General features: G+C 40.3%; 54 protein-coding genes and 1 pseudogene. 21 read left to right on the top strand and 34 right to left on the bottom strand.

Annotated features, from left to right (window positions below; translation table 11 throughout):
* Positions 1-199 precede the first annotated feature (199 nt).
* Positions 200-427, top strand: coding sequence for a hypothetical protein (locus tag V7K60_RS22055; protein ID WP_334928349.1), 228 nt, complete (start codon positions 200-202; stop codon positions 425-427).
* A 101-nt stretch (positions 428-528) separates the two neighbouring features.
* Positions 529-837, top strand: coding sequence for a putative toxin-antitoxin system toxin component, PIN family (locus V7K60_RS22050; protein WP_334928354.1), 309 nt, complete (start codon positions 529-531; stop codon positions 835-837).
* A 46-nt stretch (positions 838-883) separates the two neighbouring features.
* On the opposite strand, the gene trxB is transcribed toward V7K60_RS22050, so the two are convergent.
* Entirely contained in the window at positions 884-2,254 is a 1,371-nt protein-coding gene (trxB, locus tag V7K60_RS22045; protein ID WP_334928347.1) for a thioredoxin-disulfide reductase, read from the bottom strand.
* 285 nt (positions 2,255-2,539) lie between these two features.
* Between trxB and V7K60_RS22040 the strand changes: the two genes are divergently transcribed.
* From V7K60_RS22040 to V7K60_RS22030, 3 genes are all read left to right on the top strand, one after another.
* Positions 2,540-3,106: a Uma2 family endonuclease gene (locus V7K60_RS22040; protein WP_334928345.1), complete on the top strand. Its 567-nt coding sequence runs from the start codon at positions 2,540-2,542 to the stop codon at positions 3,104-3,106.
* A gap of 204 nt (positions 3,107-3,310) precedes the next feature.
* Entirely contained in the window at positions 3,311-3,871 is a 561-nt protein-coding gene (locus V7K60_RS22035; RefSeq protein WP_334928343.1) for a type IV pilin-like G/H family protein, read from the top strand.
* Positions 3,872-4,058: 187 nt separating this feature from the next.
* Positions 4,059-6,284, top strand: a complete 2,226-nt coding sequence (locus tag V7K60_RS22030) for an O-linked N-acetylglucosamine transferase, SPINDLY family protein (RefSeq protein WP_334928352.1) — start codon at positions 4,059-4,061, stop codon at positions 6,282-6,284.
* A 92-nt stretch (positions 6,285-6,376) separates the two neighbouring features.
* On the opposite strand, the gene V7K60_RS22025 is transcribed toward V7K60_RS22030, so the two are convergent.
* The 10 genes from V7K60_RS22025 to V7K60_RS21980 form a co-directional block, all read right to left on the bottom strand.
* Entirely contained in the window at positions 6,377-12,925 is a 6,549-nt protein-coding gene (locus V7K60_RS22025) for a glycosyltransferase (RefSeq protein ID WP_334928341.1), read from the bottom strand.
* Between the two features lie 151 nt (positions 12,926-13,076).
* On the bottom strand, positions 13,077-14,132 hold the full coding sequence (gene pseI / locus V7K60_RS22020) for a pseudaminic acid synthase (protein WP_334928339.1): 1,056 nt from the start codon (positions 14,130-14,132) through the stop codon (positions 13,077-13,079).
* 20 nt (positions 14,133-14,152) lie between these two features.
* Complete coding sequence (gene pseG / locus V7K60_RS22015) at positions 14,153-15,643, bottom strand: UDP-2,4-diacetamido-2,4,6-trideoxy-beta-L-altropyranose hydrolase (RefSeq protein WP_334928337.1); 1,491 nt, start codon at positions 15,641-15,643, stop codon at positions 14,153-14,155.
* Positions 15,640-16,929, bottom strand: coding sequence for an aminotransferase class III-fold pyridoxal phosphate-dependent enzyme (locus V7K60_RS22010; protein WP_334928335.1), 1,290 nt, complete (start codon positions 16,927-16,929; stop codon positions 15,640-15,642). The genes pseG and V7K60_RS22010 overlap by 4 nt, the downstream gene beginning before the upstream one ends.
* A gap of 2 nt (positions 16,930-16,931) precedes the next feature.
* A complete protein-coding gene (locus V7K60_RS22005) occupies positions 16,932-17,708 on the bottom strand; it encodes a glycosyltransferase family protein (RefSeq protein WP_334928333.1) in 777 nt (258 codons plus the stop codon).
* Positions 17,705-18,379: a class I SAM-dependent methyltransferase gene (locus V7K60_RS22000; RefSeq protein WP_334928331.1), complete on the bottom strand. Its 675-nt coding sequence runs from the start codon at positions 18,377-18,379 to the stop codon at positions 17,705-17,707. The genes V7K60_RS22005 and V7K60_RS22000 overlap by 4 nt, the downstream gene beginning before the upstream one ends.
* Position 18,380: 1 nt before the next feature.
* A complete protein-coding gene (locus tag V7K60_RS21995; RefSeq protein ID WP_334928329.1) occupies positions 18,381-19,265 on the bottom strand; it encodes an aldo/keto reductase in 885 nt (294 codons plus the stop codon).
* The gene (gene pseC, locus V7K60_RS21990) at positions 19,262-20,485 is read right to left on the bottom strand and encodes a UDP-4-amino-4,6-dideoxy-N-acetyl-beta-L-altrosamine transaminase (RefSeq protein WP_334928327.1); all 1,224 of its coding nucleotides are present in this window, start codon (positions 20,483-20,485) and stop codon (positions 19,262-19,264) included. Before pseC ends, V7K60_RS21995 begins: the two co-directional genes overlap by 4 nt.
* On the bottom strand, positions 20,443-21,432 hold the full coding sequence (gene pseB, locus V7K60_RS21985; protein ID WP_334928326.1) for a UDP-N-acetylglucosamine 4,6-dehydratase (inverting): 990 nt from the start codon (positions 21,430-21,432) through the stop codon (positions 20,443-20,445). Before pseB ends, pseC begins: the two co-directional genes overlap by 43 nt.
* Positions 21,433-21,489: 57 nt before the next feature.
* A complete protein-coding gene (locus V7K60_RS21980) occupies positions 21,490-21,915 on the bottom strand; it encodes a tetratricopeptide repeat protein (protein ID WP_334928325.1) in 426 nt (141 codons plus the stop codon).
* Between the two features lie 890 nt (positions 21,916-22,805).
* On the opposite strand from V7K60_RS21980, the gene V7K60_RS21975 reads away from it, so the two are divergent.
* A complete protein-coding gene (locus tag V7K60_RS21975) occupies positions 22,806-23,024 on the top strand; it encodes a DUF4327 family protein (RefSeq protein ID WP_012407469.1) in 219 nt (72 codons plus the stop codon).
* A gap of 87 nt (positions 23,025-23,111) precedes the next feature.
* On the opposite strand, the gene V7K60_RS21970 is transcribed toward V7K60_RS21975, so the two are convergent.
* The 3 genes from V7K60_RS21970 to V7K60_RS21960 form a co-directional block, all read right to left on the bottom strand.
* Entirely contained in the window at positions 23,112-24,395 is a 1,284-nt protein-coding gene (locus V7K60_RS21970; RefSeq protein WP_334928324.1) for a protein kinase domain-containing protein, read from the bottom strand.
* 63 nt (positions 24,396-24,458) lie between these two features.
* Complete coding sequence (locus V7K60_RS21965; protein ID WP_334928322.1) at positions 24,459-26,453, bottom strand: serine/threonine phosphatase; 1,995 nt, start codon at positions 26,451-26,453, stop codon at positions 24,459-24,461.
* A 335-nt stretch (positions 26,454-26,788) separates the two neighbouring features.
* Positions 26,789-26,995: a transporter substrate-binding domain-containing protein gene (locus V7K60_RS21960; RefSeq protein ID WP_334928320.1), complete on the bottom strand. Its 207-nt coding sequence runs from the start codon at positions 26,993-26,995 to the stop codon at positions 26,789-26,791.
* Positions 26,996-27,149: 154 nt separating this feature from the next.
* Between V7K60_RS21960 and V7K60_RS21955 the strand changes: the two genes are divergently transcribed.
* Complete coding sequence (locus tag V7K60_RS21955) at positions 27,150-28,352, top strand: aminotransferase-like domain-containing protein (RefSeq protein WP_334928318.1); 1,203 nt, start codon at positions 27,150-27,152, stop codon at positions 28,350-28,352.
* Between the two features lie 1,509 nt (positions 28,353-29,861).
* Here the strand turns inward: V7K60_RS21955 and V7K60_RS21950 are convergent.
* From V7K60_RS21950 to V7K60_RS21940, 3 genes are all read right to left on the bottom strand, one after another.
* Positions 29,862-30,485 carry a J domain-containing protein gene (locus V7K60_RS21950; protein ID WP_334928317.1) on the bottom strand — a complete coding sequence of 208 codons (624 nt, stop codon included), beginning with the start codon at positions 30,483-30,485 and terminating at the stop codon, positions 29,862-29,864.
* Between the two features lie 282 nt (positions 30,486-30,767).
* The gene (locus V7K60_RS21945; RefSeq protein WP_104905353.1) at positions 30,768-31,379 is read right to left on the bottom strand and encodes an ATP-dependent Clp protease proteolytic subunit; all 612 of its coding nucleotides are present in this window, start codon (positions 31,377-31,379) and stop codon (positions 30,768-30,770) included.
* A gap of 215 nt (positions 31,380-31,594) precedes the next feature.
* Positions 31,595-32,257 carry an ATP-dependent Clp protease proteolytic subunit gene (locus V7K60_RS21940; RefSeq protein ID WP_334928315.1) on the bottom strand — a complete coding sequence of 221 codons (663 nt, stop codon included), beginning with the start codon at positions 32,255-32,257 and terminating at the stop codon, positions 31,595-31,597.
* Between the two features lie 238 nt (positions 32,258-32,495).
* Between V7K60_RS21940 and V7K60_RS21935 the strand changes: the two genes are divergently transcribed.
* The 4 genes from V7K60_RS21935 to V7K60_RS21920 all read left to right on the top strand — a co-directional run bounded on the left by V7K60_RS21935 (position 32,496) and on the right by V7K60_RS21920 (position 35,766).
* Entirely contained in the window at positions 32,496-33,752 is a 1,257-nt protein-coding gene (locus V7K60_RS21935; RefSeq protein WP_334928313.1) for a vWA domain-containing protein, read from the top strand.
* Complete coding sequence (locus V7K60_RS21930; RefSeq protein WP_334928312.1) at positions 33,749-35,029, top strand: vWA domain-containing protein; 1,281 nt, start codon at positions 33,749-33,751, stop codon at positions 35,027-35,029. Before V7K60_RS21935 ends, V7K60_RS21930 begins: the two co-directional genes overlap by 4 nt.
* Positions 35,030-35,173: 144 nt before the next feature.
* Positions 35,174-35,374, top strand: coding sequence for a hypothetical protein (locus V7K60_RS21925; RefSeq protein ID WP_334928311.1), 201 nt, complete (start codon positions 35,174-35,176; stop codon positions 35,372-35,374).
* The gene (locus V7K60_RS21920; protein WP_334928309.1) at positions 35,371-35,766 is read left to right on the top strand and encodes a type II toxin-antitoxin system VapC family toxin; all 396 of its coding nucleotides are present in this window, start codon (positions 35,371-35,373) and stop codon (positions 35,764-35,766) included. Before V7K60_RS21925 ends, V7K60_RS21920 begins: the two co-directional genes overlap by 4 nt.
* 198 nt (positions 35,767-35,964) lie before the next feature.
* Here V7K60_RS21920 and V7K60_RS21915 read toward each other — a convergent pair whose 3' ends face one another.
* The 5 genes from V7K60_RS21915 to V7K60_RS21895 form a co-directional block, all read right to left on the bottom strand.
* On the bottom strand, positions 35,965-36,255 hold the full coding sequence (locus V7K60_RS21915) for a hypothetical protein (protein WP_334928308.1): 291 nt from the start codon (positions 36,253-36,255) through the stop codon (positions 35,965-35,967).
* Positions 36,256-36,778: 523 nt separating this feature from the next.
* A complete protein-coding gene (locus V7K60_RS21910; protein WP_334928306.1) occupies positions 36,779-36,961 on the bottom strand; it encodes a hypothetical protein in 183 nt (60 codons plus the stop codon).
* Entirely contained in the window at positions 36,921-37,154 is a 234-nt protein-coding gene (locus tag V7K60_RS21905; protein WP_334928304.1) for a DUF5615 family PIN-like protein, read from the bottom strand. The genes V7K60_RS21910 and V7K60_RS21905 overlap by 41 nt, the downstream gene beginning before the upstream one ends.
* Positions 37,099-37,380: a DUF433 domain-containing protein gene (locus V7K60_RS21900; protein ID WP_334928302.1), complete on the bottom strand. Its 282-nt coding sequence runs from the start codon at positions 37,378-37,380 to the stop codon at positions 37,099-37,101. Before V7K60_RS21900 ends, V7K60_RS21905 begins: the two co-directional genes overlap by 56 nt.
* Before the next feature lie 10 nt (positions 37,381-37,390).
* On the bottom strand, positions 37,391-37,639 hold the full coding sequence (locus V7K60_RS21895; protein WP_334928300.1) for a hypothetical protein: 249 nt from the start codon (positions 37,637-37,639) through the stop codon (positions 37,391-37,393).
* Between the two features lie 486 nt (positions 37,640-38,125).
* On the opposite strand from V7K60_RS21895, the gene V7K60_RS21890 reads away from it, so the two are divergent.
* Complete coding sequence (locus tag V7K60_RS21890; RefSeq protein ID WP_334928298.1) at positions 38,126-38,266, top strand: hypothetical protein; 141 nt, start codon at positions 38,126-38,128, stop codon at positions 38,264-38,266.
* A gap of 8 nt (positions 38,267-38,274) precedes the next feature.
* Here the strand turns inward: V7K60_RS21890 and V7K60_RS21885 are convergent, their stop codons facing one another.
* Positions 38,275-38,898, bottom strand: coding sequence for a chemotaxis protein CheB (locus V7K60_RS21885; RefSeq protein ID WP_334928296.1), 624 nt, complete (start codon positions 38,896-38,898; stop codon positions 38,275-38,277).
* A gap of 249 nt (positions 38,899-39,147) precedes the next feature.
* Here V7K60_RS21885 and V7K60_RS21880 point away from each other — a divergent pair, with 249 nt between their 5' ends.
* Both V7K60_RS21880 and gloA2 read left to right on the top strand, forming a co-directional pair.
* Positions 39,148-39,837, top strand: a complete 690-nt coding sequence (locus V7K60_RS21880) for a Crp/Fnr family transcriptional regulator (protein WP_334928294.1) — start codon at positions 39,148-39,150, stop codon at positions 39,835-39,837.
* Positions 39,838-40,954: 1,117 nt separating this feature from the next.
* On the top strand, positions 40,955-41,341 hold the full coding sequence (gene gloA2, locus V7K60_RS21875) for an SMU1112c/YaeR family gloxylase I-like metalloprotein (RefSeq protein WP_334928292.1): 387 nt from the start codon (positions 40,955-40,957) through the stop codon (positions 41,339-41,341).
* Between the two features lie 341 nt (positions 41,342-41,682).
* Here gloA2 and V7K60_RS21870 read toward each other — a convergent pair whose 3' ends face one another.
* A complete protein-coding gene (locus V7K60_RS21870) occupies positions 41,683-42,288 on the bottom strand; it encodes a Uma2 family endonuclease (protein WP_334928290.1) in 606 nt (201 codons plus the stop codon).
* A gap of 106 nt (positions 42,289-42,394) precedes the next feature.
* Positions 42,395-42,889, bottom strand: coding sequence for a hypothetical protein (locus tag V7K60_RS21865; protein ID WP_334928288.1), 495 nt, complete (start codon positions 42,887-42,889; stop codon positions 42,395-42,397).
* Between the two features lie 354 nt (positions 42,890-43,243).
* Here V7K60_RS21865 and bioU point away from each other — a divergent pair, with 354 nt between their 5' ends.
* Positions 43,244-44,263, top strand: a complete 1,020-nt coding sequence (gene bioU / locus V7K60_RS21860; protein ID WP_334928286.1) for a (S)-8-amino-7-oxononanoate synthase BioU — start codon at positions 43,244-43,246, stop codon at positions 44,261-44,263.
* Between the two features lie 128 nt (positions 44,264-44,391).
* Complete coding sequence (locus V7K60_RS21855) at positions 44,392-45,327, top strand: alpha/beta fold hydrolase (protein ID WP_334928284.1); 936 nt, start codon at positions 44,392-44,394, stop codon at positions 45,325-45,327.
* A gap of 53 nt (positions 45,328-45,380) precedes the next feature.
* Here the strand turns inward: V7K60_RS21855 and V7K60_RS21850 are convergent, their stop codons facing one another.
* Positions 45,381-45,746: a BON domain-containing protein gene (locus tag V7K60_RS21850; RefSeq protein WP_334928282.1), complete on the bottom strand. Its 366-nt coding sequence runs from the start codon at positions 45,744-45,746 to the stop codon at positions 45,381-45,383.
* Positions 45,747-46,014: 268 nt separating this feature from the next.
* On the opposite strand from V7K60_RS21850, the gene ilvN reads away from it, so the two are divergent.
* The 4 genes and pseudogenes from ilvN (at position 46,015) to V7K60_RS21830 (ending at position 49,902) form a co-directional block, all read left to right on the top strand.
* Positions 46,015-46,533, top strand: a complete 519-nt coding sequence (gene ilvN, locus V7K60_RS21845) for an acetolactate synthase small subunit (RefSeq protein WP_104905365.1) — start codon at positions 46,015-46,017, stop codon at positions 46,531-46,533.
* A gap of 428 nt (positions 46,534-46,961) precedes the next feature.
* On the top strand, positions 46,962-48,479 hold the full coding sequence (locus V7K60_RS21840; protein WP_334928279.1) for a protein kinase domain-containing protein: 1,518 nt from the start codon (positions 46,962-46,964) through the stop codon (positions 48,477-48,479).
* A gap of 242 nt (positions 48,480-48,721) precedes the next feature.
* Positions 48,722-48,889, top strand: a pseudogene (locus tag V7K60_RS21835) (transposase); the annotation flags it as partial.
* A 314-nt stretch (positions 48,890-49,203) separates the two neighbouring features.
* Positions 49,204-49,902, top strand: a complete 699-nt coding sequence (locus tag V7K60_RS21830; protein ID WP_334928277.1) for a hypothetical protein — start codon at positions 49,204-49,206, stop codon at positions 49,900-49,902.
* 13 nt (positions 49,903-49,915) lie between these two features.
* Here the strand turns inward: V7K60_RS21830 and V7K60_RS21825 are convergent, their stop codons facing one another.
* Positions 49,916-50,422 (bottom strand): hypothetical protein, encoded by a 507-nt coding sequence (locus V7K60_RS21825; protein ID WP_334928275.1) that lies wholly within the window; start codon positions 50,420-50,422, stop codon positions 49,916-49,918.
* Positions 50,423-50,981: 559 nt separating this feature from the next.
* On the opposite strand from V7K60_RS21825, the gene V7K60_RS21820 reads away from it, so the two are divergent.
* A complete protein-coding gene (locus tag V7K60_RS21820; RefSeq protein ID WP_334928273.1) occupies positions 50,982-51,569 on the top strand; it encodes a L,D-transpeptidase in 588 nt (195 codons plus the stop codon).
* 280 nt (positions 51,570-51,849) lie between these two features.
* On the opposite strand, the gene V7K60_RS35370 is transcribed toward V7K60_RS21820, so the two are convergent.
* From V7K60_RS35370 to V7K60_RS21790, 7 genes are all read right to left on the bottom strand, one after another.
* The gene (locus tag V7K60_RS35370) at positions 51,850-51,927 is read right to left on the bottom strand and encodes a DUF6939 family protein (RefSeq protein ID WP_442944444.1); all 78 of its coding nucleotides are present in this window, start codon (positions 51,925-51,927) and stop codon (positions 51,850-51,852) included.
* Positions 51,928-52,070: 143 nt separating this feature from the next.
* Positions 52,071-52,460, bottom strand: a complete 390-nt coding sequence (locus V7K60_RS21815; RefSeq protein WP_334928271.1) for a hypothetical protein — start codon at positions 52,458-52,460, stop codon at positions 52,071-52,073.
* 47 nt (positions 52,461-52,507) lie between these two features.
* Entirely contained in the window at positions 52,508-53,200 is a 693-nt protein-coding gene (locus V7K60_RS21810) for a hypothetical protein (protein ID WP_334928269.1), read from the bottom strand.
* Between the two features lie 294 nt (positions 53,201-53,494).
* On the bottom strand, positions 53,495-54,778 hold the full coding sequence (locus V7K60_RS21805) for an eCIS core domain-containing protein (RefSeq protein WP_334928267.1): 1,284 nt from the start codon (positions 54,776-54,778) through the stop codon (positions 53,495-53,497).
* Positions 54,779-54,796: 18 nt separating this feature from the next.
* Positions 54,797-54,919 (bottom strand): hypothetical protein, encoded by a 123-nt coding sequence (locus V7K60_RS21800; protein ID WP_334928265.1) that lies wholly within the window; start codon positions 54,917-54,919, stop codon positions 54,797-54,799.
* Between the two features lie 334 nt (positions 54,920-55,253).
* Entirely contained in the window at positions 55,254-55,577 is a 324-nt protein-coding gene (locus V7K60_RS21795; RefSeq protein WP_334928350.1) for a DVUA0089 family protein, read from the bottom strand.
* A gap of 97 nt (positions 55,578-55,674) precedes the next feature.
* The gene (locus tag V7K60_RS21790; RefSeq protein ID WP_334928263.1) at positions 55,675-57,045 is read right to left on the bottom strand and encodes a calcium-binding protein; all 1,371 of its coding nucleotides are present in this window, start codon (positions 57,043-57,045) and stop codon (positions 55,675-55,677) included.
* Positions 57,046-57,140: the final 95 nt, after the last annotated feature.

Here is a 57,140-nt window from a genome sequence, read left to right as displayed (position 1 = left end):
CTTCAACAGCAAGATTTGATTCAAGGCTTAACTGGTTTTCATTGGTGGATTCAAATCGAGGCTTAATCATAAGTAATTTACCGAACATGATATAAGAGGTGAGATTATGCTTTATTTTTGCTAGAGATAAATTATCAGCCAGCGTCACCGCAGAGGTTAATCATTTCCAGTAGAGAAAGACCAAGTTAATGGAGGAATTATGAACGCTTATAAAAAATACATCACCATTACAGATACAAGTCAATTAATATTATCTGATTTACCTTTTCAGGTCGGACAGAGAGTAGAAATAATTATATTAGCTGAGGATAACCCAAGAGCGGAAATCAGTAAAAAGCTGAAAGATTTATTTGACAAAACACAGTCTTTACCAGGAGTGCAAGATATTACAGAAGCAGAAATTGAAGCTTATCAACGCGGAGAATGAAAGTTGTTATTGATACTAATATTTTAGTTTCTGCTGTCCTTAAGGGTAGAGTACCAAGAGATGTTCTTCAGTTTATTTTTGATAATCCTAATTGGTAATGGATAGCTTCTGAAGAAATTGTTGTGGAATATAAAGAGGTATTAAGTCGCAGAAAGTTTAAGTTGACGGATGAAGTGATATGTGAATGGATTGAAATTATCGATACATTTCTAACAATAATTGATGTCAATTTGGAAGTTGATTTTCCCACAGATAGAAAAGATGAAAAGTTTCTAGCTTGTGCTATTGCAGCAGAAGTAGATTTTTTGATTACGAGTGATTCTGATTTTAATCAGGCGCAAACCTTGGTAAATACAACGATTATTTCTGTCTCTTTATTTAACAGGTTAGTTTGCGATGTAGGGGGGTGAGTATTGGACATTAGTAACTGTCCCCCATTCCCCACTCCCCATTCTCTTACAGATTGCTCTCAATCAACTGGCGGTATTCACTCTTTTGCTTCACGCCTTTGACTTCCTTTACTAGTTCCTTATTTTTGAACAGTTGAACCGTTGGTGTTCCTGTCACACCAGCATTTTCAGCAATATCTCGGTCTTTGTCGATGTCAATTTCCACAAAGTGAATTTTGCTGTCAAATTCATCTACCACTTTATTTAAAATTGGCTTCAGGGTATGACAAGGGCCGCAACCAGGAGAGACGTATTTAACAAGGAGTAAGCGATCGCTTTCATGGAACAATTTCCGTAAAGCATAACCTCCCTCATGGCGCGTCCCATCCAAATTAAATCCAGCTTCTTCCTCAGCTTCAGTCTTTTTGGCTGGCTGATGTTCTAATTCATTATCTGCTGTTTCTTGCTGTTGATGGAATTCTTGAATCAAGCCAGTGAATGACAACCAACGTTCTGCCAACATCGCCGCCATACACCCAGTACCCGCAGCCGTAATTGCTTGCCGAAACTCATGATCTTGTACGTCGCCAGCAGCAAAAACGCCTTCTACACTGGTTTCCACTGTACCGTGCTTGGTGACAACGTAACCTATCTCATCCAGTTCTAATTGTCCTTTAAATAAAGAGGTATTGGGACTGTGACCAACTGCGTAGAATAAACCTTTAGCGTGCAGTTGGCTCTCTTCACCAGTTTTAGTATTGCGGACTTTCACCCCTTCCATGTGACCATTACCGAAGATATCCACGGCTTCCGTGTTCCAATGCACTTGGATTTTTGGGTTGCTTAAAACCCTGTCTTGCATAGCTTTAGAAGCCCGCATCTTATCGGTGCGTACCAGCATATTCACCTTAGAGCCGTATTTAGTAAGGTAAATTGACTCTTCCGCCGCCGAGTCGCCAGCACCAATCACAGCCAATTCTGCACCGTGAAAAATCGGTGTCGCACCATCGCAAATCGCACAAGCGGAGATACCTCGACTCCAAAATTCGTGTTCGTTGGGTAAACCCAAACGCTTTGCAGTTGCACCAGTAGCAATAACGATGCTGTTGGTTTTTATTTCCCTTTCTTGCGATCGCACTGTAAATGGACGCTGACTCAAGTCAACTGAGATAACATCTTCAGTATATAGTTCAGCCCCCCAGCGCTCCGCCTGTGCCTTCATCTGATCCATCAGTTCCGGCCCGGTAATTCCTTTAGGAAATCCTGGAAAGTTCTCAACTTCCGTCGTTGTCATTAATTGCCCACCAGGTAATCCCCCAGCTTGGAAACCTTCAAAGACAACGGGTTTCAGGTTAGCGCGTCCAGCATAGATAGCGGCTGTGTAGCCTGCTGGCCCAGAACCGATAATTACCAAGTTTTCTACAGTTGGGTTAGTCATGCAAATATACGAACTCATAACGACTACGCTTAATATAGCATAACAAACTGTGATTGGCTATGCCAGGTGGTAAGCGATGTCTGCGACGGGCTACGCCTACGCAAAATGCCTACGGTACTACGGGTTCAATACTTGCCAAAGATGCTCTCAACCGCTAAAAGTTTTCTCACAGATATTTCCTGATAACTTCAACATCTATTTCTAGCAATTCTGCGATTTCTTGAATACTCATACCTTTCTCACTAAGTTTTGGGGCTAATATATAAAAGCGTTATTTAGTGTATTATGTCCTTTGCGATTACAGACTTAGAGCAGCTACAAACCGAGCATCCAGAATGGCAGATGGAGCTGGTAGACGGAAAAATCATAGTTATGGGCCCATCAGATTACGAGTCAGAGGAAATTGGCGCTCGTCTCATTACCTTCTTGAATAACTGGGTAATGTCGCGCAAACTAGGACGTATAACTGGTTCTAGCGCAGGATTTATCCTACCGAATATAGAAGAGGACGACTCGGAAAAAAGAAACTTGCGTGCCCCTGATGTGTCGTTTGTTCGTGCTGACCGATTGAAGAAGACCAAGCGCGACTTTGTAGAGTTAGTTCCAGACTTGATGGTTGAGATTAAATATAAGAGTGACAGAATCAAACCGCTTGAAGAGAAGATTCAGCTATTCTTGCAACTTGGGTCTGTAGTCGGCATACTGATTGACCCTGACAAATTGACAGTAACGGTTTATCGAATAAATCAAACTCCAGTGGTATTGGAGAATGGCAACACGCTCATATTGCCAGACTTACTACCAGGTTGGGAATTGGCGGTATTAGAGCTGTGGCCACCTGAGTTTGAATAAGGCACTTCCACAACGAAGTTAAGAATCTCGCCCTTGGTCAACACCATTGGCTCAGTGATGTTTGTGCCATTTGGGATACAAGGATTTTGGATTGTGTAACCGCATTTCACCAAACTTTTTTTCTCAAGGTGATAGGAAAGCGATCGCAGTTGGGTAAGTTACATCTAGAACACCCAAACACTTCCTACCTCAGGGTAAACACTTATGAAAACCGAATTAAAAGCCAAGTTTCTCCAACACATCCTCGACAAAAAGAAAGGAGATGAGGGTTTTACACTTATTGAATTACTAGTAGTAATTATCATCATCGGTATTTTGTCTGCGATCGCTCTACCTTCTTTCTTGAACCAAGCTAACAAAGCCAAGCAGTCAGAAGCTAAAACTTATACAGGTTCGATGAACCGCGCGCAGCAAGCTTTTTACTTAGAAAATACTTCATTTTCAAATGAAATTGGTACTTTAGGCCTTGGTATTGCAACACAAACCGTAAATTACAAATACCAAATTAACGGTGGTGGTACTGGTTCTAGTCAAGTAACCAACCAAGCAGCAACAGTACTTTCAAATGCACCTCTCAAAAGTTATTTAGGTAATGTGGGTGTAACAACGCAAGCTGCTACCAGTGAAGCTACCACCATAGCTGTTTTATGTGAAGCTTCACAAGCTAGAGTTAACGGTGGTTCAGATGTAGTTAACACGGGCAATTTCAACTCCACTACTAATTCACCTACTTGCCCCGCCAACTTTGTAAGTTTAGCTAAGTAGACACGTGAGTTATAGGAGAAATATTACTCATCTACACCACTTGAGATAAAAGTTAACTTGTCACAACAGCTTTTATTAAGCTAAATTACGTATTTTCCCAAGTGGGTAGATTTTTCTATCCACTTTATTTCAATTTTGTAATTTATTTACAATCATATTGCCCATACCTCTTTCTATGAAAATTAAAATGATTACTGATATATATAATTGGCAAAATCAGGCGGAAGAATACTTAATTAAAGAAAACTATGTGCAAGCAGCAACGTTATATGAGCAAGCAATAGCGATAGAACCAAATACTATCCCCTATTATTGGCATTTAGGATTACTGTTGCTACTACAAAACCAAGAAGCAGAAGCTCAAATGACTTGGATGCTGCCAATGACAGAGGCAGATGAAGAACAGTTACCAATTTGGACAAATGAATTATTTCAATTTTTACAAAGAGAAGCAGAAAGGCGCGAAACCCTGGCAGAATATTCTTTAGCTTGGTTAATTCGCCAGCACATGCGGGAAATTCATCCTAGTTATATAAATAATTTGCTTCAAATCCTTATACTTTCTTTTAGGTTAGAAAGATTTGAAGAAGTTGATGATTTGAATCAGTGGGGATTAATTGAATGCTTAAAAGCACAAGAAGATATAGAAATCGATATTCAATTATTGATACAAGTTTTAAAAGAGTTTTTAAATACTATACCTTTACATCCAGTCAATCTGAATTTAATAGAAGCTAGTCTTCCTTATTTTTCTGATACTCATCAATGCTTCTCTATACTGCTTCCTGCTGCTATGCAAATTGGTCATACTTTGCGGCAGCCTATGCTAGCAGCATCTATTCTTAGCTTGCATTTACGATTGGAACCAGATAATGTAGAAGTTTTGCGGCATTTAGCGACTTTTCATCAAGATGCTCGTAATTATTCTCAAGGGATAGAGACAGCTAGGTTATGTTATTCCCTATCAGAAGGTTTGGCTGATAAAATTTTTGCGCTCCATCTGCTGTTAAGGGGTCTAATGTCAGCAGGGGGATATTGGCAAGAAATATCTAAAACTTGCCAAGAATTGAAAACTGTATATAAAGACTTTATTGAAGCCCAACCAATTCTTTTAGAAGAAGGAAGAATATTAAGGTTACTTACGCCATCATTTGCAATACCTCACGTTAAAGATGTTCCTGCTGAATTTCGAGCTATTCATAATCAGGTAGCTGAAGTTTTTAACTTTTATATTAAAGCTTTTGGCCAATCAGAAGGAAAAAATTATTGTCACAAAAATAGCAATAATCGAAATTTATCTTCTCCTACTAAAAAATTAAAAATTGGTTATGTCTCTTACGCTTTAAGAAATCATTCTGTTGGTTGGTTAGCTCGTTGGCTATTTCAGCATCATGACCGAGATAAATTTGATATTCATACTTATTTTGTTAACTATCAATTAGTCAATGACTATCTCCAAGAGTGGTATCTAGGTCAGGCAGGAAAACCTCGTCAATTAGGTATGAATGGTTTAGAGATTGCTGACCAAATATATCAAGATGAAATTGATATTTTAATTGACCTTGATAGCATCACTCTAGATATTACTTGTGAAGTGATGGCACTTAAGCCAGCCCCAATTCAAGTTACTTGGCTAGGATGGGATGCATCAGGCATACCTGCAATTGATTACTTTATCGCAGATCCTTATGTATTGCCAAATGATGCACAAGATTACTATACAGAAAAAATCTGGCGATTACCCCAAACTTACATAGCAGTAGATGGTTTTGAAGTTGGTGTCCCAACTCTCCGCCGCGATGACCTGGATATTCCTCTGAATGCCGTTGTATATCTCAGTGCCCAAAGAGGATATAAACGCCATCCAGAAACGACAAAGTGGCAAATGCAAATTATCAAACAAGTACCTAACAGCTACTTTTTGATTAAGGGGCCTGCTGAGGAGGAAACAATTAAACGCTTCTTTTACCAAATTGCCGAACAAGAAGGTGTAGATTGTTCTCGGTTACGATTTTTACCACAAGTTTATTTAGAGTCAGTTCATCGCGCTAATTTAGGCATTGCTGATATTGTATTAGATACATTTCCCTACAACGGAGCGACAACAACCTTAGAAACATTATGGATGGGTATCCCGTTGGTGACGCGAGTCGGCGAACAATTTGCAGCGCGTAATAGCTACACCATGATGATGAATGCGGGTATCACAGAAGGTATTGCCTGGACAGATGAAGAGTATATAGAATGGGGTGTGCGCTTGGGGAAAGATGAGGCCTTACGTCAGCAGGTGGCTTTGAAACTGAAAGCATCTCGACAAACAGCACCCTTGTGGAATGGCAAACAGTTTACCCGTGAGATGGAAAAGGCTTACGAGCAGATGTGGCAAAGGTATTTGCAAGAACAATCAGGTTAGAAAATCTCTTATAAACGATAAAAAGCCTGGAAAACCAGGCTTTTTATGTGAAATGCTAAGGTATTATTCAGTATGACGATGTTTGCCTACAGCTAGACAGTTGTCATCTTTAATTTGGATATAATTAAGCTATCCAACTCGCACGATGGGAGATTTTCTGCTTTGGCTTGTGCGATCGCAGATTGATTATCTGTTGCTAAAGTAATTCGAGTATTAATTCTAAGCAAAAGAGTTTTCCATTGTGCATCACTTATCTTACCTAGCAAAGAAATTTCTGGTCCCTCCGTTATATCCACATCATCTTCCATGAGCAAATTCATGGTCAAAGACGATAAAAGCATATCGGCTTCCTCATCAGAAATATTTTGAGTATCTACCAGAAGAGTTATGTTACTTTTATCTGGGTGAGTAGTGAGGGTAGAAATTACACTTGCTAAATCTTGATAGAGTAGGTCTTCTGACTGTAACCAGTCTGGGAAAATAATTAGGTTGATATCTCCTAAGCGGAAATTTTGACTTAGGGTATCTGCAAGATATTTACTAAATAGTTCTTGGAAGAGGCTGCCTATTTTAGCTGAGTAAGAGCGGCTATCTAGAAAACTAGGATTATCTTGCATTCTTTCCTTGATTTGGGCGCTCTTTTGTTGGCGTAATTCAGGGTTAGTGCCAAGTGCGATCGCTAACTTAATATAATCCATCTCGTTGTTTGTTATTAAGTCAGGTATTTGGATTTCTCGTAAGTAGGCAGCTGCATGTCTCGACCTGAGAGCATCACCTTCCAAAACTACAGTTGTTAATCCTACCTCTAAAGCATCTACAAGGGAATGACCGCCTGAATGTCGGTAGGAATCTAAATATATATCAGCTAGCTTTAAAACTTCTCTAACATCGGCACGACTAGGTAGCGCATCAAGAACAATGAGACGGCTTTTCTCAACATTGTACCTAGCTAAAACTGCATACATTTGGTTAAGGAAAGAATTAGCCGGATAAGAATCGCTCCAGCTAGGAGCAAATGGATACAAAACGAGAATTGAATCAGGTACAGCAGCAAGAATTTTTGCCCAAGTTTCTCTCAGTTCTGGAATGATCTTGTAGCAATTAGCACCTGAAATAAATACAACAGTTTTTTCAGTCGCACCCCAGTTTTCTCGATTTGGTTTAATTTTAAGGATCTCTAGTTCACAAGGGTAATCAAAACAGTAACCTACTCCATCAAGAGTTACTAACTTTTCCCTATAATGCTCTTGTCCGCCCGATACAGGTTCTGATAAACTGCCAGAAATAAAATAGTCAATGTTCCGTATGCCTGTTGTGGCAGGGCAAGAGCCAAAGGTCAACTGTACCCTTGCCAGTCGATGCAAGGCAAGTAATGTAATCTGATTTGTGACTGCTGTAACGTTCGTCGCAATTAAGAGAAGATCAATATCTCCATCACGAATCGTTTGTACCTGACCTTGTAGGTCTGGAGGTAGAGTAACTAAAGCATCTACATGACCTGTACAATAACGCTCTAAACGACTATTATTTGCAGTTAGGGTATAGAGAATAATTTCAAAATTATTCCAATCTAAATGTTTGTATGCTGGCAGTGTATGGAAGGTTTCTGTACTTGCTTGAAAATGACCAGCAAGAACTCCTAGACGAATTTTTTTGCGTTCTGGCGAGCGCTCTGAAAAGTCGTAGTCGATTTCGTAGCCTTGAGTTTTCAAGGTATATTCCATGATATCAGCGCGTTTGCTATAAATCTCTTTTAAGTTTTCTGTAGTGAAATATAGAGGGATGAAATTGGCAGTTTGAAGGAAAAATTTGGCTATATACTGCCATAGTGCCGATTCTTGATTACTAGATAGATTTTCTATTAAATAATCTAGCCATTGTTCTAAATAATAATAGTAATTATTTGCCTCTCCCTTTTCTTGAAATAGGCGCGGAAATTCAAATATAAATTTCAGATAATCAGCTAGCAACCATTGGGGAATATGAGTTAGATCATGTTGCAGGGGTAGCTGGTCAGCACGGCGGTACAACATTCCTGCTAACAGGTATTGGATAGCTTGTGGTTCGCCAAAACCTTTAGCAATATGATCTGATAGAGTATTAACAAAATTCTGCTCATCATCTGTCAGAGGCTCATGTTTAATACCGCTATTTAGCAAATTTTGATGTGCATTACCTAGATATGCAGAGTAATCAACAATCAATTGTTCTGCTGAGATAGTGAGTAATTTTTCTGTCAATCTCTGGCGAACTTGGCAGAGGTTCCCTATTGCTGAGTTACTGCTTGGTTGTTGCTGATACTGATTAACGCAGCTATTTATTTGAAATAAAAGCCCTTCTAACTCATTGCTAAGTTCATTTGACTTTTTAATCAACCCAAATGAAAGCAACAGATTTTCTGATTCTTTAATTATTGTTGGGTTAAAAATCTCAGAGTTGTAAGCAACGATTAAGGCAAACTTATTATGATGTTGGGTAAAAGCTCGATTTCCAGTCGAATCAATACTTCTGCGGTAATATATTACTATTTCTCTTAAACCATAGAAGTTGATTTTATGTTTTAAGCAATTAAGCCAAAATTCCCAATCCTCATAACCAATTAAAGCAACATCCTCTTTGTAACCGTTAACTAAATCCCACGCTTTCCTTGAATAAAGTGAAGAGTTATGAAGCATATTAAATCGCTTCATATTTTCTTTAGAGAACAAGTCAGCGCTGATAATAAGTTTATTTTCTACTCCAAACATTTGGTAAGAACCAAATGTCACACAAGGAGAATCTTGATTTAATACCACACTTAGCAGACTCTCAATTCCTGTTGAGCTTAACTTGTCATCAGCATCCAATGAAAGTATATATTTACCCTTGGATACTCTGATACCAGCATTTCTAGCACTAGCAGGCCCACCGTTTGATTTCTCAACAAGTCGTATCTTTTTATTAAAATACGTTGATATCAACTGTTGCGCGACTTTACTGGTATTATCTTTACTCCCATCATTGACAATAATGATTTCCCAGTTCTCGTATGTCTGAGCAATGACACTGGCCACTGTTTCTGGTAAAAACTGAGCTAGGTTGTAACAGGCAATAATCACAGATACAAGTGGCATATTTGACAAAGCAGGTAAAACTTGATTTCTTAGTGGCAAGAGTGCGCGTTCTACTACTGCTACTGTGTTTGTCAGCATCAGTTCTTGCCTAAACATTGCTTCTGCACGTTGCTTGCCAGATTGACCTTGTTTGTAGCGATATTCTGATTTGATAGCCCAAGCATGAATTGTATTCACTAATTCTCGTACAGTGGCTTGCGGATCAATTTTAGGGTCGGGTAACAATTTACCCGTATCACCCAACTCTTCGGGAATACCACTGACTGCCGCCGCAATGATCGGTAATCCTTTTGCCATTGCTTCCATTATGGATAATGGCATTCCCTCTAATTCTGAAGGCAAAACAAAAATATCAGCAGCATCAAGCCAATCTGTAATATCAGAACGTTCTCCAATTAACTTGACTTGTTTAGTGGCTCCAAGTTGCTCTAGTTCAGCTTTTAATTGGGTTTCTAAAGTTCCAGTACCAGCCCAAATAAAGTAAAGTTGAGACCAAATTCCACTTTGCTTGAGTTGTTGAATTGCTTCTAGTTGATACTGAAAACCTTTGACAGGCTCCAAACGACCAGCTGTAAAGCAAACTACAGCATCGGCGGGTATTTCTAAATCTTGACGCAGGCGATCGCGAACAGATGGTGTAGGAGGAGCAAAGTAATGTTCTGGTCGCCCGTAATAAATCACCTGTCCTTTGTTTTTTGGAAGTCTGAAGAGCTGGTGTAATAAATTCAAATTCTCGGTTGACACAGCAATAACTGCTCTTGCTTGAGCATAAATTTGCTCTAATTCTTCCAAGTATGAGACAAATCGATCTGCCAAATAGGGAGCGACAAATCCCTCGACGATAATATATGGTATCCCCCTCTGATTAGCAACTTTTTTAGCAGCTAGATTGGATAGGGGACAGCAATCACTAAAAATCACAAGGTCAGGCTTAACACTAGCTAAAATCTTTTGAGCATCAGATATACTCGTTAAGGTACGTGAAAATTCTTGAAGAGTATTGTAGTCAAGCCATAAATGTTGAATGCCCAACTGCTGGCGCTGTTTAATAAACTGATTAGATACTTGGCTCTGTACACAAGTTACCTGATAGCCTAATTTCGCTAATTCACAAAGAACTGTGTGGTTGTATTGCCCAACCCCATAAATGCTTGGATCGTCTGTATATAGTAAGATATGTTGATTTTGATTCATTGAACCATCAGTATCTAATTGTTCTGATGGTAAATAATTGGATTTAGGAGATTTATTTTCTGGTTGAATATCTTGATTTAACTCAGTATCTAACTGGTGAATAATTAACATTGGTAGTTCTACCCTGTGGATAGCTGGCTGCTTGAGAAGACTAAACATACTTGCAGCAGATTCACTCAAAGTAGATACAGAATTAACATCCGTTAAAAACTGTAACAAGAAATCCTTGCGAATTAGCCCAAAAGAAAGCAGGTTTTGAGGTAATGTTAGTACTGGTAAAATCTGAACAGCTTCTAAATAAGTTTTTGCAGGTACACGTTCAGTAAAAATTTGTTGATTGATTCTATTAGAAGATGCAATCCAAGCTCCAAATATAACTCCAGCAGTTTGTTTGTGTTCTGCTGCAAAAAGTATATCTAAAGCCGATGAAAGGAAAGACTCGTCATACTGAATATAATCATTCGTAATCAGAACATATTCTTCTTCAACAATGGAAATAACATTAATAATTGAGTCTATGATGCTTTGGTAGTCATACAAATCTAAATTATTACAATCATAAACAATCAGATTTTGATGCCGAGATTGATTTTTCCATGCTTGTAAAAGCTGGTTGTCAGTCTTTTTAATGTTTGTATAATTCATCTGAATTATAGCTACTGAGGGTTGGGCAGAGAAATTTTCACTTTCTAAAGTTTGAAACTTAACTTTTTGCCGATATTCTTCTATCTCTTGCAACTCGCTGTTAAAGAAATCCAACTCCTCAAAATTTGAGTTGTTTTTACGCTCATCTGTTGGTAAATCGTAGATAGAACTGTTATGTATGATTCTATTGCAAATTCTATCTAAAGCTGGATCAATACCAGGCTTCAAATCATCTAAAGTTTTAATCCTTATATCGGGGTAATGATAGTCTTTTATGCCAATTGAGCGAAACTTAGTAGAAAACTTAAAGAAATAAGCATCAGTGAAGCGATACAACCTGAGCAAGTCCTTGACAGTTGGCTGAGAGGATACAGAAAGTAGCCTATCGACTAATTCTCCTAAAGATTTTTTACTGGTGTCTTGAAAAGCATGTCGTACTGCTCCCCGATATGGAGATAGTTCAAATGTTGCTGTTGGTACACCTCTAGCCAATGCCTCAAGTGCTACAGTGCTAAAGAAAGCGATCGCTGCATCAGAATGCCATAAAATTGCATATGAAGTTAACTGTTCACAGGGCATGACAATCCGCACATTTTTAGGAGCAGAAAGTACTTGCTGATAAGCTCTTGACAAAAAGTCATATGCTACAGCATGTGGGAATGTCTTACTTCCTATACCTGCGATAAAGGGATGATGGCGAATTACCAAATATTCATCTCTATCTCTGAATATTTCCATCAAGCTTTCAATCATATCTAGTTGGCTTGTAATGCACTTATAATCATCAGACATTGCAAGTTCATCGTCGCTTGAGGTGAAAACAGTGATTATTTTTGCGTCTAATGGGATTCTTAATTGTTGACGAATATTCATATGATTTGAATGGAAATCATAAAAAGATGGCCAACTAAGATTATGACCATTTTCCCGCTCAATGAAATAATTTTTTACTTGTAAAATTTCTTGTTTATTTAGGGTAATATCTTCCCACCTTCCCACACAATCAAGTGGAGTTTTAGGACTTAAACAATTGGAATTATCAAAAAAACAAAAACTATCAGCAATAAATCCCCTTTCATGAGTGACAACATCAATTTGTCGCTGCCTTGCTACCTCAAATGCTACGCTGTAAGGTGCAAAGCGAGCATTAAATAAAAATAAGTTTGTTGGATTATAAGTATCTAGTAATCTAGAAATAGCCTTATAAGTTATCAATCCATCAATTAAATATTGTTTGTGAACTTTTCTCACATCTGGTCTGGACAGTTCTTTATCAGAAGATATTCTAAAATAAGTATAAATAGATGAAGTGACCCATTTACCAATTGGTAAGTCAAAATAGACAGCATTTTTATAATCTTGTTGTCCAAGATTTTGTACCCATTGATTAGCAATCTTGTAGTCATTCTCAGTGATAGAATCACGCAATTGTAGATAAGGTAAATTAAAAGATGAGCCCAAAAACTGTTTACTAGTTTGTGAACAAGCTTGACAAGCATCAGTATATTGATAACCAACCTGAGTTGCGAGATGTGCAAGATTGCAATTTTTATACACTCCATCACAACCAACTACAAAAATCTCACAATTCCGCAATCTCAATGCTGAAGCAACCACTGCATCTACTTGACTATGAACTGACCACCATGCGTAGGGCACAAAAAACATAATTTTTTTGATTCCAGTCATTGCTCTAATCCTTTATTTGTAATTTTCAATAACGTACACTAAATATTGGCTCTGTTGATAGTATAAGTAAAGTAATTATGCTTAATAAATAGTTTATTTATTGTGTTAATTTATGGGTCTGATAGTAAAAACAAAAGCAATTTTTACTCAATTACTCTAGTATAATTTCCCATTTTAAAGGAGTCCCTCTTTTCAAGTTTTGGGTAACTTTTTTGCCTAATAAAACTTGATAATATTTCGGTGGTAATCCAAATCCTGGACGTATTGCTCTCAAATTTTCCGGTGTAAAAACATCCCCTGCTTTCATATCTTGAGTAACGTAGAGCGATCGCCTAAAGTTTAATGATGCATTCTCCGCTTCTGTCGTACCGTAATTTATATTACCCAGTGCTTGCCAAGCTTTTTCAGTTTCCACAACCAGTTGCTGCATTTCTTCTGGTTCTATTGAAAAAGCGGAATCAACGCCACCATCAGCCCGACGTAGGGTAAAGTGTTTCTCAATAAATGTCGCCCCTAAAGCAACACTCGCAACAGCAACACCAATTCCCATAGTGTGATCTGATAACCCCACCTGTATGTTGAACAAATCGCGCAGATGAGGGATAGTCAACAAGTTGCTATCCTTTGGTGTCGCCGGATAAGTACTTGTGCATTTGAGTAGTATTACATCTTGACAACCAGCTTCCCGCGCTGTCCGCACTGTTTCATCTAACTCCGAAATTGTCGCCATACCAGTAGAGATAATCATCGGTTTACCAGTGCTAGCAACTTTACGGATTAGAGGTAAATCAGTATTTTCAAAAGAGGCAATTTTGTAGCAAGGTATCTCTAAGGATTCGAGAAAATCTACAGCGCTGGCATCAAAAGGTGTACTAAAGCAGATAATTCGTCGTTCCTTGCAACGGTCAAAAATCTGTTTATGCCATTCCCAAGGAGTGTAAGCCTTTAGGTAAAGCTGATACAGCGATTGACCATGCCAAAGACTATTGGGAGCATCAATATAAAAATCACCCTCATTGATATCCAAGGTCATAGTATCTGCTGTATAAGTCTGAAGTTTAAGGGCGTGTGCCCCACTCTTGGCAACTGCGTCAACTATTTCTAGAGCTACTTCTAATGATTGGTTATGATTGCCAGACATTTCAGCAACCACAAACGGTAGATGGTCAGCACCTATTTTTTTACCTGCAATATTAATTTCTCTCATTTGATTTTGTCATAGTGATTTTATTTATTTCTGATTAAATGAATGGCTTCATGTTTTCCTAATTTAGTTTTCCCTATCTTTTGAAAACCAGCTTTATCGAAAGCTTTGATTGATACTTTATTGTCAGGTTTTATATAGGCATAAATTCTCTTAATTTTGTAATCAAAAAATATTTGTTTGCATCCTAAATTAATCAGGTTCTGGCTATAACCCTGATAACGAAACTTTTTATCAATACTGATGGAAATAATGGCTTTATCGCCTTCTATGTCATAGCGAATTTGACCGATAGGCACATCATTTATATCAACACCAATGTAAAAAATAGAATTTTGAGAGTACAGTCGTGATTGGAACCATTGAATATGATCTTTCCAAGGTATAGATTTTGTGCAAAAGGAAACAGCCCTTACCTCTGGATCATTTGACCATTCCCATAACAATCGACAATCTTCTCGGCAAGCACAGCGTAATTTCAACAACTTGGTTTCTAAATTTCTCAATACGCGCTTACTTCCTTCACCATCTACTAACTTTTGACCGCGTCTAGTAATTTCTACTCGTGTATGTGCAACTATTAGTAAATCAGTAACCGCCGACCCTATTTCAGCAACAGAAACATCCTCATGCCAACCAAGATAGATAGATACCCCCATCTCATCTAATTTTTGTGCGATCGCTCGTTGATTGTCAGCTAAAACTAACACAATACTTGGTAAACCCATAAAAGCCAATTCCCAGCTAGTAGAGCCACCAGATGCGATCGCCACATCAGCCCAAGCCATTAGTTCGGGCATATTAGTTACATTCCTCTTCAAGTGGATGGGAAACCTTGAATCTAAGGAAGCTGATTGCAATTGTTCATAATGAGGATTACTTCCACCCACTACCACAACAGTTTCCAAGACATCCAATTCCACTAATTGCAGGGCTTTTATAACTTTAAGAGTTACATTATCTGGATCGCTACCGCCCAATGTTACCAAAACCTTACGAGCAATCGTCGGGGTCTCTCTCTCCCACCCACGCCACTGCCAAAACTCCCGGCGTAATAGAGCGTATTTCAGACCTAGCAGAAGCTGAGTATAGGGTTCTCTGTTCGCGTATAGCCCCTCATGGGCATAAATATTCTGATTTAAGACCATATCTGCATAGTAGTGGTCTGCATGTGCATAATCATCAATAAATAGCAGACTTAGGCCAGCATCTTTGATTACTCGTTGATACTCAGCACCAAAGTGGTATCCATCCGCTACTAACCAATTTGCATCTAGCTGGCGTGCAAAACTAGTAGTTTCCCTTGCATCCTCAATACTTCCCCAAGGAACTGACAGGTGAACTACTTTTATTCCCTCTGATAACAGCCTCTGTTCTAACGTAGGAACTGAGTTAGACATTAAAAAAATTGCCTGTTTTTCAGTGTTCTGCCAAGCTTGAGCTAATGCCAAACAACGCATTAAGTGACCAGTACCAATTTGGGTAGATGCATCAACACGAAAAACTAAATTCATCTGATTTTAAATAACGGTTCTAAGGGTTGGCACTTGAGATATTTCTCTAAGGATTGATTGTCAACTATCTCTTTTAAAATTTGAAAAACTTGAGTGTAAGCTGTTAGTAGGGTTTCTACATCAGAATCACTATGGGTATAACTCATATTATGAGTTCCAAGGGTCAGAATTCCTCTAGCAAACATTTCTTGGAGAAAAAGGGTTTTAATCTGCAATTGGCTATATGGGTTTACTTCTTTAAAAAGTAAGAACGACCAACAAGAGTGGCCAGATATAGATAAGATATAAGAGATTTTATAATGCTCAATAAGTTGCTGGACACCTGATATGATTTTTTGTCCCTGCTTTTTCAGGGTTTCAATAACTGGTAGCTGCTGCAACTTAGTCATTGTTGCTTTAGCTGCTGCTAAAGAAAGTGTTTCACCTCCAAATGTAAAAGAGAAAAAGACTTCCTCCATTAACTGCATAATCTCCGCTTTACCTGTTACAGCAGATACAGGATAACCATTGGCTAATCCTTTTCCAAAAGTTGCTAGGTCTGGTATTACACCGAAATATTCTTGTGCCCCCCCATTTGCAAAACGAAATCCTGTAATATTTTCATCAAAAATTAGAAGTGCGCCATTTTGATGAGCTAACTGTTTGACATCTTCTAAAAAGCCTTCTTTGGGTTCAACTACATTCATCGGTTCCATTATTACCGCAGCAACTTCATTGGGGTACTGCGTAAATATCTGATGCAATGAATCTAAGTCATTGTAATTAAAAGAGTGAGTCAAAGCTCGAACTGGCTTTGGTATTCCTCGATTGCGAGTAGTAGAGGAAATATACCAATCGTGCCAACCATGATAGCCGCATACAGCAACATGATCTCGTCCTGTATAAGCCCTAGCTAAGCGAATTGCTCCTGATGTTGCATCTGAACCATTCTTGCCAAAGCGTACCATTTCGGCACAAGGTACTATCTCAACCAGTTTTTCAGCCACCTGCATCTCAATAGGGTGAGGTAAGGAAAAAAGCACTCCTTGTTCTATTTGTTGAAGCACCGCCGTATTTACATCTGGGTCACTGTACCCAAGTGTTATGGCTGCCAAACCATTGATGAAGTCAATATACTCATTCCCATCAACATCCCAAACATGGCTACCAAACCCTTTATGTATGAAATAAGGAGAAACACCAAAGGGATATTGAGTTTTACTCTTACTAAAGGTTTGCGTTCCCAATGGTATAGCTTGAAGTGCCCTTGCCAAAAATATTTCTGAATTATAATAACGTTCTGACACAGTTAATCTTCTCCAATGTTTTTTAGAAACAATTCATCAACCAGTAATGATTTTTGTAAACCTTCGTTACGCTGATAGCAAGTATTGAAATTTTTCAAATAGGAATTTACTTCTAAAAAATCTAAAATATCTTGAGTCGTAAACTTAGAGTTATTTGGATATAAAGCTTCGTAGATATTTGCAATTAATGAAAAGTCTAATTGTTCATCAACAGTCCAACGTAAATGGGACAAGTTAGTATTATTCTTATAACCTCCTATATAAAAAAGGTGCGGCTGTTGATTCATAAAAGGAGTTACATGCTCCCTTTGTGAAGGAAGCTTTGCCTCTTTCCAAGCTTGTTCTAAGCATTTGAAACAGAATATTTCTATATCCAAGCCATCAGGATAGGTGGGTTCAAGAGCATTACTAACATAATCAAAATATCCAGTTAAATAAAATTTAATAACGTTATCAATTAAATCTGGATCGGCTAGTGGGCAATCACCTGTTAACCTAACTATATGCTCTGGAGAATGCAATTTAGCCGCTTGGTAAAAGCGATCTAGGACATCATATAAATTTCCACGGTAACATTCTACATTGATATTTATACACAAATTTTCAATAGCATCGTCTGTAACATCTTTGCTTGTGGCAACCAGAATATTATCAATCAGCTTTGCACGCTTTATTCGTTCAATTTGTAGTGCTAACATCGGTACACCAAGAATTGGCTTGAGCACCTTTCCCCTAAAACGGGATGAAGAAAACCGTGCTTGAAGAATTGCCAAAATCATGTGGCCTCCTGATAAAAACCTTGTAAAGACTTTTGCAGAAGAGTACAAACCCACCTAGAGGAGGAATCACAAACTTGTATAGCTAACTCTCGCTGATCGTGATTGGATGTAATTTTAGCAATTTCTTGATAAGTGACTAATGCCTCAAATATTTTGGCGTAGTCTTGTTTATAGGTATAAATTTTTTCGTTTGGCAAGTGGTGATAGTGGCGACGTTGAGGATAATCTGGTAAAAAATCACCTAAAAGTAAAATACCACCATCGGCGGTTAATCTATCTATTTCAGCTATAGTTTTCACTAGATTTTCACGGTCTATCCAGTGCATTACAGCACCAATTATCACTAAATCAAACTGATACTTAATAGGGATATTTGTTAGTAAACCTTGATACAACTTTAAATTTGGATAACGCTGCTTACCATCTTGAATTGCTTCTAAACTTGCATCAATACCAACTAAATTTATATCTCCAAATTTTTCACTTAGCTTATTAAGCCGCCAACCATTAGCACAACCCAAATCAACAATGTTTTTAATTTCTCTTTTTGGCTTTAATAAATCGATAAGATACAAAGCCCAATCAATCTCAGTAGGACCAACTAATACTGCCTTATTTCGTTTAAACCACTGATTACCTTCACATTCTAGAAAAATCTGATCTTGGTTCATATTAAAATTTCCAATTTGTAGGATTTAATATAAAGTTATCTGTTAAAGCAAATTGTAAAAATGCATTTGCCTCTAACAAAAAGTTGGCTTTAAACGCTAATAAAATTTCTGATAAATGTTGAAAATTATTAATACCAATAACTATAGAGTCAATTTCTTGGATGTTTTTAATGAAACTTATAGATGCTTGCAATGGTGAGATATTATACTGCGATACCATTTCATGATATTTTTTTAAATGATTTTTAATAGAATCAAAATAAGATGGCAGAGATTCTGGCTCCATTAATAATAAACCTTGAAAAAATATGGAACGCGCATGAATTTCTATACCATTTTTTTTCAGATAACTTAAATTTCCACTGAGTAATAGCCTTTGATCCAAGACGTTAATAGGTAACTGAATTAAATCTATTGGATACTTTTCTAAAACACTTTCAATTTCTTCTTGAGAATAAACAGATACTCCTATTTTTTTGATCATTTTTTTTTCTTTAAAATGGAGCATTTTCTCCATCAGAGATTGTCCATTATTTGCTAGTAAATCTTTAGCTTGATGTATCAATAAACTATAAATAGAGGATTGATTTAATGTAGATAAAGATTGATAGAAAGTATTCTCTAAAAGTTTAACATCATCAGATGTAATACAATTTGGAGAAAATTTAGGAGTTTTTGTTACAATTTCAAAGTTATGATTATCAGGAATTAACTTTCCCAATATTTCTTCACTAGTTCCATAAACAGGGGCTGTATCTAAAACATGTATTTCATTTTGACCTGCTAGAGCTAATATTTTTACTACTTCCTCTGTTGGTGTTTTTCCTTCTTTATTAGATATTCCATAATCTAAACCAAATTGTGCAGTACCAATACCTAATTTCATGACATAATCTTCTCTAATAGTAAAGTTTGTTTTATAGCCATTACTACTTGATCTTGCTCATTCTGAGTTAATGCGTAATAAATAGGAATACTAATAGCTTCCTGGTAATATGTCTCAGTGTTTGGAAAATCTCCTAACTTAAAACCAAGTTTTTGATAATATGGCTGAGTGTGAATTGGAATATAGTGCAAACTAACACCAATTCCATCTCGACGCATTTCTTCAAATACCTGTTGGTGAGTTTTATTAATCTTGTCTAATTTCAAACGCATCACATACAAATGCCAGCTAGACATTGTATCTGGATGTTGCCAAGGTAAGACTAGTGGTAAATCTTGCAGCATCTGATTGTAGCGTTCAGCTAAAAAGCGACGGCGTTCTACAAACTCATCTATCCTTTGCATTTGGCTACTACCCAAGCTTGCTTGGATATCTGTCATCCGATAGTTAAAGCCTAAATCTAACTGCTGATAATACCAAGAACCATGAGGTTCACCTTCCATTAACTCTGGATTGCGAGTGATACCATGACTTCGCAATCTAATCAATCTCTGATATAACTCCTCCTGATTTGTTAAGACCATACCGCCTTCACCAGTTGTAATAATTTTTACCGGATGAAAGCTAAAAATCGCTATATCGGAAAATTTGCAGGAACCAATAGGTTGTGCCTGATAGCTTCCACCAATCGCATGAGAAGCATCTTCGATAATTTTGAAACCATAACGCTGTGATAAAGCAGCAATTTGTTCCATCTCACAAGATTGTCCTGCAAAATGTACGGGTATTAATACTTTAGGCAAACAACCTTGCTTTTCTGCCCCAGCCAACTTACGTTTTAATTCATCGATGCTCAAATTGTAGGTATTCGGGTCAATATCAACAAAGTCAACCTTTGCACCACAGTAAAGTCCACAATTAGCTGAAGCAACAAAGGTGTTTGGTGATGTCCAGAGAATATCTCCTTGTCCCAAACCAGCAGCAAGACAAGCAATATGTAATGCAGCTGTCGCGCTAGAAACCGCTACAGCATATTTCGCTCCACAATAGTTGGCAACAGCTTGCTCAAATCTTTCTATAGTTGGGCCTTGAGTAATCCAGTCTGAGCGCAAAATTTCAATTACAGCATCAATATCTTGTTGATTTATATCTTGTTTCCCATAAGGAATGTAGTCACTCATTGCTTCAGCATATCCAGTAGTTGAAAACCTTTTAGCCATTCTGTATTTATCTCAGAGCTATACTCAAACCCTTCAGAAACGGAGACTCCTTTTTCACTTAAAGCGTTGCAAGCGTAATCCACAGAATGAGCATATTCAATAGTTGGTCTAATTACATAATGATCGGTAAACTCAAAGACTAAATGTGAAACTTCAGAAGAAAACATTGCTTCATGTAATTTTTCCCCTGGTCTAATACCAACAATTTTAATTGGAACTCCCGGTGCAAGCGTTTCAGCTAAATCGGTAATTTTCATTGAAGGGATTTTTGGAACAAATATTTCTCCGCCATGCATTCTTTCAAAACTGTTAATGACTAAATCTACACACTGTTGGAGGGTAATCCAAAAGCGGGTCATACGTGGATCTGTAATAGGAATTTCTGTGGCTTTTTCTTGAATCAGTTTTTGAAAAAAAGGCACTACTGAGCCTCTTGACCCGACAACATTACCGTAGCGAACTACAGCAAACCTGGTTTTCATTGTTCCAACAATATTATTTGCTGCAACAAAGAGTTTATCAGCAGCTAGCTTGGTTGCACCATAGAGATTAATTGGATTAACTGCCTTATCTGTTGAAAGGGCAATCACTTTTTCTACTTCCCGATCAAGGGCAATATCAATAACATTATTTGCTCCATGAATATTAGTTTTTATACATTCCATTGGGTTGTATTCAGCAGCAGGAATATGCTTGAGTGCCGCAGCATGAATAACATAATCAACACCCCGCATTGCCAGACGCAGCCGATCGCGATCGCGCACATCTCCAATGAAATAGCGCATCGCAGGTGCATTAAACTCTTGCGCCATCTCATACTGCTTCAATTCATCCCGTGAATAAACTATGATTTTCTGAGGCTGATATCGGCTGAGAATCGTTTTCACAAATTGCTTGCCAAAGGAGCCTGTACCACCAGTGATTAAAATCGATTTGCCATTAAACATCTTGTATTTATTTGTAATCTCAAAATTATTTTTTCCAAAAATATTTAAGTGAAATTGTTACTTAGATTTTGGCGGCTTGTTTGTGCTGCGATCGCTATTTTCCTCTTGCTTTTTAATCTTCTCTAATACAACTTTGTAATCTTGCCGCTCAGGATGTAACTTCACCAGCTTCTCCAAAAGTTTCATCGCACCTTTAGCATCCTTCAATTGCAACCGCAGCACAGACAGTTTCTCTAAAGCAAGTTGGTTTTCTGGTTCCCGTTGTAAAACCAACTCGTAGCCCTGCGCCTGTTGCTGTAATCCTGATTCAGGAGAAGCAGACGCAGTTGCTGGCTTAGGTTGGGTAGCCTGTTGAATTGCTGGAATAACCGCAAATGCCGTAGAACCAAAAAACGAGAACATCGACACTATCGTGACAATTTTTTGTCGCCGCTGAATCTTCTTTTTGCGGGTAATTAGGTATTCTTCGTCTGAACCAGCCATGCCTCACATACTTGCTGCGGTAAATACTTAGGTATCAGCAAGCCTCCCGTTTTGAGGATACCCATCTGCTCAACAGAAACTAACATCTTCGCTAAAAATTTTTTACACAAACTTCAAATGCTGACTCTGAAGACGGGGGAACTTTATGTTAAACCCATACTGCACCGAGATTTTGCCATGCGATCGCTCCTATACCTCAAAGCAAAACCCTACCCTGTGCCCTAACAGTCCTTATTCTCTGAGCAAAACATTAAAATTATATAAAGATTTGCAATTATTTTGCCTAAGGCCAGATGTTTGCGATATTCTAAATAACATTTAAATCAACAGAAATGAGTAGACATTTCTACTCAATTGCAAATTCCCTGTCAGTCATAAACTTTCAAACTAGCCCGTATCCTATAGCTTCTTCAACAAGCAAGCATATTTTTCCTAATTTAAACAAACAGAATTTTCCCAGTAGTCCTCAGTCACACTACTTAGTGGAACTTCCCTGAGGACTATTTATTCTGCTCGGCGTCCACAATAGATATCTTACGAAAGGTAGTGTTGCACTGTTGCAGAAAAAAGATAGAGGTAAAGAGGAAAACAAAAGGGGCAAAGGTTAAAGGAAAAAGGGGAAACATGAACATCCCTTACTCCTTCTCCCAAAACTTTTGTCTGGCTTCTGCAAAAAGTTTAAGGACTGCTTGGTAAAATTGGGATTTTCTGGTGGTAATTACCGTACAAAACCGAATTTACCAGTAACTTAGTAGAGTTTGTTATGGTATAGTTAAAAAGTTAAGACTAGCTTTACCAAATTACACCACTCTACGGGCCGGCAACAATTGCAGAATGGGAAGCAGTTTTAATTAAGCATTTACCCACAAAATCAGAATTCAATCGAGGTTATGACTCAGCAAGTGATTCACCCAATGGTGAAATTGCAGCGCAACGTGCAATCACTCATAGAATCTAATATTATCAAGCCAAGCGATAGCATCTGGAAAATCGCTCTGCTCTATGGTAATGAATGGCAGCACTGGAAACAAGAACTGCTTGACTTTGGCTTTAGTATGCAAGACCCAGTTAGTGAATTGCTAGCTGTAGAAACTTGGGATGAGGAATAGGGAATAAGGAATAAGGGATAGGGGATAGGAATTTTTAATATTCACCACTCCCTAGACGCGATTAATCGCTTCTCTACTCCCCACTCTCTAAACTTTGCAAGCAGCTAAAGCCGCAGCCAATTCCTTTGCATTTTGGTAGCGATCGCGTGGCAATGGTTCTGTAACGCGATCAATCACATCTCTTAATTGGGAACTAATGGTGGGAACTTTTGCCACATCAAACCTGAAGTTTCGCCCTCGTTGGCGGTAATACTTGAAAGGGTTTTCGCCTGTGAGCAAAAAAATCAGCGTTGGGCCAATTGCATACAAATCAGATTGAGTCAAAGGTTGTCCTCGTTCTTGTTCAGGAGCGCAGTAACCTTCTGCACCAATTCGAGTACCGGGCGCTGTGCCAATTTCCTTAACTGCGCCAAAATCTAGCACTACGATGCGATTTCCTGAACTTCGCACCATTAAATTGGCGGGTTTAATATCGCGGTGAATCAGTGGAGGCTCTTGGCTATGAAGATAGTCTAAAATATCGCAGGTTTGGATCATCCAAGCGATCGCTTGGTTTGGTGTCACTGGGCCAGTGGTATAGACGCGTTTCTCCAAATCTTGTCCGTGGATTAGTTCCATTGCCAAGTATTTTTTTCCGCCTTCTACAAAGAAGTCATAATACTTGGGAATTCCAGGATGGTTAAGGGATTTGAGAGTGTGCGCCTCTCGCTCAAATAGCTCTTGAGCTTTGACAATTTTCAGCATATCAGCATTCATTTGCTTCAACACCAGCAGTTGTGGCATACCCGCAATCAGACCAGCCTCATCCCAAGCGAGATAGGTAGTACCCATACCTCCTTGTCCGAGAGTTTGCAACACCTGATAATGGCGAATTCTCTGTTGGACTGTAAGAGGTTGACCGCAGTGGATGCAAAATAGATTTTTTGGGGAGTTGCCTTCGTGTATGCAAGTGGAAGATGAATTTGCCAGATTTTTGGCTGAGTAAAGTGTCTCGGCAGCCTTTTCTTCTGTCCCTTGTATTTGTTGCGATCGCAAACCAGTTTCCAGTACTTTTACCTCCTGAATTTGGAATTGCAGTATTGGGCCTCCCTGTGCCAATTGCAAAAGGGAATTATTTGGTAACGGACTCTGAAGTACAAGGATACCGTTGAGAAAAGTCCCATTTGTACCCTGACTAATCAGCTGCCAAGCATCACCATTGCTAGCGTCACTGACTTTTCTCAGTTCTAGATGATGCCGCGAAACTAAACTATCAGTTAAAACAACGTGATTATCTGCCGCTCGACCAATCCGAATTATGGAGGAATCCTCAAAGCACCACTGCTGGAGGGGCGTTTTCTGTTGCGGTTCTAACAGGGTCAGACTAACCACAATACAACCTACAAGGTAAATGGATTAGGGAATGGGGAAGGGATGCCCTATGCCCATGTATGATTAACTTTCCAGATTTGGGCGTACTTTTGCCCGAATAAGTATACCAGTAATATTGTCGTGACCGTTGTATTGATTTGCCAAATCAATTAAATCTGTAACACCGCGTTCTAAGTTAGCACCAGAACTAAGTAAGGGTTCTAAGTGAGTCTGCCAATGGGTTTCTAGTAAATCATTATCTGATAGACCGTCCGATGCCAACAGCAGAAGAATATCTTCATTGATGTCGAAAAAGCCTACGTCGGGATTAATCGAGTTTTCATCACGAGGCCCCAAGGCTTGGGTAAGTTGATAGGCATCTGGACGGGCGTAAGCTATGCTTGCTTCCACTCCTCGATTAATCTCCCGTTGCCCAACTTCGTGATCTACTGTGACTTGTTCTAGTCCCTGCTTACGCGTCAGGCGATAGAGACGGCTATCTCCCACATGAGCAACTGCTGCTTGAGTATCTTGAATTAAAAGCATTACTAAAGTTGTACCCATACGCCCAACTCCAGAACGGGCATCTTGTTGATTGAGCTTGTAAATCGCCTCATTAGCTAAATACACTGCCTCACGAATGCTATCTTCTGTTGGCAGCTGGTTGGCAGTCCAGTGCTCTTGAAAGTATTGCCGTAGGGTGTTGACTGCTAACTCGCTGGCTATTTCGCCGCCAGCGTGTCCACCCATACCATCACAAAGAATATACAAACCATGCCCTTCTAAGACTCGACTTTTGGGTAACTCCAGTTTCTGAATTTTAGTTTCAATGCCAAAGTAGTCTTCGTTATGATGACGTTGACGCCCCACATCTGTGCGTCCTGCATCTTCTAAGCTACTTAACTGCATCGCCAGCACAACAGTTGGCATATCATCAGTTTTGCTAATGATATCTTCTAACTCATCTGATTGCGGGATAGTGGACACAGCAGTATTTTTCTCCTTTATTAGGGGCAAAGTTGCGGTTCCTAGTGCTTCCAGTTCAACAGAAATTTCCTCCAAACGCGATCGCAATTGGGCGATCGTCTGAATCTTACCTACCTCTAAATCCCCCAACATCTGGACTACAGAGCCAAATTGAGTCCGTTGCGACTGTCTAAATAGTGCTTGCCAAACCCTTCCCAAAGCTTGGATAGTTAACGGCTCCTCTGGAATGGTAGATGTTTGGGTTTGGGCATCTTCTAGCGACTCCGTGGCAGGCTGAGAGTTTGATGATTCCACATACAACCTTTGTAGCGCCAACGTTTGGTCTTCATCCAATCGCAAATTCGACAAATCTAAAAGGCTTTGACGACAATTTACTGGTTCCAATACTGCCCAAAGTTGGGTCATTTCATAACACCAGTGTAAAATTTTTAACGAACTGGTTGTTTCTTCTTGCCACAGGTCGAGTAAATGCTGCCAATCTGAGCGGTTTTCGATTATTAATACCTGTATATCACCTTGCTGCCATGCATCGTGAATCGGCGGTATCCCCCGCTCACCTTGGGATTGTAAAGCAATATAAAGTTTAGCAAGGCGAGGAATCTCACTCGCTTCAACTGATGGCGTTAGCAAATCTGATTCCTGACTTTCTAGGATTGCCTCAATGGGTGATATTTGATAAGGCTGGCAGTCTAGAACTCTCACACCTACATCAGTAATAATGGCAGTTTCTGTCTGCGTAAGTGGCGTATCTATCAATTGATAGCGCTCTTGGGAGTCTAAATAGCAGCCTAATGCCATTTGAGAACTAGGCGATGGAGGAGATGAAGAGGGTATTGCTTGCTCATCTCCCTCACCTCCTACATCTCCTACATCGCCTTCTACTCTCAAAGCTTCCCCAGTCGTTTCTTTAGCAATAATTGCCCAAAACACTGTTCCACATTCTGTGTCACAGTTATGACATCGTAGTGCATTCACAGGTACATCATCGGTACTGCATTCAGGACAGACCTTGTGAGTCAGGGACGTGCCACAGTTTTGACAGAATTTATTGCTATTGGGGTTTTCAAATTTACACTGAGGGCAAATCAGCATAGTGGAAGTTCCTTTATTCCCGTTCGTTCCAAGGTGCTTCTAGCCACTAAGATCCAAGGTGCCACAATTGGCTGTCCCTGACTACAGTAGATTGTAGTTTATCAATGAATTTTGGTGGCAGTATTAATTGTGACGCATATTAGATAAATATTTCATATATTGGCAGGTAATTCCTTAATAAATGGGGAATGGGGAAGAAGCAGGGGAGCAGGGGAGCATACAACTCTTGGAGAGGCTACGCCAACGACTGCGCTCAGTAACCGGGGGAGCAGAGGAGAAGTTGCAGTAAATTTTTCCCCTCTGCCCCTTTGCCTTTTGTGCCCAATGCCTAATTGTCAAGAGTCTGGCAATTGTGAAGGTTCAGCGTCAAACCATTTTTGATAAATTTGCTTGTAACTGCCATTGGATAACAAAGTCGCTATACCTTTGTTAATTGCATCCAAATCGGGGGAATTCTTGGGCATAGCAATCCCGCAGTATTCTTCGGTGAGCAAATCCGCAACAACAGTAGGCAGCTTAAGCTTAGAATTAGCTGCCGCCACTTAAAGTTAATTAATTTCACCATAGTAATTTTGTTCTAGTAATCAATATTTACGATACTTGTCATGATGTTATAAGGAAGAATACATACGTATGACTTTTCGCTAATTGCCTTTGTGTGTGTTCTATATTCTGACTCCCAATTTTGAATTGCTTATGGCTTCTACCACTTCTGCTTACCAAATTGCTGATTTGTTCGCCGAACGAGCTAGAAAGCTAGCACCACCAACTTACGGCACTGAGTTAACCAAAATCATCACCGTCAGCTTTGCCTATGGTCTTGCTGACCCAATTCTCTTTCCCCATGCTGACTTGTCTGCTGCAAGTGCTGCTGTACTGGCAGAAGAAGCTCCGATCGCTCTCAATTACGGGCCACCCTCAGCCCAACTTTATGAACAAATTATCCTCCGCTTGCAAGCTCAAGGAATCCTTGCCGATCGCGATCGCGTGATTATTGGCTATGGTTCCGGTCAGATTTTGGGCTTGCTACCAGATGTGTTTCTCGAACCTGGTGATGTAGTAATTGTGGAAGGGCCAACCTTCTTGGGAGTAGTTAGTAGATTTGTCCAGGCTGGCGCACGCCTGATTACCATTCCTGTAGATGAGATGGGAATGGATGTAGATGCGTTAGAAGAAACTTTAAGCGACTTGAAAAAACAGGGTATTCGACCCAGGTTTATTTACACTATCCCTACTTTTCATAATCCCACAGGTACTACTATGCCGTTATTTCGCCGCCAAAAACTGGTAGCGTTAGCGGCTGAGTATGGCGTGTTGGTAGTAGAAGACGATGCCTATAGCGATTTGCGCTTCCAAGGCGAAGCTGTGCCATCCTTGGCAAGCCTTGATAAGGAGGGGTGGGTGTTATACGTAAATACCTTCTCGAAAATCATTGCGCCTGGTATCCGGCTAGGCTGGGCTTGTGGCAATCCAGCAATTATTGAGCGGTTGGCAATGTTCAAAAGTGAAGGGCCTGTGGGGCCATTTGTCAGCCATGTGGTTGGTCGCTACTGTGCTACAGGCAAACTAGATTATCACATTCAGGAGCTAATCGCTTGCTATAAGCATAAGTGTAATTTGTTGTTAGAAGCGATCGCTCAAGAGTTTCCCAGTGATATAGTTGCTTTGCGACCAGGTGGTGGCTTTTTCGTTTGGTGTAAATTGCCGCCAGATATCAGCGCCAAAGCACTCCTAACTGCTGCCAATGAACAGGGCATCAGCTTTCTGCCAGGAACTCGCTGCTACGCCAATGGACAGGGAGATGATGCCATTAGGTTAGCTTTTAGCTTTCAAACAACCGAGAAGATTGTCGAGGGAATCGCTACCTTGGGAGCAGTGCTACGTGGATGGCAGCGATAATCGTACCAATTTTAGATTTTGTGGAAAGTCCGATCTCAGGAAACCTCCGGTCAGACTTTCCAACTTACGAGCCGTAGTAATTAGCGAACCGCTCTCCCTTTTCCACATCCGGGGAAAAGTCACGCTTAGTACCAGTTAGTGCGGGTCACGACGGTTCCGGTGCCGCAGACTAGGGCAGCGCGGGAGAGGCGACCACTGAGGTTATTGCCAACCTTTGTGTAGGCAAAGTTAATGCCCGGATCAACGGTCTCACCAACATAGTCCCAGCTGCTGGGGTTGCAGTTACTGCTCCGGGTGCGATCGAGGTAGACCTTGCAGTAAGGGCGTGCGTTGTCGATTCGCACGAATGAACCGTATTGGCCGCTATAGAAGTACTTCAGCGTTATGTTGCTTCCAGCCCAGGTTGCCTTTTTAAGTCTGCTGGAGGTTGTAACGGCAGGGCGTGGACTCCGGGTAGCGACCTTCATAAGGGTAGTTTGGATAGCCCGGACTGTTGAATGGCGCAGCTTGGGCGGCGGTCGCAAATGCTAGGACGTGGAGACAAGCAGGCTAGCAATGCTGGCGATTGTCCTGATTTGCATAAATGGTTTCTAAATTAGATTTTATATTTATTAGACATCTCCATAAATTAGGTTTTCACCTAGACAGGATAAGAGTTTGAAATTATTTTTTGGGGATGTTTATTCACTAGATTATTTATTTATAGTAAGTTAAAAAAATTTTCAAGTATGTAATAAAAATTTAACTAAAGTAATTAACCTCTTAATTTACTCTGAAAAAATAAAAATAATCGCCTATTTTTCTATTGTAAATAAAGTGGGAACTGGAGCATTGATTTTGTAAAAAAATACTCAAATAAACCTGAGTTAGAAGTAATAAAATGCCCCAAAATATTAAGTATAAAGCTTTTCGCTGAAAACGCACTCGCGCGTTGTTATCAACAAGTATCCCATAATGATAAGAAATTCTGCCTTCTCAATAAACAGCTTTTATTCTCAATAATTGCTGTAAAATAAGTGCCTAGCTTATTTGGACTGAAAGCTTATCATACAGGCTTTTCAAACTAATTTTTTATATTGAACTCAGTTTGAAATAAAGGTTTTTGGTAAAAGTTTTATACTCATAACCAGCCCTTTCAAGGCAACTCATAAAAATTTAGTTCTGGAAATAAAATCTCTACTTTTGTCTCTGCGCTACGAACACTTTGACACGAGTGGCTTCTCGCTTTAGCAGAAGGGAAGAGGCTGCCAGCAGCTTGCTTCTTTGTAGGATACAAGTCAGGAAACCCGCCCAAATGTTCTCCTCTATGCCTCCGTGGTTAAAAAGTATTTTTTAGTGCATTATGCACAAATAATACATAGACAAGAATAATTATTGTCCAAAAATTTTACTAACCTTGAAAGGGCTAGTATAGATAAACCTACTATTCAAAACAGCCATAAAGCTCAAAATTAAAGCCTTTTGACTTTTGATTTTTGACTTCCGCCTTGCGGTACTAGTCCTAAATTCTTAAAAAATTTGCTCCAAGCGCTGGAAATCGCGCTGGACTTGATACCAGAGACTTTTATTATGAGGATCTGTTTTCAAAGCTTTTTTGAGATAAATTCTGGCTTTGAGTAGTTGTTTTTCAGAAATTAGCGCCTGTCCCCAAATTTGATAGGCGATCGCTAGCCATTGACGGACTTCTGCATCTGTTGACAAACGTTCTGCTAAAGCTTCCGCCAGGGCGATCGCTTGCGGAAATCGTCTTTCTTGCAAAAATCGCTGCAATTGCTCATAAGTCTTCCACTTCAGCCGTTCTTCTATTTCCAACAGATTCGGCGGCTTTGGTTTCCCTGATTCTTGGCTTGTCACCGTTGTTACTGGTGTTTTTTGCCGTTGCGTTGCCTTGGCGTCGTCACGTCCAGACGTTGACACCTGACTTGAATGTGCGCCAATTTCCTCTGGTAGTACTACCGTCAGCAGGAGTTTGTAAGCCTCTGTCAAGGCAATAAACTTATCTTTGGCTTTGTTGTCATCTGGGTTGATATCAGGATGATATTGCTGCGCCAGTCGTCGGTAAGACGCTTTGATGTCAGCAAAAGAAGCTCCCGATCTTAAACCTAGTAAACGGTAGCAATCTCCAAGATCCATCTTGAGCTATCAGCTATCGAATATTTAGCTATTGGCTATTATCTGTCAATATCAGCTTCAAGCCCGGACTATTAATGATAAAGGCTAATTTTCTATTTTAAAGTTCAATCTTGACAGTTTGTTCAGGGAAGGGCATTGGGCATTGAGTACAAGAGGCAGGGGGGCAGAGGGGAAAAACTTACTGCAACTTACTTCTTTTCTGCTCCCCCGGTTACTGAGCGCAGTCGTTGGCGCAGCCTCTCCAAGAGTTGTATGCTTCCCTGCTCCCTGCCCCCTGCCTTCCTACTCCCCAGTTACTACGGAAGTTCGGTCTTCAATCACACGGTCAATTAAACCGTATTGTTTTGCCTCTTCAGCAGACATGAAAAAGTCACGATCCATATCTTTTTCAATTTTTTCTATGGTCTGACCTGTTTTATCAGCATAAATCCCATTGAGCTGGTGACGAATCCGCAGAATCTCTCTAGCTTCAATTTCGATATCGGTTGCTTGTCCACGGGTACCACCTGAAGGCTGGTGAATCATAATCCGTGAGTGAGGCAATGCTATGCGTTTGCCTTTGGTGCCAGCTGCCAGCAGAAAAGACCCCATTGAAGCAGCTAAACCCACGCAAATAGTCACTACATCTGATTTGATATGTTGCATGGTATCAAAAATAGCCATGCCAGATGTAACCATCCCACCGGGGGAATTTATGTATAAATAGATATCTTTACCTGGATCATCTGAGTCCAGATACAGCATTACAGCGATAATTTGATTGGCAATTTCATCATCAATATCTCGCCCCAAGAATATAATCCGTTCCCGGTAAAGGCGATCGTAGATGCTAATCCAATCTGTATATTGTCCACCGGGCATCCGGTAAGGAACTTTAGGAACGCCTATAGGCATAATTTACTCCGTTTTTAATTAGTCATTAGTCATTAGTCATTGGTGAGCCAGTGCGGTCTTGGAGGTATCCCCCATGAACAACTGGCGTTAGCGCAGCCAGCGTTAGCGAGGCACGAGCGTCACCCGAAGGGTCATTGGTCATTGGTCATTGGTCATTGGTCATTAATAATTTTTGGTTATTAACTAAAGATAAAAGACGAATGACAAAAGACAAATTAAAGGACACTGGCAGGGAGTGGGGGATTTGCGAGTTCTTCTTTCTCAAAAACTCGGTCAATCAGTCCGTATTCCTTCGCTTCGTAGGGTGTTAGATATAACAGCCGATCCATATCTTTAATAATTTTTTCTGGGGGCTGTCCAGTGGTGTTATGTAAGATATCAACTAATGCCCCTTTATTTACCAAAACTTCCCTAGCGCGAATTTGAATATCCGTTGCTTGACCTTGGGCGTAGCTCTTAGGCTGATGCAGGATAATCGAGGAGTGAGGTAAACTAGCGCGGCAACCTTTTGTACCAGCACTGAGGAGCATCGCTGACATACCCATCGCAGAACCGACGCAGATGGTGTGGATCGGAGGCTTGATATATTTCATGGTGTCATAGATGGCGAAGGCTTCGGTTTCAAAGCCAATGGGTTCACCACTGTAACCGGAAGTGCCGGTGGAGTTGATATAGATTTTTATCGGTTTTTCGGGGTCGTCGGATTGCAAAAACAGCAATTCGGCTACGATTAATTCCGTGACAGCAGGTACCAGTGGCATCCCAATGTAGACAATCCGCTCCTTCAATAAGAGGGAAGGTAAATCTGGCGGTGGTGTCCGGTAAAAGTTATCGCCGTAATATGGGGCTTGAACAGCCTTAATTGGGGAAATGTCCATAGCAACTGATCGCCTGAAACTATGCCGTTAACTGTAATACATCCTAGCGCGATGCACGCTTCCTTCAAGGTGCGGATTTCTCCCTAATGCTGAAGGTGGCTTTGCATCTGCCAATGCTTGGCTTCTAAGATATTCTGATTATATTAGTGTATTTATATTGGATAGGTTTTCCGTAGAGCTAAAGTAGTGCTTTGAAGTTATTTATTAATATGTATATCCTGAATAGGGACTTGAAGTTATGAAGGTTAGTTTGCAGCCTGCCTTGAATGATGGTAATTTGGACGCAAATCAACTGAACAGTCAACGTCAGTTGGGAATTTCGATTTCGGCGATCGCTCAGACTCAAGACCGCCATGTACCCCTGAATTTATGCTTAATTCTCGATCATAGTGGTTCGATGAACGGGCGATCGCTAGAAACGGTGAAAAAAGCAGCAAATCGTTTGGTAGATAGACTCAATCCTGGCGATCGCCTCAGCGTTGTAGTTTTCGATCATCGTGCCAAAGTCTTAGTACCGAGCCAAAGTATCGAATATCCAGAGAAAATCAAACAGCAAATCAATCGCCTAAGTGCTGATGGTGGAACTGCGATTGATGAAGGACTGCGTTTGGGGATTGAGGAGTTGGCGAAGGGGAAAAAAGATACTGTTTCCCAAGCTTTTTTGTTAACTGATGGGGAAAATGAACACGGTGATAACAACCGCTGTTTGAAATTCGCCCAATTGGCTGCTAGCTATAATTTGACTTTAAATACTTTGGGATTTGGTGACAACTGGAACCAAGATGTTTTAGAAAAGATTGCCGATGCTGGCTTAGGTACTTTATCTTATATTCAAAAACCCGAACAGGCAGCCGAAGAGTTTAATCGTCTGTTCAGCCGCGTTCAAACTGTGGGATTGACTAATGCTTATCTATTATTTTCCCTGATGCCCAATGTTCGGCTAGCGGAACTCAAACCTATCGCCCAAGTTTCCCCAGACACAATTGAGTTACCACTGCAACAAGAAGCTGATGGACGTTTCGCTGTGCGGTTGGGAGATTTAATGAAAGATGCAGAACGGGTAATCTTAGCTAATATTTATTTGGGACAATTGCCAACAGGTGAACAAGCGATCGCTAATGTGCAAGTCCGCTACGATGACCCAGCCGCCAACAAAGTAGGTTTAGTTACACCAAATATCTCAGTTTATGCCCATGTAGTCAAAAATTACCAAGCAGACCCGAATCCCCAGGTGCAGCATTCTATTTTAGCATTAGCTAAGTATCGCCAAACCCAGCTAGCGGAAACGAAATTGCAACAGGGCGATCGCTCTGGTGCGGCGACGATGTTACAAACGGCTGCGAAAACTGCCTTGCAAATGGGAGATACTGGGGCGGCGACGGTGTTGCAAACTTCTGCCACCCAGCTACAATCTGGTGGAGATTTATCTGAAAGTGATCGCAAGAAAACCAGAATTGTCTCTAAAACAGTTTTGCAAGATACCCCTCCGCAATGAAAGTTAAATTGCTCTCGGCGTTAAATGACAATAATGTTGATGTGGCTCAAACAAGTAGCCAACGTCAACTAGCAATGACGATTTTTGCGATTGCTGGTGAGCTTGACCAAAATCTCCCCCTTAATCTCTGCTTGATTTTGGATAGAAGTGGTTCCATGCATGGACAACCAATTAAAACGGTGATCCAGGCGGTGGAAGGATTAATAGACAGGTTGAAAGTAGGCGATCGGATCTCAGTTGTGGCTTTTTCCGGTACTGCAGAAGTCATTATCCCCAACCAAGCGATTGAAGACCCCGAAAGCATCAAATCTCAAATAAAAAGCAAACTGACTGCTAGCGGCGGTACTGCGATCGCTGATGGTTTGGAATTGGGAATTACAGAACTGATGAAGGGCACAAGAGGCGCTGTTTCCCAGGCGTTTCTGCTGACGGATGGACATGGTGAAAGCGGTTTGCGAATTTGGAAGTGGGATATTGGGCGAGATGACAATAAGCGTTGTCTTAAACTGGCGCAAAAGGCTGCCAAGCTGAACCTAACTATCAACACTTTCGGATTTGGTAATAGTTGGAATCAGGATTTGCTAGAAAACATTGCCGATGTCGGTGGTGGGACTCTAGCTCATATTGAACGCCCTGAACAAGCTGTGGATCAGTTTAGCCGACTGTTTGGACGGATTAAATCGATTGGGCTAACTAATGCCTACTTACTGTTATCTCTAGTGCCCAATGTCCGATTAGCAGAATTAAAACCCATTGCCCAAGTTGCCCCAGACACAATCGAGTTACCAGTGGAACCCGAAACTGATGGTAGCTTTGCTGTACGTTTGGGAGATTTGATGCAGGATGTAGAACGGGTAGTTTTGGCGAACATTTATTTGGGACAATTGCCAGAAGGGAAGCAAGCGATCGCTCATCTACAAATCCGTTATGATGACCCGTTAGTTAATGAACAAGGTTTACTTTCGCCTCTGGTGCCAGTGTATGCAGATGTAGTTCGGGCGTATCAACCGACATCTAATCCCCAGGTGCAACAGTCAATTTTAGCATTAGCAAAGTATCGCCAAACCCAGTTAGCCGAGGCGAAATTGCAACAAGGCGATCGCACTGGTGCAGCCACGATGCTGCAAACAGCCGCCAAAACTGCTTTACAAATTGGAGATAAAGGGGCGGCGACAGTATTGCAAACTTCTGCCACCCGCTTGCAAGCTGGAGAAGAACTTTCAGAAGCAGACCTGAAAAAAACTAGGATTGTATCAAAAACCGTTTTACAGGAATAGTAAAAATTCAGCCTTGCTGATTAACAAGATGAAAGTTTCTCGCTTTGGTGCAAAGCGAGAAAAAATATTTTATTCCTCAATTGAGCAACAAAGTAGTTGCATATTCCTAACTTATTGATTAACAACTACCGAAGAGTTTGACTTATGCTGATCGAGAAGATTGTCCAAGAATTGCAAGACATCCCTGAAGACAAACTAGCAGAACTTTATGATCTAATTCACTATTTTCGGCTAGGTTTAAGTCAAGAACGTACACAACCCCGCACTCCTGGTTTATTAAAAGGACAACTCAGCGATGCTTTCTTTGAACCACTGCCAGAAGATGAACTCCAGCAATGGGAATGAGCTACCTCATCGACACCCATATCTTGCTGTGGTGGCTCTTTGACGACCCAAAACTCTACACTGACTGCCGAGACATCATTCGCAACCCAGATCATCGGATTATTGTCAGCAGTGCTTCTGCTTGGGAAATTGCCACCAAATATCGGATGGGTAAACTACCCGAAGCCAAACAACTCGTTGAGCAATATTTACAGATATTGCATCAGGCTAAATTTATCGAACTTGCCATCACCACATCCCATGCGCTTAGAGCAGGAAGCTTACCGATTGCCCACCGAGATCCCTTTGATCGCATGATCATGGCTCAGGCTGAACTCGAAAGTTTAGCTGTAATCACCTATGACAAAGCCTTCCAGACTGGACTGATTCAGGTAATTCCCGACCTCAAGTAAAGCAAAGTATTGCCAAACTCAGTTAGCGGGGGCGAAATTGCAACGTTTAACGCAATTTTGACCTCTCCCCAAAGGTTTCTCCTGCTAAAAGACTGGTGACGAATTAATACGAGGTTATATCCATAGTTTTAATTACAACTGACCGTTACCAATTCGCATTCGATTAATTTTAGTCATAATCCTAATTATTTAGATTAATTAAAGATTTGCTATCGGCAAATAATTTAGAGCTTCTGGTGTAATATATCGTCCTTTCCCTTGTTTCAGCAAAGCTTGAATTTTAAGTAGTTGATTTATTATGACTTCAATTACAATTATATATTCATTTTCATAAATATCAAATCCAAGCATTTTGTTTTTTAATGCCAATAATAAATCTTGATTTACTATGAATATATCAGCAGCATAAAATTCACTGGATAAGCTTTGTAAGAAATTGTTATATTGTTCTCTTGTTTGAAAAATTCCAGCAATTTTTATGAAAGTCATATTTACCTTTACTTGAGACAATATTTTTATAATTATTACATTTTAAAATTTAGATAGTTGCTTGGCTAGCAAGTATTATTTACATTTCTTAATTCCACCTGAGTTCAACTGGTGGAGAAAGGTACAAAAAATGCTGAGACTAAAATAAGAATATAAAAAAGTTTGAATTCTACGTAAATGATTTAACCAACGAGCCAGCAGAGTTACCAGTCAGCCATTGAAAGATTCTTGTTGAATGAAGCGATCGCTACGCCCACCGCAGGCATCGCAAGCTAACGGCTTAACGATATACCAAAATGAATGCGGAAATTGCTTAAATAAACAAGCAAACTGGGGTTTGAGAAAGTAAGAGCTGATTTTACTTGCGGAAAACACCAAAATGAGAAAGCAAACTGGGGTTTGAGAAAGTAAAATGTCATTTTGAGTAAGCAATATGCCTTTTTGCTTATTGAATATGAAGTTTTGAGAAAGCAATAAGCCTTTTTGTTGATTTAATATAAATTTCAGTTAAATATGCGAAAGGTTAGACATCAAGTAACAACGGTAAACGACGGATACGAATACGGCTTGGCTCAACCGTAACGGCTGCTCCTTGTTCCAAATCCTCTTCACACTCAGCGATTACCGTCAGCAACAGATTCGCTAATGCTTGAGCACGTAACCTTTCAATCTGAATGCGAATGACTGAAGGAGTAGCTAGCTTCATCAAGTGCCAACAATGTATGGAAATCTGCATCAAGTGTAGCAACAACACGTCTCTCTTCTCTAGCTCTCTGGATGATTTCTGCATCTTCAGCTTCAGACATCCCAATTTCACCCACATGGATGGTGTCGATACCTGAATCACGGAGCAATGCTGCCGCAGAGAATGGTAGTCCCTGAGCAAGCAACAGTTTCATAGCGGTTAGGTAGTTCAATGATGCGATCGCTCAAGTAGGACGATGCAAAAATTAAGGCTTGTTGAATATCTTCATCTTCTAATTCGGGAAACTCCTGACGCAGTTCTTCACGATTAGGGTAGGTAGCTAATAACTCAATCACCCGACGAACGGTAAGGCGAAGATTACGAATAGAAGGCTGTCCATTCATACGATTGGGATTGCTGGTGATGCGATCTAATTTCATAGCAGTAACCCTAGCTCCTTACAAAAATTATCGTCCTTCTCACACCCCAAAAGCAACAAAAAGTTTTGCAGTTTGTTGAACTACTTAAATCTGAGCCAGAAACAACACCCCCCGAATCTGATTTTGTGCCACAAACACCCTTAGCCAAAAAATTATAGTCAATCCGACAACGAGCGATCGCTGCTGGATTGCAACTTCGTAAACGTTGACGAAATTGAACTTGAACTTGCTGCACGTCGCGGTGGATTCCGTGAGTCATAAAAAGACGTACATAGACTCTGGTGTACTGATCAGCGCTTTCTGTGGTATTAAATCAGTCAGTATCAGAGCGAATCAAATTCTTAACGATGAAAATCTGGAGTTTGCTTCAAGTCGCTTCGTTCAATTAGAAGTCTTGCCTAAAGCAACTTTTAACAAGCAACAAGGGCGTTGCAGAATTTTACGAAACATTTTTTAGTGCTGTCATCCACTGGGCAACTGACTTAGAGCAAATTTTACAGGATGCTTCTCAAATTGCCTGTACTTACGGTTTAGCTGCGATGGATGCACTTCATCTGGCGGCTGCTCTGCAAATTAAAGCTGATCAACTGATCACTACTGAAAAGCCAACCAAACCAATGCACCGAGTAAAAGAAATCCAGATTATTTCAATATAAAGCGATCGCTCACAACCAAAAGCTCCGCAGCAAACAAGCCAATTTAGTAAGTCGAATGCCATTTTGCTTGCGGAAAACACTAAAACTTGATGAACTCAGCGAAGTATCGTCAAACCCAGTTAGCCGAGGCGAAATTGCAACAAGGTGATGTCTACGACGGGCTTACGCCTACGCACTGGTGCAGCCACAATGCTGCAAACAGCAGCCAAAACTGCCTATTTAATTCATAAATTATCCCTTATGCTGCTAATTCCTTCATTACCAGGTTGCTCAAGCTCTTGGCAATCGTCTCTGGAGTCAGAACAAAATCTACTTTCCCGGTGTCAATAGCTGCTGAAGGCATATCGAAGTACTCTGAAGTAGTTTCATCTTGAGCAATCGTCGTGCCGCCATACTTTTTGATTGCCATCATTCCTAAAGCACCATCTGTGCCACACCCACTTAGGACAACAGCAATCGCCCGCATTCCGTAATTAAGTCCTACCGACATAAATAGTTTATCCACTGAGGGGCGAACAAAGTTCATCTTTGGCGACTCTAACAGAGATAGCTTACCGTTAGCACCGACTACTAAATGCCGATCTGGAACATAAGTATAAACTGTCCCTGGACGCACTATTTCGCCTGATTTTGCCTGCTCTACCCGCAACGCTGTGTGACGGCTGATGATATGTGCCAGACGACTAGAGTAGAGAGGATTCATGTGCTGAACTACAATAATCGCTGCTGTGAAATCTCCTGGTAAAGCCGACACAATTTGGATGATTGGATTTAGCCCACCCGCAGAAGCTCCGATCGCCACTATGTTATAGGCAATATTGGGGAAGTGTGACAAAATTCGGTGTCGTTGTTGTAACGCCATTTTCTTCTTTGCGAATGTTTAGCGCTCAGTAGCGATCGTCTAATTAGTGCTGTAGCAGTCTGACAAGTTTCACCACTGTGTTAGCTGACTAACATATTGTAGTTTATATGTTAGCTGGTTAACATATACTGTTTACAAATAAATAAACCTTTTGTTAGAGGTTCTTGATTGCTGCCAGTTATTTATTTAATAGATATAAGACAGACTTAAACAGCCTCTTGCTATCTGTGTTTCAAACATCCTGCACTTGTGAAAAACCAACTTCTAGCTGCCCTACCCTCTGAGGAATACTCTCGTCTTGTTGCTTGTATGGAGGTTGTACCCCTAAAGTTCAAGCAAAACCTTTACATACCTAACCAACCAATTGAGTACGTCTATTTCCTCAACTATGGCGTAGCCTCTATGCTCACAGTGATGACGGACGGTTCGGCAATCGAAGTAGCTACGGTGGGCAATGAAGGAATGGTGGGTCTTCCAGTATTCCTGGGAGCCGATAGGATTCCGGGCGAGTGTTTTATACAAGTCCCTGGCTCTGGCTTAAGGATGAGAGTAGATACATTTAAAACTCATGTCACCACAGATAGTCAGTTGTACAATATACTACAACGATACACGCAAGCGCTGTTTAATCAAATTGCCCAATCAACTGCGTGTAACCGCCTGCACTCAGTAGAACAGCGAATGTGCCGTTGGCTGCTGATGACTGCTGATCGAGTAGAGACAGACACTTTTTCACTGACTCAAGAATTTCTCAGCATAATGCTAGGTGTGAATCGCTCCACTGTTAGCCTCACTGCCTCTATTCTTCAAAGGGCGGGGCTAATCGACTATGTTCGCGGACAAATGACTATCCTTGACCGCTCAGGTTTAGAAGATATCACCTGCGAGTGTTACCAAGTTGTCAAAGCAGAGTTTGAGCGTTTGCTCAACGGCAAATAAGGTTATTCGCTCCATCTTTGGATTTGCAGACGAAGCCCCAAGAGCCAAAACTACGTGCGAGTAAATGCTCCGATCGCACTCCCCTAAAAAAGGCTTGCTCTAGTTTTTTCCTTTTTAAGGAGGGTTAGGGAGGATCAAGAGTCAGACAGAATAAAGGTTTGGGAGTATGTATCTGTCGCATTCTTTTTTCAAATTGGTATTAGTTTTCAATGTCTGATTCATTAGACCTCTTGTAAAAATCCTTTCTTCACCCCTCCCCAACCCTCCCCTTATCAAGGGGAGGGGGCAAGATTTCAAGTTTCTCCCCTTTGGGGGGATAAAGGGGGGTCTATTCGACTTATGCAAGAGGTCTATTGTTTCAAACCCTTGTCAATTCGCTTATACTAATAAGCCAGCAGAGTCAGCAGTAAGCTGTTGAAGCTTAACGATATACCAAACTGAATGCGGAAATTACTTAAATAAATAAGCAAACTGGGGTTTGAGAAAGTAAAAGCTGATTTTACTTGCGGAAAACACCAAAATGAGAAAGCAAACTGGGGTTTGAGAAAGTAAAAGCTGCTTTCACTTGCGGAAAACACCAAAATGAGAAAGCAAACTGGGGTTTGAGAAAGTAAAAGCTGCTTTTGCTTGCGGAAAACACCGAAATGAGAAAGCAAACTGGGGTTTGAGAAAGTAAAAGCTGATTTTGAGTAAGCAATATGCCTTTTTGCTTATTGAATATGAAGTTTTAAGAAAGCAATAAGCCTTTTTGCTGATTAAATATAAATTTACAGCAGTTTTCATGTATTTGAACCACATTTGTTGTAGGGGCGCAAGGCCTTGCGCCCCTACCGCGTCGTCTATAGCACTTCTTGTTTGAATGCAGTACACCACGATAAACGGTAGGGGCACAGCAATGCTGTGCCCCTACGAATGTTTGTATTTGACGCAAGCGAGAACGGCTATATTTACCTGAAAATAGCTGTAAGTTAAATTTGTGTTCATGATAAAGGAAACGAACCGCCTTCGCGTTAGCGTCTCGTTAGAGAAGAACGCCAAGGACGTAAAGGGAAGAAAGAAGAAAGAGATATATAATTTTCATAAATGATTTAGGACTGCTATAGCTTGATAAGTACACATGAAAACCACTGGCATTCATCATGTAGCTATTATTTGTTCTGATTACGATCGCTCAAAAAAATTCTATGTAGAAGTTTTAGGCTTTTTGATTATTCAAGAAACTTTTCGCATCGCCAGAAATTCTTATAAATTAGATTTAAAAGTTGCAGAAAATACTCAAATAGAACTATTCTCTTTCCCAAACCCTCCAGAACGGCCTAGTAAACCAGAGTCTTGTGGTTTAAGACATCTTGCTTTTCAAGTTGATGATGTAGAGGAAACTATTTTTTATTTAAAATCAAAAGGGTTAGAGGTAGAAAATATCAGAGTTGATGAAATTACAGGCAAGAAATATACTTTCTTTAAAGACCCAGACAATTTACCATTAGAAATTTATGAGCGTTAAAATTACTGCTGACAGGTGAAGTTTTCATCACTATAAATAATAGACCTCTTGCAAAAATCCTTGAATCACCCCTCCCCAACCCTCCCCTTGTGAAGGGGAGGGGGCAAGATTTCAAATTTCCCCCCAATGGGGAGCCACTGCGTTGCGGACGTTCCCTCCGTTGTAGCAAGTGGCATGGGATAAAGGGGGGTCTATTCGACTTAGACTTATGCAAGAGATATAATGAAGCGATGTCTACGACTGGCTACGCCTACGGTTCAGTATAATTACGGCTTCTTGCTGCCAAAATTTCTATATTTATAAACTCTGCCAACACTTCTAAATCTTTTCTGCACCTATATTTAACGAGGCATAATGTCATCTAAGCGAAGTTGAATACCAGGTAAAAGTAGCGAGTTAATTAATTGGTTGAGTCGGTATTGTTGTTGAGTATAACTGTCTTCAACCAATTGACAAACGGTAAATGTAGGTTGTTTGGGTTTACCAATAAATGCTACACCACCCAATCCTCGATAATCCACAATCCAATATTCAGGGATGCCTAAAAGCGCATATTCTTCAACCTTTCTTGCATAGTCGGTTTCCCAGTTAGTGCTAACGACTTCCACCACCAATTTAATTGAGCGTCCAAGATTAATTATGGGTTCTCGCTGCCAAAGGGGTTCGCGATCGAGAACGGTTTCATCAAGAACTACAATATCAGGACGACGAACTGTGGCTGTATCTGCAAAAGGGTAAATTAAACAAGTACGAGGAATAAACCAAGGGAGTTGTTCTGCAACAAGGTAGATGCCAATTTGGGTTGCAAGTTTGCCACTCACCGTTTCATGCGGGCCAGTGGGTTCCATGTCAATTAATTCTCCATCTGCTAGTTCATAGCGGGGATTGTCTTGGTATTGGGAGATAAAATCTTCAAAGGTGAGGGTTTTTGGGGAGATATATGTCATGAAAGTCAATCTCCTGAAAGCAAGTTGTTTTGATTATATAGCGGTTCCTATTCAGATGCGGTACAACATTACGAGTGTAGGGGCACGGCACTGCCGTGCCCCTACTTTACGGCATAAAATTTATCACATTGTTTGGAGGACAGTAAATACTTCTACCAAAAGAATCGCCAGTTTCTGCATCCGTTACTTCCACAAGTTTAGCGTTATTAGTACAGACACTTCTACCTTTAGACATTCTCAACTCCCCTTGCACAAAACCAGTTACTATCCACACCATTCGATTGTTAGAAATCGATGATTTGTATTCTCCTGTTTTGGCTACAAATTCGTCATATATTGTAAGTTTTGCTTCTGTTATTTGCATCTTACTAGACTTTTTGATAACGCTTTCAATCGTCATCAAACGGCTTGCTGGTAAGGTATTATTTGCAGGATATATTCGTACTTTTGAGTTGAATGGTACTGGTTGATTAACTGGCTTTGTCTGTACTGGTTTAGCTATAACTGTCTGTACTAGCAATAAATTAGTAGTGCTAGCAAGTATAAAAGCAGATAATGAAGTTATTGTAAAAATATTAAACATAGTGCAAATACGCTTCATAATACTCAAAATCCTAACAATTTCATATCACTTTAAGCGATCGCTTCCGTGAGTGTTTGCATCATCGTGCCAGAAACTCTATTCTGTCAGAGCATCAAGTTTAGCCAGTCTTTTTAAGCTTTTTTCTGGGTTGGCAGTTAAGGCCGTTGCTTTAAATCTGGTATATTCCCAGTCAAAAAACTCAAAAGCGATCGCTCACAGATAAATATCTGCAATATCAGGTCAAAGAACCCAGGATAATGAATCATAATTAATCTCTATAGCTTTGAGTTATCAGCCATCAGCCACCAGTTATCAGCCGGAAGCTGAGATGCAGAATACTCAAGGCTTTTGATTCAACTTAACGAATTAACTATGAATTCTGAAAAAATCAAAAATTCTCTAAATATTTCGCCAACGATACGTGTGGGAGTACTGGGTTTCGGCGGACTCGGACAAGCAGCCGCTAAGGTAGTTGCTGGCAAACAAGAAATGATTTTAGTTGCAGCAGCAGATCATAAAGGCTACGCTTATGCTGCTGACGGTTTAAATACTAAAGAATCCATTGCAATCTATCAGTCCCAAGGTTCGGTGGGTTACTTAGAGCCAATTGGTACATTAACAAATCAAAGTATTCAGGATTTAATCGAAATAGCTGAAGTAGATGGGTATTTTTTGGCTTTACCTAATCTACCAAATGATTTTATTCCCACTGTCGCTAAGGAATTTATCAAATCTGGTTGGCGTGGGGTATTAGTAGATGCGATTAAACGCACCACTGCTGTAGAACAACTCCTAGCGATGAAGGAGGAACTGCAAGCCGCTGGGATTACCTATATGACAGGATGTGGTGCTACCCCTGGACTGTTAACAGCAGCAGCAGCTTTAGCCGCCCAAAGTTACGCCGAAATTCATCAAGTTGAAATTACCTTTGGGGTGGGAATTGCTAACTGGGAAGCTTACCGCGCCACTGTTCGGGAAGATATAGGTCACATGCCTGGTTATACAGTAGAAACTGCTAGGGCAATGACTGACGCACAAGTAGAAGCACTACTAAATAAAACTAATGGCGTGCTGACCTTGACAAATATGGAACACGCTGATGATGTGATGTTAGAAGTCGCAGGGATAGTAGGGCGCGATCGCGTTACAGTTGGTGGTGTAGTTGATACCCGCAATCCTAAAAAGCCCCTCAGCACGAATGTGAAGGTAACAGGACGTACCTTTGAAGGGAAGATTTCTACCCATACATTTACTTTGGGAGATGAAACCAGCATGGCAGCAAATGTCTGCGGTCCTGCTTTCGGCTATCTCAAAGCTGGTAGACAATTGCACCAACGCGGCATCTATGGAATATTCACCGCTGCCGAAATTATGCCTCAATTTGTTAGGTAAATAGGGAATAGGGAATGGGGCATGGGGCATGGGGAATGGGGAAAAGAGTTTTCCCCTCTGCACGCCGCCCAATGCCCAATGCCCAATTCTTATAATGGTATTTCAGTGCTGATAAATCGGAGGTAAGTGTGACCACTACGGTACACTGGCAGGAACGGGTTGGTAATCAAAGAGATTGGATTTGGCGTGGCTGGCAAACCCGTTATACTTACATTCGCCCTAGCCAAAGTCACCCCAATACAACACCCCTAATTCTGTTACATGGCTTTGGCGCTTCCATTGGTCATTGGCGACATAATTTAGAGGTGTTGGGTGAGCATCACACAGTTTACGCCATAGATATGTTGGGTTTTGGCGCTTCTGAAAAAGCCGCAGCTAATTACAGCATCGAATTCTGGGTTGAGCAGGTTTACGATTTCTGGAAAACATTTATCCGTGAACCAGCAATATTAATAGGCAATTCCAACGGTTCACTGATAGCTATGGCCGCCGCCGCCACTCATCCCGATATGGTGCGGGGTATGGTGATGATGAGTTTACCCGACCCGTCATTAGAACAAGAAGCAATTCCTCCTGTGCTGCGCCCACTCGTTACAGCAATTAAAAATGTTGTCGCTTCACCGTTGATACTTAAACCTGTATTTAACTTCGTGCGCCGTCCTGGGGTGCTGCGTCGCTGGGCACGTCTTGCCTACGCTAACTCAGAGGCGATTACCGATGAACTCATCGAAATTTTAGCAGAACCTCCCCAAGACCGAGGTTCTGCGAGGGCATTTAGTGCTTTGTTCAAAGCTGCGATCGGAATTAATTTTAGTCCCAGTGTCAAGAAAGTATTACCAACCTTAACAATTCCCATGCTTTTAATTTGGGGACAAAAAGATCGGTTTGTTCCGCCAGCCCTGGCTAGCCAATTTGCCCAATGTAACGAAAAGTTGGAATTGCTGAATCTAGAGGATGTAGGGCATTGTCCCCATGATGAATGTCCAGAACAAGTTAACCAAGCGATTTTAGATTGGATTGAAAGATGGCTTGGCGTAGGCGAAGCCCGCCGCAGGCATCGCTAACCGTTGGTTGTTTCCTAAATATTATGCAATGGGAGCGATCGCATCAGCAGTAACTAGCCAATCGTCGCCTGGTTAGTGTCAACATCTGTAGCACCATTTACAGAACCCGCCACAGAAATCATTTTGTTGAGAATTTCTTGACTGGGAACTTTACCTTTCAACACCACAGTGCTACCCGTCTGAGCCACCCAAAGGGTATCAACATCGTCGAGTTGGGGGTCTTGATCAAATGCCAACGCTACCCGCTTTGCTAAACCACTTTGGTCATATTCTCCGCTTAATCCTAGACGTTCTGGGGGTATTGATTGCGTAGCACTAGCGACATCACTACTAGGAGCTTGCTGCACAGCCTGTGGAGCCGGATTTATTTCTGCATTTTGAGGTTTTTCCAATCCAAACAATCTTTTTAACCAACCCATAAAACTTTTCTCCTATTAGAGGCTTCTCAAATCCGAGTATAAAAGCTTTACAAAAATGCTGCATCTACCAACAAAAAGATATACATTCAATCAAATTCTTGCTTGCAGTATGATTTCTAAACAATTTCTCGATTGAGAATGCAATGAGTGCAGCTGTTAAGTTTACAATAGGAGGTCGCACTGAAAATTTAGTGCGGTAGTAGGTCTAGCGTTGCCCTTTGCTAGTGTCTGCATTACTCAATTCCTGCTCTAGCCTCTGTTGGCGAAGATGAAACATACCCTTTCAGTTCTTGTAGAAGATGAGGCGGGTGTTCTTTCCCGCATTTCTAGTTTATTTGCGCGTCGCGGCTTTAATATTGAAAGCCTTGCTGTTGGTCCTGCTGAACAAGGAGGAGTCTCCCGAATTACAATGGTTGTCCCTGGTGACGATCGCATCATCGAGCAACTTACTAAGCAACTGTATAAGTTAGTCAATGTCCTAAAAGTCCAGGATATTACCGAAACCCCTTGTGTCGAGCGGGAATTGATGCTTTTGAAGGTGAATGCTAGTAGCAGCAATCGCTCAGAAGTGATTGAATTGTCTCAGATTTTCCGAGCGCGAGTCGTCGACGTGGCGGAAGATTCTCTCACCTTAGAAGTTGTGGGAGATCCAGGTAAAATGGTAGCGATCGTGCAAGTGTTGCAAAAATTTGGTTTGAAAGAAATCGCCCGGACTGGCAAAATAGCCCTGACTCGTGAGTCGGGTGTGAATACCGAGTTACTCAAATCTTTGGAAGCAAAGGTTTAGTTGGGAATTTAAATCAAGACTCAGAAATACTCAACCGCAGCAGAAGTCATAGTGGCAATTGTTACTATGGCTTCTGTTTAGGAACTAGTACCGCTGCGCAAAAGTCAAAAGTCAAAAGTATTGTATTCCAGGCTTTCGCGCCATTTTGAATGATATGTTTATTTACGCCGTGTTGTACTAGCAAAAAGAGAAATATCCAAATAACCTTCAATTTTAGCGTTCCCGCTTCTCCTGTCGGAGACGCTACGCTAACGGGTTACTGTAGGCATCGCTTCTTCTGGTGATACGTTACTATAGATGACACGCATCATCTCTGGCAGCTATTCATCCATCATCGTGACGTTAGCGTAAATCACCCGTTGTATTTTTTTAGTTAAAACTGCCATAAATTAAATTATATATACCCTATTTAATGCTGTATAAATCTAATGAATCCTCTTGGCACAGTACTCCGCAGTCGTTATAAAATTATTCATCCCTTGGGAAGCGGCGGATTTGGGGAGACATATTTGGCAGAAGATTTAGATATACCTACAACTCCTAAGCCTAAATGTGTTGTCAAACATCTAAAGCCACAAAACCAGAATGAAGCACTTCTGAAAATTGCTAAAAATTTATTTAACCGGGAAGCTGAAATTTTATATCGCTTAGACAACATTCACAACCAAGTTCCCAAGCTATTCGCCCATTTTGAAGAAAATGGCGAATTTTACCTAGTACAAGAATTTATTGATGGGCATAACTTAAGCAAAGAAATAATAGCAGGTCAGCCTTGGGGTGAAGCAGAAGTAAAAAAACTGCTCAGGGATGTTTTAGAAGTTTTAGTATTTATCCATCAACAAAGTATCATTCATCGTGATATTAAGCCACAGAATATCATGCGTCGTCGTCAAGACGGAAAGATTGTGCTGATTGATTTTGGAGCAGTGAAAGAAATTAAAGGCTTGGAGACGAATACTCAAGGTCTAGTCACATCAAGCATCCTGATTGGCACAAATGGCTATATGCCAGATGAACAAGCTAATGGCAAGCCCAAACTGTCTAGCGATGTGTATGCAGTAGGTATGCTAGGAATTCAAGCATTGACAGGCGTAGCGCCTCAAAATTTACCCGAAGATCCCGTAACAGGTGAAATAATTTGGCGGGATCGGGCGAATGTCAGCGACAGATTTGTCGAGGTGTTAACAAATATGGTGCGCTCTCACTTTAGCCAGCGTTACCAAACAGCAGCAGAAGCGTTGCAAGCACTTACTCAATCAACACCATTACCAAAACCAAAGTCAGATCGCCAGCGATCGCCATCTAATTGGAAAGTTATGGTAACAGGCGGAGCAGTTTTACTTGGATGTATCATGTCTTTGTATGTGGTATCTAGATATTTTGCTCAATCACCAACTCCTCCAAATCCACAAGCAGTTACTCCGAAACCGCTTCCTCTAATCAAAAAATTCTCTCAGCTACCTTGCGATAGCGATCAACAGCTATCCTCACCCCCCACAGCGACAGGCAAACCAACATTCGAAACTGATATCTATAAATATTACGGGCAGATCAATTCAAAAACGAAAGAAGCCAACGGTAGAGGATTGATGATTTTTAAGCAGAAGGAATATCAATACTATGGAGACTTTAAGAATAATAAACGTAGTGGTTGTGGAAGATTATCATATCCGGTAACAAGTAAGATTAACTATTATTTAGGACAGTTTGAAAATGAGGATTTGCAAGGGCTAGGAGATTTAAAATTGAGAAACGGAAATGAATATAGAGGAAACTTTGCTAAGAGTAAATGTCAAGGGGAAGGAGTATATATATATGTAGATAAAACTGAAAAAGATGGAATCTGGCGTGAAGATAAGTTAGAAGGAAGTGACTTATTATGTAATAAAGAGCCTTCAGCATCTAGTATGCTAACTATCAGCTTTCTCAGCCTAAAACCCTTTTAACAGTTTTCAGCTTATTTACTTAGGTAACAGTCTTCCCATAAATTGGGCTTTTATGCGTTAATGGCGGATTTAAATTCCTCATATCGAATTGCATTCAAAGATAGTAAATTCAGTAGACCGAAAAGTTCTGCGATTGCTCTGTGATAGATATTGTTTAATTGTTCAGATTGGAAGCACATATAATTTGCCAAGTGATGTTTATGGAGAGCAGAGATAGTTTGTAAATTGGGTTGATTCCACTTGATTTAGGTACAACGGTTAGATAGTTTAGTGAAATAATTTGTTATTTTGATGGAAAAATTACCAGTGGTACTGTAAAAGAGATTAATAATTAACTTAAGTTAATTAAAAGACTTGGATATGGCTTTTGTGACTTCAGCAATTTTAGATTACGCAGTTTATTAAACTAGCATTTTACTATTAATTTTCCACAAAATTGGCGAAATATGCTAAAATATTAAGAAATACTTAAGTTTATTTTCATTGATGCTAGTAAAATACATCTAATGGTTTATACTTAGTTTATTAACGATGTTTTGACAAATCTCAGTATTTATACTATAATCTCTATAAGTACGTACTTAATATGTTTTGTATTTTGTAATATGATGGCTGAAATATGAGCTTGATACCGTTATTTATAAGTATTAATGTAAGTGCGACTTTCTAGAGAATTAGTATTTATGAATTTTAGGTTGTATACATTAGAAAAGCGAGGTGTTTTATGAAGACAAAATTTCTACTTTATGCTTCTTGTTTACTTATTTCTACAAGTTTAGGTGTTCTTCCAATACAGCAAATACTAGGGCAAGAAGCATCGCCAGCATCTCTTGAACCAAATACTGTACCAGGTTCCCCAACAGAACCATCCTCTACGCCAACTGCTTCACCATCTCCTACACCAACTGCTGTACCAGTTCCCACAACAACACCAAATACGATACCAACTTCTACAGAATTCTCCCAACTACCTTGTGATAGCGATCAACAGCTATCCTCGCCTCCCCCAGTCACAGGCAAACCAATCTGGGAAACTAACGTCTATAAATATTACGGGCAGATCAATCCAAAAACGAAAGAAGCCAATGGTAGAGGGTTAATGCTTTTTAAGCAGAATCAATTTCAGTACTATGGAGAGTTTAAAAATAATAAACGTAATGGTTGTGGGAGATTATCATATCCGGTAGAAAGTAATATTAACTATTATTTAGGGCAGTTTACAAATGATGAGTTGCAAGGGCTGGGATATTTAAAATTGAGAAACGGAAACGAATATAAAGGAAACTTTGCTAAGAATAAATGTCAAGGAAACGGAGTATATATATTTATAGATAAAACTGAGAAAGATGGAGTCTGGCGTGAAGATAAGTTAGAAGGAAGCGATAATTTATCATGTAAAGAGTTTAACCGTAATTATCGATAGTCTGCACATCAATCTAATTAATTGAGTTTGGCATTCGAGTGACATGCATCTGAAGTAAATTCATAAAGCAAAGGTTATTAAAGAAGATGAAAATTAGACTTTCTGCTACTGCTTTAGTTGTTTTCACAAGTTTGAGTTGTTTTCCAACGCAACGATTACTAGCCCAAGAAGCACTTCCTGTTGCAGGACCGGCAATAGCATCAAACAACAATGATAGTAATAATAATATTACTGATGGATTACCTACTGCGGGGCCTGCCATACAGCCAGAAAGTAGACGTTCTTCATCACGCCCAACAGCCATTAGTAGAGAGGAACCTAGAAGGTCATCAAGGCGTTCAACAGCCATTAGTAGAGAGGAACCTAGAAGGTCATCAAGGCGTTCAACAGCCATTAGTAGAGAGGAACCTAGACCACGAGTTAGACGAGTAACGGACACACCACAGAGACAAACTCCTCCAAGAAGGAGAATAAAACAACCTGCTACACGAGTTCCAAAAGCACCTTCAGTCTCTCCCAATTTCCCAATAAGACTATGGTAAAACTATAGATTTCTAAAGGGCAAAATGGAAAGCTAAAAATTAGAATTTAGGAATTAAGCTTGCTGATTGTTTAATTTTGACTTGTTGATAGAAGGCATGTTTTAAACTAGTATGAAGATAGAACAATATTTCAGGTAGCCTGATTAAAGCTTTAAGCATTGCCTCAGAGGTTGTTTGAAAAGTGTTTCGTTGTGAATCTAGATACTTTTAGATCCCCCCAACCCCCTAAAAAGGAGGAAACTGGAATCAAAGCCCCCCAATATTATCAGGGAATTTAGAGGGTTCTAAAACTTTTAATACTGATAAAACGACTTTTCAAACATCCTCTCAGATTTGGAATTGTACAATATATGCCCTTAGATGAATCAGATAATACTAATTCACTCATACGCTCATTAAGAAAGCCAGAAATAACAAGGGTTTAGAAGTGTGTATGTGCGGCATTCCTTTTTGAAATTGGTATAGTTTCTTAAAGTTGATTAACAAAAGTGATTATTTTAATTTAAATAGCTAGCTTTGCTCGAAGCTGAATAGTTTATGCAAAACAAGATAATCAAAAAGAACCTAGAACTTTGTACTGGTTTAAGTATTGGTTTGGGTGCAATTGCGCTATTGTTCTGGCTGCAATCACAGCGTACTGCTAAAGTGAGTATTGAGAAACATTCAGATTTCCAAAAAACAATTGAGAAGCCAGCATCTCCTATAGTCAAGCCAACTGTTCCCGCAGCTTCTAAACAACACTTCCATCTAGTACTTAAACGAAGTATGCGGAAGCTTTATGTATATAAAGGAGATAGTTTACAAGCTACCTATCCAGTCGCGGTTGGTAAACCAGGGTGGGAAACGCCAATAGGAAAGTTCAAAGTTATTGAGATGCTGAAAAATCCAGATTGGACACATCCTCAAACTGGAAAATTAGTTCTTCCTGGTGTAAATAATCCCTTGGGGGAACGCTGGATTGCATTTTGGAATGTTGGCAGAGAATACATTGGATTTCATGGTACTCCTGATAGAACATCTGTGGGGAAAGCAGTTTCTCATGGTTGCGTTCGGATGTATAATAAGGATGCTCGTGAACTGTATGAAATGGTCAAACTTGGTACACCTGTTTTAGTAGAACCTTAATCTTGGCTTACTCCATACAAATATACTAAAAATCTCCAATGCTAAATAATTGGCTTACCTTTCAACTTGAGCGATCGCTTCTTCTGGTGAGACATTACCATAAATAACAGACATAATCCCTGGCAGGTATTCATCCATCATTGTGACATTGGCGTAAACCACCCGTTGAATAAGGGCAAAACTGAGTCTGTCACCTTCGACATCAATACTAGTTTTTTAACTAATTTCTCCGTCGGGAAAATCTAGCTCAAAGTTGCCAATAATCATGCCAGAATTAGCTCTAGTCAGAAATTAAAAGTTTAGTAAGGTCTATGTCTGAGGTTTCAAAAACTTTTAAACCCTGCCAAATACCTTCCACCGTCTAATCCAGCGTTCCGCTGCTGATGGTAAGGTAATTTTTTCAAACTCTTGTGCTACAAATATACAAAAATTTGATAGTTTAAAATTCCCATTCGCGTAATCCACCTTGACTCTTACCATAAAAGAGTCTTTGAAAACAAGTTAGTTGGAAAAAGACAAGCCTGCTTCAAGATGTAGCTCTTTCAAATCGGGTATATACCACTTACCTTTGTCATACTTTGTTAATACACCAAGTATATATTCACTGATATTAATGATCTGATACTCAATATCCCACATTGCCTCTAAGTCTCCTTTCAAACTACCCATTAAATAATACTTATGATTTTCGCCTTCATGTACTTCTATGTCCTGGCTTAGTATAATCGATAGTCCAAGAGATGTTGCTTCTAAAACCTCATCCTCATCAAATAATTTGGCATCCGAGGGGGTAAAATTGCATTGTAAAGCTTTCCCGACTCTTGCGCCCATTTCTGCTAGACTAGCGCGTTCATAGATCCGAACCTGAAAACTTATTTGTGGGTAAGTCATATAAATATTTATCCTTGCTAATTATTCTAAATTGAGTGGTTGTATTGCTAAGGAATATTTTGTTTAGGTGGTTGTATTGTTAAGGGATTTCCTCTTGACCGCTCAAGTCCAAGAGCTGTTACAGACTGTTCATCTTTGTTTGTAGTCTTACTTGCATTTGTCGAACTACGTATCAAAACGTTAAAGTGCCACTTAACCTCTCCAGTATCTCTATTTCCAGTAATCTTTGCCAGTACCTCACGCATATCCCAAATCAACTGTTTCACCTCTTTTATTCCGCTCTGGGAGCCTACTATTTGCCCATTCCTAACAGCAGTGGGATTATTCTTTAGAGCTTGTGTAAAAAGATTATCACTGACTACATAAGCATCTATATCAAAATCTGTGGGATTAAAGACATAAGGTTCTCCACTGGATGCGCACTTTTTTGGATTCATTTTGACACCCGATGCCAAACTTCCTCTGATATTAACCTGAGCATCTGGATCTAAGGCTTGAAAGCGGGGGACAAATTGTTGCATTGCGCTATGCACTTCAGCCTGTTTAGCTTTCCATGCTTTTTCCCAATTTGCATCTGCCTCTGATATGGTGATGTCCGGTGTTTTTTCCTGAGGATTGACCTTGCCTTCTACATGATTGTCTTCTTTTATACGATTACCAGTTGAACTAACTGGAGGATACAGGCTGACTCCTTGCAGTATGTTGGGTCGTTGATTAGATGAAGAGAATGGCTTGCTCACATCCGTTTCGCGCGTTTTGTGGGAACTGGGCGTTGGCGAGCGCTCAGAACTGTCCCTACCGCGGTTTGAACCTCTCTCTTGAGGTGTCCGTCCAGAATACATAACGATTTGGAAATATAAGATTAGCTAGCAACTATATTCTGACAAGTATGAATATATTTGAAATCAGACCTAAGTCTACTGACATTTCATAATCTACTAAAATAGTATGAACTTAATTGAGGTCACTTTTCAATTGTGAGGTGAAAATTATTGAATCAATTGGATACTTTTTTGGTAGAATTGTCGGCGGATTTATTGATAGGCTATCCGCTCAAATGAGATACCTGTTGCCGCGTTTCCACCATCATCTGGGGGTGTGGGGGTAGCTTGATGTTTTTCTGTTGTAGCCTGATTTTGTTGTTCGCCGTTTTCTGTATCGGTTTTGGATTCTAAATTTTTTTGGTTATCTTCGTCACTTGGTTTTTGGAAATTCTTCCGCAGTTGGATAGCTAGCCCATGCGCCGCAGAGGTTGTCGACAGAGCTTTTGTCTGGAGTTTATTTTCTTTTGGTGCAACATGAAGAGATTTCGGCTGTACTGCACTGCTATTTTGCTGGACAACGTGCGTCAACTCATGGGCCAGTAGTTCTTTGCCTGCATTACTTTCAGGAGAGTATTCGCCTTGATGGAAGAACACATCCTGCCCTGTGGTGAAAGCACGAGCTTGTATAGATTCATTTAAGCTATTAGATTGAGCATCAGTATGAACGCGTACACTACTGAAATCAGCCCCAAATGCTTGCTCCATTGGGTGCTTGATATCATCTGCAAGCGGCTGTCCATTTCCACGTGCTTGTTGGATAGAAGTTTCTAGCTCAGATGTTGCTGCTGTTCTTCCTCCACCCTGACGCTGCACCAAAGGAGTAACGGAATCTGCCAGGGATTTCATTTGTAATTGGTCTTCTTCCTCTGGCAATGCCTCCCGTTGGATAGACTGCACAGGTTCGCTCATCCTCTGCATCACCAACTGGGCGACGCTATCAGCCTCCTGGTCATAAATGTCTCCAGGCTGGTTAACTGTCAGTTTTGTTTGTGGACGCCGCAGTGAGATTCGACTAATGTCATGTATAAGTGGTTTTTTTGGGGATTTTACCTCATTCACTATCTGGGATGAAGTACCAAGCAACTTCATTTGCAATTCTTTCTCTGGTAATTCCTCCCGTTGCAGCGAGGGAGTTTCTCTCAAAGATTTCATTTGTACTTCTTCTTCTAGCAGTTCCTCGCGCTGAATACTGCTCTCTGGTTTCATTCGCAATTCATCTTCTTCATCAGGTAATTCTTCTCGCTGAAGTTGCTCGCTCTGTAGCTGATGAATTCTTTGCATCACCTGACGTGCTGTTTGGTCAGCTTCTTGCTCGTACCGATTTCCAGGCTCACCAATCGTCAGTTTTGCCTGAATTGGCATTGGTGTATCTGGTCTTCTGACTGGAATATTGGCAAAGTTATGACCAAATCGAGTTGCTTTTTCCAGTTGAGAATTCAACGATCGATCCATCTTGGCTTGCAATACAGTCAGCCGTTCTTGTCCCTCTGGCAAAATCGTCCCATGTTTGGCTTATAATTCCAATCCAGTTACTTCCATCTTTTCTTCTGCAAAAGCTTCATTCTCTACATCTGTTTGTGTCACGGGCGTAAAAGATGCTTTTTGAGTTTGACCACCAAACAGTCTATACGCCAATTGAGAAGTTTGTTCTGATGCTTGGGAATTAGAAAAACTGGATGAGGGACTTTTGAGGAATTTTATCGGTATTTATTGCAACTATTGACGATTCAATTTGTCTAGGTGATTAGTTTTGATTATCATTTACCCAAAATTGCAATTATCAAGATAATTTTAGAACTCTAATCAATTAGAAACAATTAAAATCTGTTGCTCCTGGAGATAAGTAGTGGTTTGTAAATAGTCTCATATCAGATAAAGGAGAACACGCTGCCGTGTTCCCCTAGTTACGAGGAAAAGTATCCTTGAATCTGCCTTCTGATATTAGTACTTTCTTAAGTTGACAATATTTTTATGCAAAACTGACTCCTAGTGTATAAGAAAAATCAGGATTAGAACTGCTACCAGAGAAAGTTCCGCCATCTTCAGGCAAGAAAGCATATTTACTCACTGAAATGTAGTACGTACCTGCACTCAGGGAGCGGGTAATTAATGACGAATTGCTACCGCCTCTATCGTCGCTCGTTTCCAGTAAAGTTCTAATTCCAGTATCGTCAAACAGTCCGAGAACTGTATCTCCTGATGTCACTGTCTTAATAGTGACAGTTTCTGGATTTGCTAAAGAAAATTTAAAAAAGTCGAAATCGCGATCGTCCCCTGGGTGAACTGTAGCAATCTAGGCTGAAAGATTAATGTTTTAGCCTGATGATAAGCAACCTAACCCTTCAGGACTGGTGAGTGTATTGTTTGTACTTTATCCAGTATTTTTCCGCTCATAGAAAAGTAAAATTGTCACTATCAAGTGTGAGACCCACTACCCCCTGCACAATACCGATGATCTCATCTTGCTCTGCTCCCAGTTTGTCTAAGAATATTCGTGTGTTGCTTCCAACAACTTGCAAGCGGTAATTCTGTGAAACTCCGTTGAGTTCAATTCGGTCTTGGCTAGAGTTGAAGTCAGTAATAATAGCCAAGTCTCCAAAACCAGGATTCATAATATTGTTATCGTCGTAGAAAACATTTACAGCGTCCCCCAGGATAAATCTATCTGCTCCAGGCCCGCCAGTTAAGGTATCAGTTTCTCCTAATCCAGGGGGAAACGGGCTACCAGGAAAAGTACCGATGAGGATATCGTTTCCAGATCCCCCATTGAGTATTTCATTACCCGGCCCACCTTGTAGGCTATCATTGCCGTCCTCACCATTGAGGATATCATCGCCATTATTACCGTCTAGGGTATCATCGCCTGCTCTTGCATTTATAGTGTTATTAGAAGTATTACCAAAAAGAAAGTTGTTAAAACTGTTACCTATCCCGGTAATGTTGCCACCTTCTGTCAGTCTCAGGTTCTCCAGATTGGTTCCTAGTATGTAGTTTACAGAAGACCGGACGTTATCTATACCTGAATTCGCAGCCTCTGTAATGGTATCTAGAGTAGTGTCAACAATGTAAGTATCGTCACCTGCTCCCCCATTCAAAGTATCAATACCTAAACCGCCATCAAGTGTGTCATTGCCATTATTACCGGATAATCGGTTATTTTGGTTGTCGCCAGTAATGCTGTCATTTGCATTTGTGCCGATGACATTATCAAAGTTGACTGCGGTAAATGACAATTTTCCCAAACCAGGAACGTTATTGGCAGCTAAACTTTGGGTTTGCAGGTTAGCGGTGATAAATACCCCAGCCAAAGATTGGGATGCATCTATGGTGTTGTTGGCAACATTAGCATTAGCAATAACCTTTTCTACTTTAAAGAGTTGGTCTTTTCCCAATCCCCCAGCTTTTTGAATGCTTCCAACACCTGACAAGGTAATAGTTTGACCTAGTTGAGTGTAGTCTACGGTATCAATGCCATCTCCACCATCAATGTTGTCGTTACCTTGACTGCCTTTGAAGGTGTCACTGCCTGCACCACCTTTTAGAGTGTCGTTTCCTGTGCCCCCATCAAGTGTATCATTGCCATCTCCACCGCTTAGACTGTCGTTCGCCGTCCCACCTGCGAGGGAATCGTTACCAGCCAAACCATTCAAGATATCGTTACCGGAGGTACTATTGGCATTACCACCACTAGCCCAACCAACTATGGTGTCATTTCCCGAACTCCCATTTATCGTGTCAGGATTTGTAGTACCGAAAGCCATATTATCTCTCCTAAATTTCTCACTAAATATGTAAGTTCAGCATCAATCAAAGAACTATTTATTAGTTCAATGTAGATTACTTGTCATTTGCGTAA

The sequence above is a fragment of the Nostoc sp. genome (assembly GCF_036917555.1).
In the GTDB taxonomy this organism is placed as follows: Bacteria; Cyanobacteriota; Cyanobacteriia; order Cyanobacteriales; family Nostocaceae; genus Nostoc.
This window is presented reverse-complemented; position numbering and strand designations above follow the sequence as displayed.

What these genes read in the sequence shown, in the direction of transcription:
- V7K60_RS22055 (WP_334928349.1), top strand. Translation starts at nt 200, where the DNA reads ATGAACGCTTATAAAAAATACATCACCATTACAGATACAAGTCAATTA.
- trxB (WP_334928347.1), bottom strand. Translation starts at nt 2,254, where the DNA reads ATGACTAACCCAACTGTAGAAAACTTGGTAATTATCGGTTCTGGGCCA.
- V7K60_RS22040 (WP_334928345.1), top strand. Translation starts at nt 2,540, where the DNA reads ATGTCCTTTGCGATTACAGACTTAGAGCAGCTACAAACCGAGCATCCA.
- V7K60_RS22035 (WP_334928343.1), top strand. Translation starts at nt 3,311, where the DNA reads ATGAAAACCGAATTAAAAGCCAAGTTTCTCCAACACATCCTCGACAAA.
- V7K60_RS22030 (WP_334928352.1), top strand. Translation starts at nt 4,059, where the DNA reads ATGATTACTGATATATATAATTGGCAAAATCAGGCGGAAGAATACTTA.
- V7K60_RS22025 (WP_334928341.1), bottom strand. Translation starts at nt 12,925, where the DNA reads ATGACTGGAATCAAAAAAATTATGTTTTTTGTGCCCTACGCATGGTGG.
- pseI (WP_334928339.1), bottom strand. Translation starts at nt 14,132, where the DNA reads ATGAGAGAAATTAATATTGCAGGTAAAAAAATAGGTGCTGACCATCTA.
- pseG (WP_334928337.1), bottom strand. Translation starts at nt 15,643, where the DNA reads ATGAATTTAGTTTTTCGTGTTGATGCATCTACCCAAATTGGTACTGGT.
- V7K60_RS22005 (WP_334928333.1), bottom strand. Translation starts at nt 17,708, where the DNA reads ATGATTTTGGCAATTCTTCAAGCACGGTTTTCTTCATCCCGTTTTAGG.
- V7K60_RS22000 (WP_334928331.1), bottom strand. Translation starts at nt 18,379, where the DNA reads ATGAACCAAGATCAGATTTTTCTAGAATGTGAAGGTAATCAGTGGTTT.
- V7K60_RS21995 (WP_334928329.1), bottom strand. Translation starts at nt 19,265, where the DNA reads ATGAAATTAGGTATTGGTACTGCACAATTTGGTTTAGATTATGGAATA.
- pseC (WP_334928327.1), bottom strand. Translation starts at nt 20,485, where the DNA reads ATGGCTAAAAGGTTTTCAACTACTGGATATGCTGAAGCAATGAGTGAC.
- pseB (WP_334928326.1), bottom strand. Translation starts at nt 21,432, where the DNA reads ATGTTTAATGGCAAATCGATTTTAATCACTGGTGGTACAGGCTCCTTT.
- V7K60_RS21980 (WP_334928325.1), bottom strand. Translation starts at nt 21,915, where the DNA reads ATGGCTGGTTCAGACGAAGAATACCTAATTACCCGCAAAAAGAAGATT.
- V7K60_RS21975 (WP_012407469.1), top strand. Translation starts at nt 22,806, where the DNA reads ATGACTCAGCAAGTGATTCACCCAATGGTGAAATTGCAGCGCAACGTG.
- V7K60_RS21965 (WP_334928322.1), bottom strand. Translation starts at nt 26,453, where the DNA reads ATGCTGATTTGCCCTCAGTGTAAATTTGAAAACCCCAATAGCAATAAA.
- V7K60_RS21955 (WP_334928318.1), top strand. Translation starts at nt 27,150, where the DNA reads ATGGCTTCTACCACTTCTGCTTACCAAATTGCTGATTTGTTCGCCGAA.
- V7K60_RS21950 (WP_334928317.1), bottom strand. Translation starts at nt 30,485, where the DNA reads ATGGATCTTGGAGATTGCTACCGTTTACTAGGTTTAAGATCGGGAGCT.
- V7K60_RS21945 (WP_104905353.1), bottom strand. Translation starts at nt 31,379, where the DNA reads ATGCCTATAGGCGTTCCTAAAGTTCCTTACCGGATGCCCGGTGGACAA.
- V7K60_RS21940 (WP_334928315.1), bottom strand. Translation starts at nt 32,257, where the DNA reads ATGGACATTTCCCCAATTAAGGCTGTTCAAGCCCCATATTACGGCGAT.
- V7K60_RS21935 (WP_334928313.1), top strand. Translation starts at nt 32,496, where the DNA reads ATGAAGGTTAGTTTGCAGCCTGCCTTGAATGATGGTAATTTGGACGCA.
- V7K60_RS21930 (WP_334928312.1), top strand. Translation starts at nt 33,749, where the DNA reads ATGAAAGTTAAATTGCTCTCGGCGTTAAATGACAATAATGTTGATGTG.
- V7K60_RS21925 (WP_334928311.1), top strand. Translation starts at nt 35,174, where the DNA reads ATGCTGATCGAGAAGATTGTCCAAGAATTGCAAGACATCCCTGAAGAC.
- V7K60_RS21920 (WP_334928309.1), top strand. Translation starts at nt 35,371, where the DNA reads ATGAGCTACCTCATCGACACCCATATCTTGCTGTGGTGGCTCTTTGAC.
- V7K60_RS21915 (WP_334928308.1), bottom strand. Translation starts at nt 36,255, where the DNA reads ATGACTTTCATAAAAATTGCTGGAATTTTTCAAACAAGAGAACAATAT.
- V7K60_RS21910 (WP_334928306.1), bottom strand. Translation starts at nt 36,961, where the DNA reads ATGAAGCTAGCTACTCCTTCAGTCATTCGCATTCAGATTGAAAGGTTA.
- V7K60_RS21905 (WP_334928304.1), bottom strand. Translation starts at nt 37,154, where the DNA reads ATGAAACTGTTGCTTGCTCAGGGACTACCATTCTCTGCGGCAGCATTG.
- V7K60_RS21900 (WP_334928302.1), bottom strand. Translation starts at nt 37,380, where the DNA reads ATGAAATTAGATCGCATCACCAGCAATCCCAATCGTATGAATGGACAG.
- V7K60_RS21895 (WP_334928300.1), bottom strand. Translation starts at nt 37,639, where the DNA reads ATGACTCACGGAATCCACCGCGACGTGCAGCAAGTTCAAGTTCAATTT.
- V7K60_RS21890 (WP_334928298.1), top strand. Translation starts at nt 38,126, where the DNA reads ATGAACTCAGCGAAGTATCGTCAAACCCAGTTAGCCGAGGCGAAATTG.
- V7K60_RS21885 (WP_334928296.1), bottom strand. Translation starts at nt 38,898, where the DNA reads ATGGCGTTACAACAACGACACCGAATTTTGTCACACTTCCCCAATATT.
- gloA2 (WP_334928292.1), top strand. Translation starts at nt 40,955, where the DNA reads ATGAAAACCACTGGCATTCATCATGTAGCTATTATTTGTTCTGATTAC.
- V7K60_RS21870 (WP_334928290.1), bottom strand. Translation starts at nt 42,288, where the DNA reads ATGACATATATCTCCCCAAAAACCCTCACCTTTGAAGATTTTATCTCC.
- V7K60_RS21865 (WP_334928288.1), bottom strand. Translation starts at nt 42,889, where the DNA reads ATGAAGCGTATTTGCACTATGTTTAATATTTTTACAATAACTTCATTA.
- bioU (WP_334928286.1), top strand. Translation starts at nt 43,244, where the DNA reads ATGAATTCTGAAAAAATCAAAAATTCTCTAAATATTTCGCCAACGATA.
- V7K60_RS21850 (WP_334928282.1), bottom strand. Translation starts at nt 45,746, where the DNA reads ATGGGTTGGTTAAAAAGATTGTTTGGATTGGAAAAACCTCAAAATGCA.
- ilvN (WP_104905365.1), top strand. Translation starts at nt 46,015, where the DNA reads ATGAAACATACCCTTTCAGTTCTTGTAGAAGATGAGGCGGGTGTTCTT.
- V7K60_RS21840 (WP_334928279.1), top strand. Translation starts at nt 46,962, where the DNA reads ATGAATCCTCTTGGCACAGTACTCCGCAGTCGTTATAAAATTATTCAT.
- V7K60_RS21830 (WP_334928277.1), top strand. Translation starts at nt 49,204, where the DNA reads ATGAAGACAAAATTTCTACTTTATGCTTCTTGTTTACTTATTTCTACA.
- V7K60_RS21820 (WP_334928273.1), top strand. Translation starts at nt 50,982, where the DNA reads ATGCAAAACAAGATAATCAAAAAGAACCTAGAACTTTGTACTGGTTTA.
- V7K60_RS21815 (WP_334928271.1), bottom strand. Translation starts at nt 52,460, where the DNA reads ATGACTTACCCACAAATAAGTTTTCAGGTTCGGATCTATGAACGCGCT.
- V7K60_RS21790 (WP_334928263.1), bottom strand. Translation starts at nt 57,045, where the DNA reads ATGGCTTTCGGTACTACAAATCCTGACACGATAAATGGGAGTTCGGGA.